Annotated in this window: 56 protein-coding genes (2 of these 56 running past the window's edge); 16 read left to right on the top strand and 40 right to left on the bottom strand. The window is 65.4% G+C overall.

Translation table 11 applies throughout. The annotated features are described in order from the left end of the window. The 3 genes from AN936_RS00870 to AN936_RS00865 form a co-directional block, all read left to right on the top strand. On the top strand, window positions 1-52 hold the 3' end of the coding sequence (locus AN936_RS00870; RefSeq protein ID WP_054586491.1) for a hypothetical protein. Its footprint begins 179 nt before the window's first position; only the last 52 of its 231 coding nucleotides appear in the window; its start codon lies beyond the left edge, outside the window; the stop codon is at window positions 50-52. Window positions 53-106: 54 nt separating this feature from the next. Further along, window positions 107-1,537 carry a P-loop ATPase, Sll1717 family gene (locus AN936_RS24565; protein WP_149037565.1) on the top strand — a complete coding sequence of 477 codons (1,431 nt, stop codon included), beginning with the start codon at window positions 107-109 and terminating at the stop codon, window positions 1,535-1,537. Between the two features lie 199 nt (window positions 1,538-1,736). Then, a complete protein-coding gene (locus AN936_RS00865) occupies window positions 1,737-2,087 on the top strand; it encodes a GIY-YIG nuclease family protein (RefSeq protein ID WP_054586490.1) in 351 nt (116 codons plus the stop codon). Window positions 2,088-2,169: 82 nt separating this feature from the next. On the opposite strand, the gene AN936_RS00860 is transcribed toward AN936_RS00865, so the two are convergent. Then, window positions 2,170-2,667 carry a hypothetical protein gene (locus AN936_RS00860; protein WP_158500028.1) on the bottom strand — a complete coding sequence of 166 codons (498 nt, stop codon included), beginning with the start codon at window positions 2,665-2,667 and terminating at the stop codon, window positions 2,170-2,172. 632 nt (window positions 2,668-3,299) lie between these two features. On the opposite strand from AN936_RS00860, the gene AN936_RS25220 reads away from it, so the two are divergent. Then, window positions 3,300-3,449: a hypothetical protein gene (locus AN936_RS25220; protein WP_173585635.1), complete on the top strand. Its 150-nt coding sequence runs from the start codon at window positions 3,300-3,302 to the stop codon at window positions 3,447-3,449. A gap of 120 nt (window positions 3,450-3,569) precedes the next feature. After that, a complete protein-coding gene (locus tag AN936_RS00855) occupies window positions 3,570-4,028 on the top strand; it encodes a hypothetical protein (protein WP_054586488.1) in 459 nt (152 codons plus the stop codon). Here AN936_RS00855 and AN936_RS00850 read toward each other — a convergent pair. Together AN936_RS00850 and AN936_RS00845 are read right to left on the bottom strand one after the other, a co-directional pair. Beyond that, on the bottom strand, window positions 4,025-5,605 hold the full coding sequence (locus AN936_RS00850) for a sulfatase-like hydrolase/transferase (protein WP_158500027.1): 1,581 nt from the start codon (window positions 5,603-5,605) through the stop codon (window positions 4,025-4,027). The genes AN936_RS00855 and AN936_RS00850 overlap by 4 nt on opposite strands. A gap of 170 nt (window positions 5,606-5,775) precedes the next feature. Beyond that, window positions 5,776-6,033: a DUF2171 domain-containing protein gene (locus tag AN936_RS00845; RefSeq protein ID WP_054586486.1), complete on the bottom strand. Its 258-nt coding sequence runs from the start codon at window positions 6,031-6,033 to the stop codon at window positions 5,776-5,778. A 142-nt stretch (window positions 6,034-6,175) separates the two neighbouring features. On the opposite strand from AN936_RS00845, the gene AN936_RS00840 reads away from it, so the two are divergent. Beyond that, window positions 6,176-6,874 carry a hypothetical protein gene (locus tag AN936_RS00840; RefSeq protein ID WP_054586485.1) on the top strand — a complete coding sequence of 233 codons (699 nt, stop codon included), beginning with the start codon at window positions 6,176-6,178 and terminating at the stop codon, window positions 6,872-6,874. 12 nt (window positions 6,875-6,886) lie between these two features. Here the strand turns inward: AN936_RS00840 and AN936_RS00835 are convergent, their stop codons facing one another. From AN936_RS00835 to mnmA, 6 genes are all read right to left on the bottom strand, one after another. Then, complete coding sequence (locus tag AN936_RS00835; RefSeq protein ID WP_234715698.1) at window positions 6,887-7,327, bottom strand: thermonuclease family protein; 441 nt, start codon at window positions 7,325-7,327, stop codon at window positions 6,887-6,889. Between the two features lie 264 nt (window positions 7,328-7,591). Further along, a complete protein-coding gene (locus AN936_RS00830) occupies window positions 7,592-7,903 on the bottom strand; it encodes a hypothetical protein (protein WP_084758600.1) in 312 nt (103 codons plus the stop codon). Between the two features lie 90 nt (window positions 7,904-7,993). Then, window positions 7,994-8,686, bottom strand: coding sequence for a DsbA family oxidoreductase (locus AN936_RS00825; RefSeq protein ID WP_054586483.1), 693 nt, complete (start codon window positions 8,684-8,686; stop codon window positions 7,994-7,996). Between the two features lie 39 nt (window positions 8,687-8,725). Next, window positions 8,726-8,860, bottom strand: coding sequence for a hypothetical protein (locus AN936_RS25730; protein ID WP_257719792.1), 135 nt, complete (start codon window positions 8,858-8,860; stop codon window positions 8,726-8,728). 95 nt (window positions 8,861-8,955) lie between these two features. Next, a complete protein-coding gene (locus tag AN936_RS00820; RefSeq protein WP_054586482.1) occupies window positions 8,956-9,393 on the bottom strand; it encodes a hypothetical protein in 438 nt (145 codons plus the stop codon). A gap of 51 nt (window positions 9,394-9,444) precedes the next feature. Further along, complete coding sequence (mnmA, locus tag AN936_RS00815; protein ID WP_054590011.1) at window positions 9,445-10,578, bottom strand: tRNA 2-thiouridine(34) synthase MnmA; 1,134 nt, start codon at window positions 10,576-10,578, stop codon at window positions 9,445-9,447. A 145-nt stretch (window positions 10,579-10,723) separates the two neighbouring features. Between mnmA and AN936_RS00810 the strand changes: the two genes are divergently transcribed. The 3 genes from AN936_RS00810 to AN936_RS00800 all read left to right on the top strand — a co-directional run bounded on the left by AN936_RS00810 (window position 10,724) and on the right by AN936_RS00800 (window position 11,892). Next, window positions 10,724-11,116 (top strand): hypothetical protein, encoded by a 393-nt coding sequence (locus AN936_RS00810; RefSeq protein ID WP_054586481.1) that lies wholly within the window; start codon window positions 10,724-10,726, stop codon window positions 11,114-11,116. Beyond that, entirely contained in the window at window positions 11,109-11,408 is a 300-nt protein-coding gene (locus tag AN936_RS00805) for a DUF1153 domain-containing protein (protein ID WP_054590010.1), read from the top strand. The genes AN936_RS00810 and AN936_RS00805 overlap by 8 nt, the downstream gene beginning before the upstream one ends. A gap of 193 nt (window positions 11,409-11,601) precedes the next feature. Further along, window positions 11,602-11,892 carry a hypothetical protein gene (locus AN936_RS00800; RefSeq protein ID WP_054586480.1) on the top strand — a complete coding sequence of 97 codons (291 nt, stop codon included), beginning with the start codon at window positions 11,602-11,604 and terminating at the stop codon, window positions 11,890-11,892. Between the two features lie 236 nt (window positions 11,893-12,128). Here the strand turns inward: AN936_RS00800 and lepA are convergent, their stop codons facing one another. After that, window positions 12,129-13,952, bottom strand: a complete 1,824-nt coding sequence (gene lepA, locus AN936_RS00795; protein ID WP_054586479.1) for a translation elongation factor 4 — start codon at window positions 13,950-13,952, stop codon at window positions 12,129-12,131. 409 nt (window positions 13,953-14,361) lie between these two features. On the opposite strand from lepA, the gene AN936_RS23910 reads away from it, so the two are divergent. Beyond that, a complete protein-coding gene (locus AN936_RS23910) occupies window positions 14,362-16,254 on the top strand; it encodes an HsdM family class I SAM-dependent methyltransferase (RefSeq protein ID WP_158500026.1) in 1,893 nt (630 codons plus the stop codon). Window positions 16,255-16,314: 60 nt separating this feature from the next. Beyond that, entirely contained in the window at window positions 16,315-17,949 is a 1,635-nt protein-coding gene (locus AN936_RS24560) for a hypothetical protein (protein ID WP_149037563.1), read from the top strand. Here AN936_RS24560 and AN936_RS00770 read toward each other — a convergent pair. Genes AN936_RS00770 through AN936_RS24955 form a run of 3 tightly spaced genes read right to left on the bottom strand, consistent with a single transcriptional unit; the run spans window position 17,893 to window position 19,576 of the window. Continuing rightward, a complete protein-coding gene (locus AN936_RS00770) occupies window positions 17,893-18,345 on the bottom strand; it encodes a hypothetical protein (protein ID WP_054586474.1) in 453 nt (150 codons plus the stop codon). The genes AN936_RS24560 and AN936_RS00770 overlap by 57 nt on opposite strands. Further along, window positions 18,333-19,376 (bottom strand): HEAT repeat domain-containing protein, encoded by a 1,044-nt coding sequence (locus AN936_RS00765; RefSeq protein WP_149037562.1) that lies wholly within the window; start codon window positions 19,374-19,376, stop codon window positions 18,333-18,335. The genes AN936_RS00770 and AN936_RS00765 overlap by 13 nt, the downstream gene beginning before the upstream one ends. Window positions 19,377-19,432: 56 nt before the next feature. Further along, a complete protein-coding gene (locus AN936_RS24955; RefSeq protein ID WP_158500025.1) occupies window positions 19,433-19,576 on the bottom strand; it encodes a hypothetical protein in 144 nt (47 codons plus the stop codon). Between the two features lie 153 nt (window positions 19,577-19,729). On the opposite strand from AN936_RS24955, the gene AN936_RS00760 reads away from it, so the two are divergent. After that, a complete protein-coding gene (locus AN936_RS00760) occupies window positions 19,730-20,683 on the top strand; it encodes a beta-propeller fold lactonase family protein (protein WP_054586472.1) in 954 nt (317 codons plus the stop codon). A gap of 19 nt (window positions 20,684-20,702) precedes the next feature. Here the strand turns inward: AN936_RS00760 and dmpG are convergent, their stop codons facing one another. The 14 genes from dmpG to AN936_RS00690 all read right to left on the bottom strand — a co-directional run bounded on the left by dmpG (window position 20,703) and on the right by AN936_RS00690 (window position 32,510). After that, window positions 20,703-21,725 carry a 4-hydroxy-2-oxovalerate aldolase gene (dmpG, locus tag AN936_RS00755; protein WP_054586471.1) on the bottom strand — a complete coding sequence of 341 codons (1,023 nt, stop codon included), beginning with the start codon at window positions 21,723-21,725 and terminating at the stop codon, window positions 20,703-20,705. After that, the gene (locus AN936_RS00750; protein WP_054586470.1) at window positions 21,722-22,678 is read right to left on the bottom strand and encodes an acetaldehyde dehydrogenase (acetylating); all 957 of its coding nucleotides are present in this window, start codon (window positions 22,676-22,678) and stop codon (window positions 21,722-21,724) included. Before AN936_RS00750 ends, dmpG begins: the two co-directional genes overlap by 4 nt. A 4-nt stretch (window positions 22,679-22,682) precedes the next feature. After that, window positions 22,683-23,462, bottom strand: a complete 780-nt coding sequence (locus tag AN936_RS00745) for a 2-keto-4-pentenoate hydratase (protein WP_054586469.1) — start codon at window positions 23,460-23,462, stop codon at window positions 22,683-22,685. Then, the gene (locus tag AN936_RS00740; protein ID WP_054586468.1) at window positions 23,459-23,983 is read right to left on the bottom strand and encodes a 3-hydroxyanthranilate 3,4-dioxygenase; all 525 of its coding nucleotides are present in this window, start codon (window positions 23,981-23,983) and stop codon (window positions 23,459-23,461) included. The genes AN936_RS00745 and AN936_RS00740 overlap by 4 nt, the downstream gene beginning before the upstream one ends. A 4-nt stretch (window positions 23,984-23,987) precedes the next feature. After that, window positions 23,988-24,419 (bottom strand): RidA family protein, encoded by a 432-nt coding sequence (locus AN936_RS00735; RefSeq protein WP_054586467.1) that lies wholly within the window; start codon window positions 24,417-24,419, stop codon window positions 23,988-23,990. After that, the gene (locus tag AN936_RS00730; RefSeq protein ID WP_054586466.1) at window positions 24,416-25,195 is read right to left on the bottom strand and encodes a 2-keto-4-pentenoate hydratase; all 780 of its coding nucleotides are present in this window, start codon (window positions 25,193-25,195) and stop codon (window positions 24,416-24,418) included. The genes AN936_RS00735 and AN936_RS00730 overlap by 4 nt, the downstream gene beginning before the upstream one ends. A gap of 10 nt (window positions 25,196-25,205) precedes the next feature. After that, on the bottom strand, window positions 25,206-26,684 hold the full coding sequence (locus AN936_RS00725) for a 2-hydroxymuconic semialdehyde dehydrogenase (protein WP_054586465.1): 1,479 nt from the start codon (window positions 26,682-26,684) through the stop codon (window positions 25,206-25,208). Then, entirely contained in the window at window positions 26,681-27,508 is an 828-nt protein-coding gene (locus tag AN936_RS00720; RefSeq protein WP_054586464.1) for an alpha/beta fold hydrolase, read from the bottom strand. The genes AN936_RS00725 and AN936_RS00720 overlap by 4 nt, the downstream gene beginning before the upstream one ends. Beyond that, entirely contained in the window at window positions 27,508-28,287 is a 780-nt protein-coding gene (locus tag AN936_RS00715) for an ABC transporter ATP-binding protein (protein WP_234715697.1), read from the bottom strand. The genes AN936_RS00720 and AN936_RS00715 overlap by 1 nt, the downstream gene beginning before the upstream one ends. Continuing rightward, a complete protein-coding gene (locus tag AN936_RS00710; protein ID WP_054586463.1) occupies window positions 28,254-29,006 on the bottom strand; it encodes an ABC transporter permease in 753 nt (250 codons plus the stop codon). The genes AN936_RS00715 and AN936_RS00710 overlap by 34 nt, the downstream gene beginning before the upstream one ends. Then, complete coding sequence (locus AN936_RS00705) at window positions 29,003-29,560, bottom strand: VOC family protein (RefSeq protein ID WP_054586462.1); 558 nt, start codon at window positions 29,558-29,560, stop codon at window positions 29,003-29,005. Before AN936_RS00705 ends, AN936_RS00710 begins: the two co-directional genes overlap by 4 nt. After that, window positions 29,557-30,612 (bottom strand): ABC transporter substrate-binding protein, encoded by a 1,056-nt coding sequence (locus AN936_RS00700; protein ID WP_054586461.1) that lies wholly within the window; start codon window positions 30,610-30,612, stop codon window positions 29,557-29,559. The genes AN936_RS00705 and AN936_RS00700 overlap by 4 nt, the downstream gene beginning before the upstream one ends. A 3-nt stretch (window positions 30,613-30,615) precedes the next feature. Further along, window positions 30,616-31,530 (bottom strand): fumarylacetoacetate hydrolase family protein, encoded by a 915-nt coding sequence (locus AN936_RS00695; RefSeq protein ID WP_054590008.1) that lies wholly within the window; start codon window positions 31,528-31,530, stop codon window positions 30,616-30,618. A 152-nt stretch (window positions 31,531-31,682) separates the two neighbouring features. Beyond that, entirely contained in the window at window positions 31,683-32,510 is an 828-nt protein-coding gene (locus tag AN936_RS00690) for a sulfite exporter TauE/SafE family protein (protein ID WP_054586460.1), read from the bottom strand. 188 nt (window positions 32,511-32,698) lie between these two features. Between AN936_RS00690 and AN936_RS00685 the strand changes: the two genes are divergently transcribed. Next, window positions 32,699-33,502, top strand: coding sequence for an aspartate dehydrogenase (locus AN936_RS00685; RefSeq protein WP_054586459.1), 804 nt, complete (start codon window positions 32,699-32,701; stop codon window positions 33,500-33,502). A gap of 13 nt (window positions 33,503-33,515) precedes the next feature. Next, the gene (locus AN936_RS00680) at window positions 33,516-33,962 is read left to right on the top strand and encodes a VOC family protein (protein ID WP_054586458.1); all 447 of its coding nucleotides are present in this window, start codon (window positions 33,516-33,518) and stop codon (window positions 33,960-33,962) included. 253 nt (window positions 33,963-34,215) lie between these two features. Here AN936_RS00680 and AN936_RS00675 read toward each other — a convergent pair whose 3' ends face one another. Next, window positions 34,216-35,232 (bottom strand): amidohydrolase family protein, encoded by a 1,017-nt coding sequence (locus tag AN936_RS00675; RefSeq protein WP_201782953.1) that lies wholly within the window; start codon window positions 35,230-35,232, stop codon window positions 34,216-34,218. A 252-nt stretch (window positions 35,233-35,484) separates the two neighbouring features. On the opposite strand from AN936_RS00675, the gene AN936_RS00670 reads away from it, so the two are divergent. After that, window positions 35,485-36,438 (top strand): LysR family transcriptional regulator, encoded by a 954-nt coding sequence (locus AN936_RS00670; protein WP_054586457.1) that lies wholly within the window; start codon window positions 35,485-35,487, stop codon window positions 36,436-36,438. Here the strand turns inward: AN936_RS00670 and AN936_RS00665 are convergent. From AN936_RS00665 to AN936_RS00630, 8 genes are all read right to left on the bottom strand, one after another. Beyond that, complete coding sequence (locus AN936_RS00665) at window positions 36,429-37,811, bottom strand: amino acid permease (protein ID WP_054586456.1); 1,383 nt, start codon at window positions 37,809-37,811, stop codon at window positions 36,429-36,431. The two genes, AN936_RS00670 and AN936_RS00665, sit on opposite strands and share 10 nt — an antisense overlap. Before the next feature lie 22 nt (window positions 37,812-37,833). Continuing rightward, the gene (gene kynU / locus AN936_RS00660; protein ID WP_084758089.1) at window positions 37,834-39,087 is read right to left on the bottom strand and encodes a kynureninase; all 1,254 of its coding nucleotides are present in this window, start codon (window positions 39,085-39,087) and stop codon (window positions 37,834-37,836) included. Then, a complete protein-coding gene (locus AN936_RS00655) occupies window positions 39,077-40,519 on the bottom strand; it encodes an aldehyde dehydrogenase family protein (RefSeq protein ID WP_234715696.1) in 1,443 nt (480 codons plus the stop codon). Before AN936_RS00655 ends, kynU begins: the two co-directional genes overlap by 11 nt. After that, window positions 40,516-42,144 carry a thiamine pyrophosphate-binding protein gene (locus AN936_RS00650; RefSeq protein ID WP_054586453.1) on the bottom strand — a complete coding sequence of 543 codons (1,629 nt, stop codon included), beginning with the start codon at window positions 42,142-42,144 and terminating at the stop codon, window positions 40,516-40,518. Before AN936_RS00650 ends, AN936_RS00655 begins: the two co-directional genes overlap by 4 nt. Window positions 42,145-42,256: 112 nt before the next feature. Next, window positions 42,257-42,943: a fumarylacetoacetate hydrolase family protein gene (locus tag AN936_RS00645; RefSeq protein WP_054586452.1), complete on the bottom strand. Its 687-nt coding sequence runs from the start codon at window positions 42,941-42,943 to the stop codon at window positions 42,257-42,259. Window positions 42,944-42,957: 14 nt separating this feature from the next. Beyond that, window positions 42,958-43,881, bottom strand: coding sequence for a hypothetical protein (locus AN936_RS00640; protein WP_054586451.1), 924 nt, complete (start codon window positions 43,879-43,881; stop codon window positions 42,958-42,960). Between the two features lie 104 nt (window positions 43,882-43,985). Next, the gene (locus AN936_RS00635) at window positions 43,986-45,740 is read right to left on the bottom strand and encodes a hypothetical protein (RefSeq protein WP_054586450.1); all 1,755 of its coding nucleotides are present in this window, start codon (window positions 45,738-45,740) and stop codon (window positions 43,986-43,988) included. Window positions 45,741-45,754: 14 nt separating this feature from the next. Next, window positions 45,755-48,130, bottom strand: coding sequence for a TonB-dependent receptor (locus AN936_RS00630; protein WP_084758088.1), 2,376 nt, complete (start codon window positions 48,128-48,130; stop codon window positions 45,755-45,757). A gap of 272 nt (window positions 48,131-48,402) precedes the next feature. On the opposite strand from AN936_RS00630, the gene AN936_RS00625 reads away from it, so the two are divergent. Further along, window positions 48,403-50,184, top strand: coding sequence for a hypothetical protein (locus AN936_RS00625; RefSeq protein ID WP_054586448.1), 1,782 nt, complete (start codon window positions 48,403-48,405; stop codon window positions 50,182-50,184). Here the strand turns inward: AN936_RS00625 and AN936_RS00620 are convergent. The 4 genes from AN936_RS00620 to AN936_RS00605 all read right to left on the bottom strand — a co-directional run. Then, the gene (locus AN936_RS00620; RefSeq protein ID WP_158500024.1) at window positions 50,181-51,497 is read right to left on the bottom strand and encodes an MFS transporter; all 1,317 of its coding nucleotides are present in this window, start codon (window positions 51,495-51,497) and stop codon (window positions 50,181-50,183) included. The genes AN936_RS00625 and AN936_RS00620 overlap by 4 nt on opposite strands. A 45-nt stretch (window positions 51,498-51,542) precedes the next feature. Next, the gene (locus AN936_RS00615) at window positions 51,543-52,304 is read right to left on the bottom strand and encodes an aspartate dehydrogenase domain-containing protein (RefSeq protein WP_054586446.1); all 762 of its coding nucleotides are present in this window, start codon (window positions 52,302-52,304) and stop codon (window positions 51,543-51,545) included. A 23-nt stretch (window positions 52,305-52,327) separates the two neighbouring features. Then, window positions 52,328-54,628, bottom strand: coding sequence for a TonB-dependent receptor (locus tag AN936_RS00610; protein WP_084758086.1), 2,301 nt, complete (start codon window positions 54,626-54,628; stop codon window positions 52,328-52,330). Between the two features lie 169 nt (window positions 54,629-54,797). Beyond that, window positions 54,798-55,282 carry the 3' end of a M13 family metallopeptidase gene (locus AN936_RS00605; RefSeq protein ID WP_054586444.1) on the bottom strand. 1,555 nt of this gene lie beyond the right edge of the window, so 485 of the gene's 2,040 nt are visible here — the last part of the coding sequence; the start codon falls outside the window, past its right edge; the stop codon is at window positions 54,798-54,800.

Raw genomic sequence — 55,282 nt, 5'->3', positions numbered from 1 at the left:
GGTGCTGGCGGCGGGTTCGAACCGGCGGAATGCGGGCGGGTTTTCGGTTTGATAATGTAGAAAAAGAGGCTATTTGCATAGAATCAAGTAAGCGGCGGAGATACGCATGCAATTTCCCGACCTTCGCTCTATCGGTCAACCGTCCGCAGAAGAGGATGCAGTCCTCGAGTATTTTTTAACAACCGATGCTGTTCGACTAGTTGAAGAAAATGAAATTTTTCTAATTTTGGGCCGAAAGGGCTCAGGAAAAACCGCACTAGTCAAGCATTTCACTAAAGAGCACGGAAAGAATCCTTACCGGAGACCGCTTAATCTCCGCGGATACCCATGGACTTTGCACTCAGACTTGGCCGATAACCAAGTCGGGGAAATGGAAGCTTACGTTGCCTCTTGGCGATACCTTATTGCCGCGCAGGCTGCTTCCGCATGCCTAGAAGCAAAATTTAACAACACGATAGATGCGGAACAAAAGCTTCGGTCATTTTTCAATTCTAATTATGGCGCTCCATCTGTCGATGTCGACAAAGTATTCTCGCCAGCAAAAATTATTATTGAGAAAGCAGTCATTCAGCCGAAGATTGCTGGGAATGAGCTTGGATCGATCGAACTACGAAAGGTCAAGCCGGGATTTGGTCAGCAAATCGATGCCGTTGCCACCGAGATAATTCGACTGGTCGGCGAGACAATGAGGTACAGAGGCCAAAACCATATTGAACTTCATTTCGACGAACTAGATGTCGGATTAGAAAAATTTGATAGAAATAGAGAACTTCTAATTTCTGGATTAATACTAGCCATACAAAGCTTTCGTGGGTTTGGAAAGAAGAGCGATCAAATCGTGCGGCCCTTTGTCTACTTAAGACAAGACCTATGGGATTATTTAGCATTTTCTGATAAAAATAAAATATCTAGAGGACCGGCCCTCGTCCTAAACTGGAACAGCGCCTCCCTTTTAGAGATGGTAAATATTCGACTCAACAGGATCGCGAACCTTTCATGGTCCGACCTTATTGACGATCGCCTTATGCGCGGGACCCAACAAAAGTGGGATCACATTATATCCAGAACACTGGACAGACCGAGAGATGTCATAAGCTACATAAATATAATTCTATCCCAAAAAAAGGATAGAGAACTTTTATCAAATGAAGACATATCCTCCGCTCGATCTGAGTACACCACATATTTTAAAGAAGAACTTGACGACGAAATTAAAGCACACTGGCCACATTGGGAAGATGCAATTAATACATTGAGAGACATAGGCTACATTACATTTACACGAACTCAATTCGACGAAGCCTACGACCGTCAGCGGTCAAAAGAAAACAAAGTGGAGGATGGCGCCGGCGCGTTGAGTAGATTGTTCGAATATTCTGTTGTCTCCTATCTTCGACCGCGCAGGGGAGGCGGTTCTGATTGGGTGTGGAAGTATAAGGATCGAACGGCAAACTTCGATGCACGCGCTGAACGATTTCGAGCACATCTTGGTATCGTGGAATTTGCGAACCTGCGTGAGGAACGTCGACCGGGCTAGCTTCCGATTTGAAGCGCTTCGAATTAAGGTGACGGATTAGTAGACCCCCAATTGCTTTTCACCGCGTGGATGCCGGATCAAGTCCGGCATGATGGTCAGGAGAAAAGCATCCGGTTCGACCTAATCTCGTCACCCGCGGACGAGGCCCATAACTGGCTCACCGTGATCCGGGGTCCATCGCCGCCCTAGCCTCCACCCCATGCACGCCGACTTCCAGCCCTGCGCCTATATCATGGCGAGCGCGCGGCACGGCACGTTCTACACCGGCGTCACCTCGCACCTGATCCAGCGCATCTGCCAGCACCGCGACGGCAGCTTCGACGGCTTCACCGATCGCTATGGCGTGAAGACGCTCGTCTGGTTCGAACTCGCCGCGACGATGCACGCCGCGATCACGCGCGAAAAGCAGATCAAGAACTGGCAGCGCCAGTGGAAGATCGCGTTGATCGAGGCGGCGAACCCGGATTGGCGGGACTTGGCGGAGGAACTAGGGCTTGCCGCCGCTGGGCATGTGACGCCGCCCTCCCTTTCATCGTCATCCCGGACTTGATCCGGGATCCAAGCCACGGCCGTAGAATGGATTCCGGATCAAGTCCGGGATGACGAAAGTGGGGAATGCCCGGCAATCCCCCTCAATGCACCGTAACCACCCCCACACCACCACCCGCCCGCGCCACCGCGAACATCACCCCGTCGCGCACCACCTCGGGCGGGCCGTCGAGCAGGTAGAGCTTCACCAGTTCGCGCGTGACCTCGCTGTCGTCGTCGACGACCAGCCGCAGCGCATGCAGCCCCGTCTCGCCGCGCGTCACCACTACATTGCGGACCAGCGCCAGCGGCCAGCGGGTGCTGCCGCCGCGATAGAGCGTCACCCCGTCGTGGCGCAGATAATCGCCGCGCCGCCGCCACACGCCGATCCAATAGGCCCATAGCGCCAGCACCGCGACGATGCCAAGCCCGACCAGCGGCTGCACGAAGACCATCGTCCGCAGCATCTCGGCGAGGCCGCCGTGCCAGTCGAGCCGCGCCGCGAGCACGCCGAGCAGCAGCGCGCAGCCGAACTGCCACGCCACCAGCGGCGCCGTGCGCAGCCGCGCCACCACCACCATGTTCCGGTCCCCGCCTGTCATCGCCGCCCAGATAGGCACTCGCACCGCGCCGCGCCAGCGCTGATCGATCCTCCCTGCGGCATAGCCGTGGGGAGGTGGCAGCGCGAAGCGCTGACGGAGGGGCCTGTGGCGCAACGTCGCGGGCCCTCCACCATCGTCTGCGGCGACGGTCCCCCTCCCCACGGCTCCGCCAGAGGAAGGATTGCCCGCACGCCGCTGGGCGCGTTTCGGCCAAAGGCCAGAGCTATGATGAAATAGGACGGCGCGCCCCTTTCCTACATTGCCGCCGCGTGCCAGCCTGCCCCCTTGCTCTTTGACCCGTTAAATCCGCCCCGTCCGCCGCGCCGAACCCCGCCGCGCCGAACATCGCGCCCGCGCACGATCTTTGCGACCTTTCGCCCCGGCCGCGGAGTGAACGATCTTCGCGATCTTTCTCCGCGATCTTCGGCCACCCTCCCGCCGCTAACCCCTTGTTTTGGAAGGCACCCCGGTGACAAGTTTGACAAGTTAGCGCCGCCGCACCGGCATGCATACGGCAGGCTGGCCCCAACCATCGGGCGCCGCCACACGCGACGGATGGCGCCGCGCGGGCGGCGAAGCGATCGGCGACTCTCGCCATCCATGCTATGCTGGCGCCTGAAAGGAGAAAGCCCATGCAGGCCGTAACCGAAGGCGACCGCCGCAAGGAGGTTCGCACCCTCCTCGACCAGATCCAGGCGCATCCCGAGTGCGACTGGACCGCGGCGCGCCAGCGCATCGCGACGCTCAACAAGCTGATCGGCTCCGCTCCCAAGCCGCACTGATCAAACCGCTCTGGCCGGCGCTTCGTCGCAGCGGTGCGCCATCCCGCCGCGCCGCGGGCAACGCCCGCCGCCGCTGCCGGGTTTCGCTTCATATCCCAACGGACATGAAGGAATATTGTCATGCGCAAGACCCTCAGCCTGCTCGCCACCGGCGTCGCCCTGCTCGCCGCCCCCGCCTTCGCCCAAGTCGGCGGCGTCGCCGACATCAACGCCGGGGCGCAGGTCGGCGTCAATCCCGCCGGCACCGTCGGCGCGGTAACCGACCGCGTCGGCCAGACCGTCGATCGCGTCGATGAAGGCGTCAACCATACGGTCGATGCGACCAAGCTCAAGCTCGCGGCACGCGAGGATGTCCGTGCCGGCGCGCAGGTGAGCGACAGCACGGGCAACAGCGTCGGCACCGTCCAGAGCATCGACGGCGATCAGGCGATCGTCGTCGATGGCGGCAAGCTTTATAATGTGCCGCTGTCGTCGCTCTACAGCCACGCCGAAGGCGCCGCGCACGGGCTGGTGACCAAGCTGCCCAAGACCGAGCTCAAGGCGCGCTCCGAGGCCGGCGCGGCGGCCGAAACCCGCTAGTTACCCGGAAAGGCGGTCCCGGCGGTCAGCGACACCTGTGTGTCGCTGACCATCGGGATCACCGTCCGCCCGAACCACACATAGCGCGCAGTCGGCTCGGTTAGGTCGTTGTCATAGAGCGCGGTAGCCTTGGCGGGATCATAGCCCATCCAGCCGAGCGTCGCGGGAAAGATCTGGCTCGCCGAGTGGCCTTCGCGCGGCGCGGCGGCATAGCGCGCCGCGAGCGCATCGGGAAGAAAGGCGAGCAGCGGAACGCGAAACTCGTCGCGCACCGCCTCGCGGCTACAGTGCGGCAGCGCGCCGGGGGTCAGGTTCTGGCCATGGTCGGAGGTGTAGACGACCGCCACCGTGTCGCGATCGACCCTCGCCAACAGCCGCTCGAAGAACCGCCCCTTCGACCAGCCCAGCGCCGTGTCATATTGCAGCGCCGCGGGCGAGTCCGCGGGGATCGCCCCCGCCGGATAATGGTCGCGATACTGGAAATGGACGCCGCGCAGCACCGCGAGCGTGAAGCGCCGCCCCGGCGCCCTCATCTGCCGGTTCAGCGCATCGGCGATCTTCAAATCGGTGTCGATGCCGCCGGGCATCGGCCGGAAATCGTCGATCAGCGCGCGTTCGGGCGCCAGCAGCAGATTCTGCGGCGCGCCCGACGTCTGCCCGTCGATCAGCATCGTGCGATAGCCGGCGCGCTTCGCATAGGCCCAGATCGACGGCGTCCGGCGCAGGTCGATCGCCGGCGACGCGCGGCGAACATCCACCCCCGACCGCAGCGCGACCTGTGCCGGGGCGCTGCAATTGCCGAGCGCCGCCGCGACCCCGAAGTCGACATGCGGCACCGCCGCAAGTTTCGGCGCGATCAGCCGTGTGAACGGTTCCGCAGCGACGCTTTCGTCGATCAGCCAGACGATATGGCGCGGCGCCTGGATGGCCGGATCGGGCGTGAGTTCGGGCGCGGCGCGCGGCGGCGGGGCGGGCGCGGTCAGCAGGTCCCAGCCGAGGCCCGGAATGTTACGCTCGGCCGCTTCGGGCCACAGGTCGGCCGTACGATAAAGCAGCGAAGGGAGGGCGAGCAGCGCGATCACGCCCGCCGCGATCCCGCGCCCCCATGGCAGCGTCATCGCGCTGCGGAGCAGCCAGCGCGCCGCCGCGAGCAGCGCCAGCGCCGCCGCCGTCTGTGCGCCGGCGAGCAGCAGCGGCGTGGCGAACTCGCCCGCCGCATTGCCCGCCTGCCCGATCTCGGCGATCATCCACGCCAGCGTGCCGCCGTCGACCGGCTCGCCGACGATTCCGCTATAGCCATGGTTGATGAGGATCGACGTCCCCGCAAGCGCCAGCAGCAGCGCTGCCCAGCGGCCTGGCAGCAACGCCAGCGCGATCAGCAATATGCCGCCCTGCAGGCCGACGAACAGCATTGCGCGCACCGCGCTTTCGGCGTCGCCCGCCGCATGGCGATAAAGCACATTGTATGTCAGCGGATAACGGTTGGCGATGGCATAGCCGGCCGCGAACAGCAGCAGCGCGGCGACAACCCGCCCCGCGCGCGCCCACGGCGCCCGATCTTCCCCCTCGCTTCCCATCGCCCCTTCCATAACGGCAGAGCGTTGAAAAATCACCCATAGTCCATTGGTGGCACCGGTATAGCGATGCGCCAAAGAAAATGGCCCGCCCCGGGGGCGACGGGGCGGGCCAGTTTCAGTGCCGCGGCGCCGGATTGCGCCATCGGCCCTCTGGTTATTGGTTGTCGCCGCTATTCGGCTTCCTCGAACAATTCGGCTGCGTTGGCGGCGGTCGCCGACAGGCGCACCGTATCGCCATCGACCGATGCGACGAGGCCGGCGGGAATATAATGGTGCTTGCCGCCCTGTCCGTCCTCGGCCTGCGGGCTGTCAGCCCTGGTCAGCTTGATCCGCTCGCCGTCGAGATGGTCGACGGTGCCCAGATGGACGCCGTCGGCGCCCACGACGTTCATATGTTCCTTGATCGCGCTATGGTCATGTTCGGCCATGGTCATTCTCCTCGGCGCTCCGCAGCAATCCTGCGGACGTACGCACCATACGCGCTAAATCCCGCTTGGCTCCCGGCATCCGACAGGCCGCCCGAAAGCCGCGCCGCTTTTCAAGCGTCCCCCGGCGCGCTAGCCTGGTGCGATGCGTTTCCTCCTTCCGTTCGCCGTGTTCGCGCTCGCCGCTGCGCCCCTTCCCGCCTTCGCCTGCTCGCCTGCCCCCGGCTATGCCGTGCCGACCAATATGGAACTTGTCGCCGGGGCCGACATGATCCTGCTCGCGACGGTCACCGGCGGCACCCCGATAGATGCGGTCGACGGGCCCGATACCATGCGGATCGACATCAAACCGATCGCAGCGCTCAAGGGCGACCTCGCAAACGCCCCCGCAACGCTGCCGATCGCCCTCGCACCCGACCGCTTCGCGATTCTCAGCAACCCCTACGATCTCGAAAACGCCCATCCGCTCGCGCAGATCGGCGGCTGCATCCGCTATATGGTGCCGAAAGGATCGCGCCTGCTCTTCTTTCTCGACCGACGCGAGGGTCAATGGGTGCCCGCGGGCGGTCCGTTCAGCCGCTGGGCGGAGGATGTGCTGACCGACGACACGCCCTGGCTTCAGGCGGTGCGCTTCTACATCGATGTCGCAAAGCTTCCCGAAGGCGAGCGCACGACAGCGCTCGCGGCCCGCCGGGATGAATGGGCGGCCAAAGATGGCGATCCGGTGGCGCAGTTGCTCGCCGCCGACGTCGCTCGCCAGCTCGCCGGCCCGAACAAGCCGCTTCGCGACGAAGGGCCGTGGGTGGATCCCGACGCGCCGGCCGAGACCGCGCCCGAAGACTGACGCCGCAGCCCGTCAACACCACGGACGGCGACGCCCCTGCCATGGCCGGGCAAGCCCTTCGGCTACCAGCCGCTCGCCGATACTCTCGCCGCCGCGCGTCACGATACGCAGTTTGCGACCGTGGATGTCTACGTCGCGATCGGCCGCATCGAGACTGAACTCGCCCGCGTTTAGCAGGCCGTTCAATCGTTCCGTCGCAGCAGCACCGAGCGCCGCCTCCTCGGCGCAGCGCGCGGGATGGGTTTCGGGCGTATCGATATCGGCAATCCGGTATTTCTCGCCCTCGAACCAGAATGTGTCGCCATCGACCACGCAGTTGCGTCCGCCGCCGCTGTGACAGACGCCGAAACGCGCACTCAGCCGATCGGACGGCGCATTCGTGAGCTGGCCTTTCAGAATCGCGAGGCCGCTCGCGCGCGCCTCGTGGCTCGCGACGAATTGAAGCGCCGCCAACGTGCCGCCGAACCCGCCCGCGATCGCAATCAAAAGCCAAAAGGCAAACCCCGCTCTGCCGCGGCGATGATATGAGCTTCTCTTGCGACCGGGGTGTCGATAGCGTCGGGCGGATGGATAAGAGGAACGGCGGGCCATACCGTTCACACTGCCACGCGGCGGTTAGCGAAATCGCAACAAGGCACCACCGCTATGGCAGGAAAGGATCAGAAACTCGTCCGCGATGGTGCCATAGTCTAACGGTGGATTCGCGTTAACACCGGCTCAGGGCGCGCCGCGCGGCCCGTCATCCTCGATACCCTCTTCGCCGAGTTCGCCATCCTCATCGTCGTCGCTGCGCTCGCCGCGATAGGCATCCATGTCGGCCCGGCCCGACCGCTCCATCTGGCGCATATGATCGACCAGATCCTGTGCGTCGTCGCTCTCGTCGCGGCTCTTGACCTTGTCGCTGTCTTCCAGCCGGCGTTCACGCCGCGCCGCCTCGGCGACGGTTTGTGCCTGCGCCTCTTCGTCCTGCTGCTCGCGGTTGAGCGCCTCGGGGGCGTCCGCTTCGGGCTTGCGCGGGGTATCGGCCATGACCGGCTCCATAGCTGGGCCCGCCGGACCGGAAAGCCCGCGCGGGCAAGGGGGATGGCCTGAAAACGCCCGTCCGCCCGCCGCAGTTCCTCAACCGGCGCTCGCCAGCACCTTATTTTCGATAACGCGAATAAAGGCTTCGGGGTCCTGCGCGCCGGGGATCAGCATCCGTCCGGCGAGGATGAAGGCGGGGACGCCGGTGATATTCTGGTCGGCCCAATAGGCTTCCTCGGTGCGCACCATCTCGCCGAATTCGCCGCTCGCGAGAATCGCCGCCGCCCGCGTCCGGTCGAGCCCGGCCGAGGCCGCGACGTCGGCCAGCACCTCCGGGTCGCCGACATCGCGATTGTCGGTGAAATGGGCGCGAAACAATGCGAGCTTCAGCGCCGTTTGCACGCCGGTCGCCGCTTCCTGCTCGGGGTCTTCGAGCGCCCCTGCCCAGGTCAGCAGGCGATGCGCATCGAAACTGTTGCGCATCCGGAAATCCGGCCCGCGGTTGAAGATAAAGCCAAGCTCGGCGGCAATCCCCGCCATCCGCCCGCTGTTCGCGCGGCTCTGGTCGGCGCTGATGCCATATTTGCGCATGACATGCGCAGCGGCGTCCTCGCCCTCCGGCGGCATGTCGGGGTTGAGCTCGAACGGATGCCACTGGACGCGAAAGTCCAAACGTCCCGCAAAATGCGCCATCACCCGCTCGAACTTCAGCCAGCCGATGATGCACCAAGGGCACATGACGTCCGACACGATATCGACGGTCAGGCGCGGTACGCGCGGTTCGGTCATGGCAATCCTCCTCGAACGGCAGGATCGGCCTGCCCGGTTTCAGGGCGCCCGGCGATCCTTACCCGACCGGCGGTCGCCCTTGCGACGTTCGGGGCCCTTGTACCCAGGATCGTCGGCGATCCGCCGCTCGTCCGATCGTCGATCCGGACCGCCTCGCTTGTCGTCGTCAGACATCATGGTTTCTCCTTCCATCACTGGAAACAAGGAGCGACCCGCGCGGATGATAGCCCAGTCCCGACGGAAAGGACAGGATCGACGATTTCTCCGCCTTAATGCACCGAAGTCCCTTCGGGGTCGCTCGCCCCATCGGTGTTCCAGCCGATCGCCGGGCGCGACAACACCCACCAGCTCCCAACCATCAGCGCCACAGATAGCGCCTCGACGATCATTGCCTGGACGATGCCCGAATTGACCGGATCGCCGCTCGCCGCGCCGAACAAGCGGCCCGCGAGCGCCGTGCCGTAGAGCGCAGCGGGGACCAGCAAAGCCCGCAGCCAGCCCGGCACCAGCGCGCCGAGCGCCGCGGCGCCCGCGGCGACAAGGAAAAAGGCCGACAGGTCGGCGCGGATCGTGTTGGTCGCCGTACCCTCGACGAGGATACCGAAGGTTTCGGTATAGCTCAGAGGATCGAACAATCCCCGCATGCCGACGATGACGAAAAAGACCGCCCACAGCAGGACCGCGCCGCGCAAAACCCAGTTGATCATGGTTTTTCTCCCTTACCGCCGAAGCTGCGGCATTGCGGGGAGAAGTTCAATCTATTCCGACGCGAAGGTCGCTTCGATCCAGCCGCCGCCGAGCACGCGGCTCTCGTCGGCGGCGTCATAGATCACCGCCGCCTGCCCCGGGGCGACGCCATATTCCGGTGCTGCGAAGATCAGCCGGTCGCCGGTCACCCGCGCCGCTACCGGTCGCGCCATGCTCCGGACCTTCGCCAGCACCTCGCGGCCTTCGACATCGCCCAGCCAATTCGCTTCGCCCAGCCGGGCCCCTGACACCGCGAGCGCGCGGCGCGGTCCGACGACCACCTGCTTCGCTTCGGCATCGAGTCGGATGACATAGAGCGGCTCGGCCTGCCCGCCGATCTCGATCCCCCGCCGCTGGCCGACGGTGTAGTGGATGAGCCCCTTGTGTGCGCCCAGCACCGTGCCGTCGACATGGATGATATCGCCCTGGTCGTCCGCTTCGGGGCGCAGCTTCCTGACCAGCGTCGCATAATCGCCGTCGGGGACGAAGCAGATATCCTGACTATCGGGTTTGCCCGCAACACCGAGTCCGAGGTCACGCGCGATTTCGCGCACGACGCTCTTTTCGAGGCCGCCGAGCGGGAAGCGCAGAAAGTCGAGCTGGTCCTGCGTCGTCGCGAACAGGAAATAACTCTGGTCGCGCGCCGGATCGACGGCGCGGTGCAGCTCGGCGCCCGCGGGCCCCATCACCCGCCGCACATAATGGCCGGTCGCCAGACAGTCGGCACCGAGGTCCTTCGCCAGCCGGAACAGGTCGGTGAACTTCACCCCCATGTTGCAGCGGACGCACGGGATCGGCGTCCTGCCGCTCAGATATTCGTCGGCAAACTGGTCGATCACCGTGTCGCGAAAGCGGCTTTCATGATCATAGACATGATGCGCAAAGCCCAGCCGGTCGGCAACCGCACGGGCGTCGCGGATATCCTGCCCGGCACAGCAGGCCCCGACCCGCTTCGCCTTCGCGCCATGATCGTAAAGCTGCAGCGTCACGCCGATCACCTCGGCACCCGACCGCGCAGCCAGCGCCGCGACCACGCTCGAATCGACTCCGCCCGACATCGCAACGACGATCCGCCGGTCCTTCAGCGGATCATCGAGCTGGAAGTCGCCCCGGGCGAGCCCGGTGGGGGAAAATGCGGTGGCCATGATGCGCGCCATCTAGTGATGGGCGCGCAAAAATACCAGCTTTTCTGCCGCACGCGTCAAAATATTGACGGGGGTTAAGCTTCGCTAACAAGGCCTGAAATGGGCATTTACTGGACCTTAGGCCGTCTCCGCTAGACGAGTCGATATGAACCTTGCCCCATCCGATCTTCCGCGCATCGCCGGTGCGGCCAGCCTGTCGAACCCCGGTTTCGACATCATCCTGGCTGTATCGAGCGCGCGTCAGGCGATGCTGCCGACCGTCCGGCTGCTGCAGACGCGGTCGAATCGCGAATCGCACGCCGCAAGGGTCGGCGCGCTTCGTCATTATCTCGGCGGCGCAGCCGCCGACGGGCAAGGAAACGCGCCGCGGCCGGTCCGTTTCTTCGACCTGTCCCGCGATGTGAACGCCCTGCCCGAAACTATGAACAGCCTGTTTACCAGAGGATTTCAGCCGATGTTGAATCCCTCTGAATTAAACCGGTCGGCGTCGGTCAACCCGATCCCCCCGACGTTGAAACGATGGAATGAACATGATTGAAAACCAGAAAATCCGGCCCGCGCAGGTCATCGGCCCCCTCGGGGAGCCGCTGACGCTCGACTCGCTGCCCCCCGCGACCACGACGCGCTGGGTCGTACGCCGCAAGGCGGAGGTCGTTGCAGCCGTCAATGGCGGCCTGCTGACCGTCGACGAAGCGTGCGAGCGCTACAGCCTGACGCTCGAGGAGTTTGCGAGCTGGCAGCGGTCGATCGATCGCAGCGGCATGCCGGGGCTGCGCGTCACGCGCATCCAGCATTACCGCGACCTGTACGAGCGCCAGCAGCGCTTCTGACGCAGGCTCTGCGCAACCTGAAAGAAGAGGGCGCTTCGGCGCCCTCTTTTTTGCCTGGCGAACGCATACGGGCCTCGCCGTCATGAATTTTTACAAGCAAAATCAATTCCATTTGCCATCGACAGCAGAAACTTCGCAACCCTGACGTTCATCCCGCGTTAAGCCCCAGAGTCAACTTTGGGAGTCACTCAATATGCGTAAGTTCGTTATCGCTCTCGCCGCCACGTCGGCCCTTGCGCTCGGCGCTTGTCAGAGCCCCGCCGCCGACAAGGTAGAGGATCAGGCCGAGGCACAGGCCGACGCCATCGACGATCAGGCCGACGCCATGCCCGAAGGTCCGGCCAAGGAAGCCATGGAAAAGAAGGCCGACGTCGTCGAAGAACAGGGAGAGGAAAAGGCCAACGCGATGGACGACAATGGCGAGATCGCACCGTCGGAAACCGGCGTCGGCGACACCCAGCCGCCCGCCGAAGCCAAGAAATAACCTTCCACCCCTCCCACGAGGGATCGGAAGTGGGGCGCCGCCGACTTGTCCGCGGCGCCCTTTTTCGTGGTGTTAGACCATTCAGTCGTGTTGTGACCGCAGTCACCGCGCCGACGCAGCGCGCATCTTATGCTTGCTTCTGTGGAACCGGGTGATCTCTGCAACCCGGGTCCACGCTATCACCCTCCTGCCGCCGCATGGCGGTGGGAGGGGCGCGCTACGCCGTAACCGCTGAATCAGGCATCATCCCCCATCCGCAGCGCGGCGATAAACGCCTCCTGCGGAATGTTCACATTGCCATATTCGCGCATCCGCTTTTTGCCCTCTTTCTGCTTTTCCAGCAGCTTCTTCTTGCGGGTCGCGTCGCCGCCGTAACATTTGGCGGTCACGTCCTTGCGGAGCGCGGCGATGGTTTCGCGGGCGATCACCTTGCCGCCGATTGCCGCCTGGATGGGGATCTTGAACATGTGACGCGGGATTAGGTCCTTCAGCCGCTCGCACATGCCGCGGCCACGGCTTTCCGCCGAGCCGCGGTGGACGATCATCGAGAGCGCATCGACCGGTTCGTTGTTGACGAGAATGCTCATCTTGACGAGATCGCCGGCGCGGTGGCCGATCTGGTGATAATCGAACGACGCGTAACCGCGGCTGATGCTCTTCAGCCGGTCGTAGAAATCGAACACCACCTCGTTGAGCGGCAGTTCATAGGTGATCTGCGCGCGGCCGCCGACATAAGTCAGGTTCTTCTGCACCCCGCGGCGGTCCTGACACAGCTTCAGGATCGGCCCCAGATAATCGTCGGGCACGTAGATCACCGCCTCGATCCACGGCTCCTCGATCTCGTCGATGCGGTTCGGGTCGGGCATGTCGGCGGGGTTGTGGAGTTCGATCTCCTTCGCCGCCTCATTCTTCGTGTGCCCGAGCTTCAGCTTGTACACCACCGACGGCGCGGTGGTGATCAGGTCAAGGTCATATTCGCGCGTCAGCCGCTCCTGGATGATCTCGAGGTGGAGGAGGCCGAGGAAGCCGCAGCGGAAGCCGAAACCGAGCGCGGCCGAGCTTTCCATCTCGAACGAGAAGCTCGCGTCGTTGAGGCGCAGCTTCTGGATGCTCTCGCGCAATTTCTCGAAGTCGTTCGCGTCGGTCGGGAACAGGCCGCAGAAGACGACCGGCTGGACTTCCTTGAACCCCGGCAGCGGCGCCGCGGCGGGCTTCTTGGCGTCGGTCACCGTGTCGCCGACGCGCGCCTGCGCGACGTCCTTGATCTGCGCGGTGATGAAGCCGATCTCGCCGGGGCCGATCTCGGTCAGCTCCTCGCGCTTCGGGGTGAAGCAGCCGACGCGGTCGATCAGATGGGTGGTGCCCGCCTGCATGAACTTGATCTGCTGACCCTTTTTCAGCACGCCATCGACGACGCGGACAAGGATGACGACACCGAGATAAGGGTCGTACCAGCTGTCGACGAGCATCGCGAGCAGCGGCGACGCGGCGTCGCCCTTCGGCGGCGGGATCTTGGTCACGATCGCCTCGAGGCATTCCTCGATGCCGATCCCCGACTTGGCGCTGGCGAGCACCGCGTCGTCGGCGGGCAGCCCGATGATATCCTCGATCTCGGCCTTCACCTTGTCGACGTCGGCGGCGGGCAGGTCGATCTTGTTGATCACCGGCACGATCTCGTGATCATGCTCGATCGACTGATAGACGTTCGCGAGCGTCTGCGCCTCCACCCCCTGCGCGGCATCGACGACGAGCAAGGCGCCCTCGCACGCGGCGAGGCTGCGCGAGACTTCATAGGCGAAGTCGACATGGCCCGGCGTGTCCATCAGGTTCAGCTCATAGGTTTCGCCGTCGTGCGCCTTGTATTTCAGGCGCACCGTCTGCGCCTTGATCGTGATCCCGCGTTCTTTCTCGATATCCATATTGTCGAGCACCTGCGCCGACATTTCGCGCGCGGTGAGCCCGCCGGTGAACTGGATCAGCCGGTCGGCGAGCGTCGACTTGCCATGGTCGATGTGCGCGATGATCGAAAAATTGCGGATGTGGGACAAGGGCGTGGTCATCGCGGCGCCCTAGCAGGGGTTTGCGGCGCTGTCAGCAAGCTCTTAAAGCCACAAAAACCCCGCATCGACGGGCGCATTCCGGGGCCTGTGCGGCTTTAAGGAGACAAAGGATAGGCATGAGCAGCGTGAAACTGTCTCCTTTGTCGCTTTAGTCATGAGCCAAAGGTCGCGAAGGTCACCCACGGCGCGGGCGGGCGAAAGATCGTAAAGATCGTACGCGGACGCGATGTTTCGCGCGGCGGCTGGGCAGCGGATCTGGACGAGTCAAAGAGCCGGAAACGCGAAGCTGGCATGGCGGGATGATGTAGGAAAGCGATTTCTAGATGATCCGCCATACATTCGCGGCTTCGATCACTCCGGAAGAATCCGCCGCTTGCCAACGGCCCCCAGTTGGGTGATGGCGCCCAGTATGAACGTAGCGCAGCTCGAAACCGAATGGACAGTCGTTGGCGACGCAAAATCTTGGATGGATGCGCTTTTGGCTGCGCATGGCGGGAGTTCTCCATTTGCTTCGGTAAAATTGGAGCAACGCACTCAAAGTAGCTTGAAGCGGAGAGATCTGACCGTTCTCGATCGATCCGGCAAAGCCTGCCTAACCGGCGAGGTTAAAGTGCCTTGGGCGGCCGACGGCGCGTCTCCGTTCGTAGAGACGACGGTAGTCGATGCACGCGCGAAGGCACTGGCAGCCGGTAGCCCTTGGTTCTTTACTTGGAACCTCAATGAGCTCGTTCTTTGGAAGACCGATTCATTTGGAGATCTCGGCCAGCCGAGAGGCTTTAAGACATTTCCCGTCAGTTCGCTTCGCCGTCAAACTGACCTTACCAATCCTCGATTCATTGCAGAGTTGCGGGATGGCATTGAGCGATTTTTCATTGACTTTATGCGTGTGTTCCGGGGCGAAACCGATTTGCCCCAAAGGGCTCCGGACGAGTATTTCGTGCACGCGTTCGACAGCTTTCTGGCATGGCCAGTTTTGGGCGCAAAATTCGAGCTGCTAAGGCGAGATGGCAACGCATCGCAAAGAGGGGCGATCGATCGCTGGATGCGCGATGCTCAAGGGTGGATTCTCGTTGGCGATCGAAGCGAATTGCTCGGGCGTGCGGCTAAATTTGCTTGCTATGCCATAGCCAATAAGCTCGTCTTTTATGACGCGCTCCGAAAGCGATACACCGAACTACCGTCGCTCGAAATTCCCGAAGATGAAGCAAGCGGAGAGGCCGTATTTTCCCGTTTCGGTGGCTTCTTCGACGAAGCTCGCCATGTCACAGGCGACTATGAAACGGTCTTCGGAAACCCAGGAGCGGACATCGGCTCTAGGCTTCCGTTCTATGACGACAATGTCGTAGACGGTTGGCGCGCCTTTGTGCGGCAGCTTGATCGCTTCGACCTGTCGAAGCTCGACTATGACGTAATTGGTCGCATTTTTGAGCGGCTTATCGATCCCGAAGAGCGGCATAAATATGGCCAATATTACACCCGCCCAGAAGTCGTCGACCTTATCAATTCTTTTGCCATTTCGAAAGGCGACGCAAAGGTCCTCGATCCGGGGTGTGGCGGAGGCACTTTCTTGGTACGTGCCTACGCGCGCAAGAAATATTTGGCCCCTCGGTTAGGCCACACCGCATTACTCGAAACCATTTACGGAACGGATATTTCGCCTTTTGCTGCTCATTTGAGCACGATCAATCTGGCAACGCGCGATTTGGTGGAAGATGGCAACTATCCACGCGTCGTTCGGCGAGATTTCTTTGCCTTGCGTTCAGGTGGCGATTTTATGCGGCTACCGCGCGACGGCGGAACTCAAACGGTGACCGTACCCAGATTTGACGCGATCGTAGGAAACCCACCCTATGTCCGCCAAGAGGATCTAAGCTCCGATCAGAAGGCCGAATATCGAAATGTTGCGCGGATGGGCGGACTAACGCCGACGGGGCGCGCCGATTTGCACGTCTACTTTTGGGGTCAAGCACTGGCGCTTATGGCCCCAGACGCCAAACTGGGGTTTTTGGCATCGAGCCAATGGCTCGATGCCGATTATGGCTTTGCCCTGCAGGCTTGGCTCCTCGAAAACTTTCGGATTGAGGCGATCATTGAGAGCAGGGACGAGCCGTGGTTCGTCGGTGCGAGGGTTCAAACCGTCGCAGCCTTGGCAACAAGAGAAGCCGACCCAGAACAACGCGATAATAACATGATTCGCTTTGTCGAATTGAGGCAGCCCATATCATCGCTGCTACAACATGACGACACGACTGCGGGACAACTCGATGCAGCTGACCGTTTTCGCGACGCTATCATGGATTGAAGCGCAGATTATGACGGAGAGGGGTGGCGCGTTCGTGTCGAACGTCAAGGCGATCTCAGGATGGCCGGAGTCCTGCTCGGAGAAAGAACGCGCGGGCGGCCGGAATATGCTGGCGGCAAATGGGGCATTCCTCTTCGTGCTCCAGATGTCTGGGAAGAACTCCTTTCTACCGGTGGAGGAAAGTGGCGGCCTCTCGGAGAGCTGGCGGACGTGCGCTTTGGCGTGAAGTCCGGTTGCGACGCGTTCTTCTATGTCTCTGATTATTCGACCCAAGCTTTGACCGAAGTAGCAGATGATATCTCATTTGAGCAACACTACGGCGTCTCTCGAACAGAAGTACTTGCTGGCACTGTCGTTTTGGCAAAAACCGGTAACGGGGAAGTTCATCCGATTGAGGCCCGATACCTAAAGCCAATCGTACATAGCCTCATGGATATTGACGCGTATAGTATTTCGGAAAATCATTGTGACAAACTCGCGCTGATGATCAGCGAGCCGAGGGACTCGATCGGCGGCACACATGTCGATCGATATATTGATTGGGGAGAAAGCCATCATTTTCATCAAGGTGCGACTTGCGCGGCCCGAGGCCGAGCACGGCCTTGGTATGATCTTACACAATATCGCGAGGCGCCGGTATTGTGGTCCAAGGCGCACCAGTACCGTCATTGCGCCCCGCTCAATCCGGACCGTCGCCCCGTGAATTGCAATCTTTATACCGTCGACCCTCGCGTCGAGAGCAGCGACGTGGTCATCGCGGGCATTTTGAACTCAAGCCTAGTGCTATTGTCAAAACACATGTTCGGGCGCCCAGTTGGCGTCGAGGGCAATCTGAAAACCGAAGTCATTGACGTCAATATGATGTTGGTTCCCGATTGGACGCAGACTTCCCCAAAAATCGCGAAGCGTATCGATATCGCGATGCGCGAACTTCTGAAGCGGAATGTTATCGGACAGTTGTCGGCTCGCAGAATGGCCAAGCGGCGACTGGTTCAGCGCGGACGAGAGGCCGAACTTGCAACTCTCGACGACACCTCCGAGCTCGATATGGTGGATCGGCAAGAACTGGACGACGCTGTGCTTGAGATGCTCGGCGTTACAAGCGCTCCAGAACGTCAGCGGCTGCGCTCATCGCTATACGCGCATTTGCGCGACCACTTTGAAGCGGTGCGTTCACGGGAAGAAGAGGCTCAAGATAATCGGCGTGCCACAGCTAACGCCGGTACGCTCGGCGCCGAAACGGTGGCGAATGATGTTTTCGCGGAAATCGAGTCCGATTATCCCCGTCTCCTAATCTCGTATTCCGACATGATTCGCGGCACCGCGCCGGGCGACGGAAAAATGATTCCGGTTACGGGAGAACCAGAAGTCGTCATTGACCTAGCAACAACCGGCGTACGATTTGGCGGGATGCGCGGGGGCCAAATGATTGCCACGCGCAACCCTGCTCAAGCGGAGCTCGTAAGCGCAATTGCGAAGATCGGCCCGAGAGGCCGGACACTCTTTGTGGCTTACGACGAAGCCGAAGCAACGGCCCTGACTGCGAAACTTCAGTCGCTCTTACTTGAGCGGCAGCGCATTGTCGCGGAACTCGTTACCGCAAGAACAGCCGACGCAGATCTCATCGCAACTGCAAGTTCAAAGGTGATGGCAAAGCTGGTGATGGGAGTTCGACGGCGACGGCCTAAGACCTGAACGCCAGCCACCGCGCGCAATCGTCCCGCACCCGCGCGTCGATATCCCCCACCCCCCGTTCCAGCACCGCTGTCCTGCCCTCGCCCTCCGCCACCGCCGCCAGCGCTCGGCGGGCCAGAGGTTGGCGCGGAGGAAATAGCCGCGCGGGCTGCGATGAAGCAGGAAGACCTGCGCCGAATAGCGGTTGGTTTCGAGCTGGTCGCGGTAGCTCGCCTTGAGCTCGGCGATCACCCGGTCGGCGAGGAAGTCGCGGTTGCGTTGCAGCCCCGCAAGCAGGGCGGCGCAGCGCGCGAGGCTGGCTTCGTCGGCGAGGTCGACGCCGCTTTCGTCGAGGCGCGCGGCGACTTCTTCGAGGTCATAGGCCGGGCCGGCAGGCGGGTCGATCAGGCGGGGCATGGGCTGCCCTCCGCGATGCTACCCCGGCTTTCGACAGCCCCTCCCCCGACCCCTCCCGCAAGCGGGAGGGGAGAATAGAGCGCGAGGGTCGCCGCAGCGGCACGGCGGACCTCGGGATGCGGGTCCGCTGCCGCCATCGCCGCGAGCAGCGGCTGCGCGGCGGCGGGGTCGAGCGCGACCAATTCGCGCATCGCGGTCCAGCGTGCAGCGAAATCTTCGCTCCGCGTTTCGGCGGCAAACAGCGGTGCGGCATCGCGGCGTCCGAGGGTGCGGAGCAGCGCGAGCGCCATGCCGCGAAAACTGCTGTCGCGGCGCGAGGCCGAGACATGCGCGAGACGGCCGCTCGCGACATCATAGGCGCGCACCGGAAGCGGCGACGGCGGCTGGACCGCGATTTCGAGCATCAGCACGTCGCCATCGCCGCCCGTCAGCGATATCGCCTCGCGCGCGGTGTCGAGCGTCAGCGTCTCGCCATCGACCAGCGGGCGCGGCGGCGCGGTGATGCAGGATTTGGCGGCACCGGCGGTGAAGCCGCCCGCCTGCTCTGCCGCGCTCACCGCGACATGGTGCAGCCGGATCGCGGCACCGCCGGCGTGGAGGATGCGGAGGCGCGCGCGGCCCGGTGCGAACAGGGCGAGCTCTGCATCGCCGGTCTCCCTCGCGCCCTGTGCCTCGAACGGGCGAACGAGCAGGGTGACGCGGATATTCCTGGCTTCGGCGAGCAATATGCCGGCGAGCGCGCCGCCGCCGACAGGGCGGAGCGGCGGGCGGGCGAAGGGGTCGGCGGCGAGGAGGGCAAGCGCGGCGTCGAGCCGCGCGCCGAGCCAGCCGGTGTCGGCGAGCCAGGGCGCCAGCGCGGCGAGCGCCGCGTCGGGGGGCAGGCCTTCGGCCGCGCGCATCGCAGCGAGGAGCCCGCCCGGCGCCTCGTCCTCCGCCTGCCAGCGCCCGGCGAGCGCGGTGGCGGCAGCGCGCATGCGCTGGCGGCGCGGCAGATCGGCGACGGGAAAATGGTCGTGGCGGGAAGGGGTCATGCGGTCATGGTCCAAAGGTGGCGCGGGCGGAACCGGGGCCGCCCGCGCCCCTCTTTTCAGTCGTAGATGATCAGGACGACGGTGACGGTCACCTCGAACGTCGACGAGCCTGGCTTCGTCTGCGCGACAAGCGAGCCGAACAGGCCGACCGCAGTGTCGAGCAGCGGCAAGGCATCGATATCGATGGCTGGCAGCCCCATGCTTCCCTCCCCTTTTGACGACGGCGCAACATGCCGCCGCGGCGAGGGCTATGGCGGCCGGCGGATCGAGCCCAGTTAACAAAACGTCATGCATCGGCGCTTGCCTGAACGGCGCGGTACGGTAGGCTGGATCGGTCCAACCGGAGTCCTGCCATGCGCCGTGCCCTTGCCCTCCTGCTTTGCCCGTTGCTGGTGCCGATGACGCCCGCGGCGGCGGAAACCTTGCTGGTCGGCAACAAGAGCGAGGACACGCTGAGCGTCATCGCGCTGGCGTCGGGCGAGGAAATCGCGCGGCTGCCGACGGGCAAGATGCCGCACGAGATCGCAATCTCGCCCGACGGCAAGCAGGCGGCGGTGGTCGCCTATGGCGGCACGACGATCGACATTTTCGACGTCGCGGCGCGGACCAAGCTGAAGACGATCGACCTCAGCCCGAACCAGCGGCCGCACGGGCTGCTGTGGCTGTCCGACGGGCGGCTCGTCGCGACCACCGAAGGCAGCGAGTCGGTCGCGGTCGTGGCGCCCGACGGCTCGGTCACCTCGATTTCGACCGGGCAGAAAGGGTCGCACATGGTTGCCGTCGCGCCCGACAACCGCACCGCCTATGTCGCCAATATCGGATCGGGGACGGTGAGCGTGCTCGACTTGCAGGATGGCAAGAAGCTGCGCGACCTGACCATCGGCGGCAAGCCCGAGGGGCTGGCGCTGGCGAAGGGCGGGCGCGAACTGTGGGTCGGCGACCTCGACGCGCCGCGGGTGTCGGTGTGGGATACGGCGACAAGCGCAAAGATCGCCGAGCAGCCGGCCGACCCGGTGGCGGTCCGCGTATTGGCAAGCCCCGACGGCAAGCTCATTGCGACGAGCAATATCGCGAGCGGCACGATCAGCCTGTTCGACGCCGAAACGCGCGCGCTGCTGCGCACGATCAAGGTGTCGGGCGACGCCGCCGCGGGGCAGGTGACCTTGCTGTTCAGCGGCGATTCGACGCGCCTCTATGCCGCCGAGACGGGGCACGACAAGATCGCCGAGATCGATGTCGCAAGCGGCGCGGTGCTGCGGCGGATCGGCGCGGGCAACAACGGCGACGGGCTGGCGATCGCGCCCTGAACCGGCGGCCGATCGGCGGCTATTGCTTCAACATGTCGAGCGCGACGTCGACGATCATATCCTCCTGCCCGCCGACCATCTTGCGGCGTCCGAGTTCGACGAGGATGGCGCGGGTATCGAGCCCATGCTCGGCGGCGGCTTTTTCGGCATGGCGGAGGAAGCTGGAGTAGACCCCGGCGTATCCCAGCGTCAGCGTCTCGCGGTCGACGCGCACCGGGCGGTCCTGCAGCGGGCGGACAAGGTCCTCGGCCGCATCCATCAGCGCATAAAGGTCGCAGCCATGGTTCCAGCCGTGGACGTCAGCCGCGGCGATGAACACTTCGAGCGGGGCATTACCCGCGCCCGCGCCCATGCCGGCGAGGCTCGCGTCGACGCGCACCGCGCCATTTTGCACCGCGACGATACTGTTCGCGACGCCGAGGCTGAGGTTGTGGTGCGCGTGGACGCCGCGCTGGGTTTCGGGTTTGAGTACGCGATCATAGGCCTGCAACCGCGCCGCATATTGATCCATCGTCAGCGCGCCGCCGCTGTCGGTGACATAGACGCAGTGCGCGCCATAGCTTTCCATCAGCTTGGCCTGCTGCGCGAGCGGCTCGGGCTGCGACATATGGCTCATCATCAGGAAGCCCGAGACGTCCATGCCGATGCCGCGTGCGAACTCGATATGCTGTTTCGCGACATCGGCCTCGGTGCAGTGCGTCGCGATGCGGACCGAGCGCACGCCCATTTCATAAGCATGTTTGAGGTCGTGGATGGTGCCGATGCCGGGCAGCAACAGCGTGGTCAGCACGCTATGTTCGAGCACCTCGGCGACCGCGCCGATCCAGTCCCAGTCGGTGTGCGCGCCGAAGCCGTAGTTGAAGCTCGATCCCTGCAGCCCGTCGCCGTGCGCGACCTCGATCGCGTCGACCTTCGCGCGGTCGAGCGCCCTCGCGATCGCCTGCACATGGCCGAGGCCATATTGGTGGCGGATCGCGTGCATGCCGTCGCGCAGCGTGACGTCCTGGATATAGAGTTTGGTGGTCGTCGGATCAAAGCTCATGCGGCCACTCCTTCGTTCATGCGGAGCGCGATCTTCTCGGCCGTCTTGAGCGCCGCCGAGGTCATGATGTCGAGATTGCCGGCATAGGCCGGGAGGTAATGCGCCGCCCCCTCGACCTCAAGGAAGACGCTGACCTTCAGCCCCGTGAAGCTGCCGTCCATTTCGGGGATATGCAGCGGTGCGTTGCTGCCGATGCTTTCGAACTGGACCGCCTGTTTGAGCCGGTAGCCGGGAACATAGGCCTGCACCTCGGCGACCATATCCTCGACGCTCTGCGCAATCGCGTCGCGGTCGGCGTCGTCGCAGAGGCAATAGACGGTATCGCGCATGATCAGCGGCGGTTCGGCGGGGTTGAGGACGATGATCGCCTTGCCGCGCGTCGCGCCGCCGACCTTCATGATCGCCTCGCTCGTCGTCTCGGTAAACTCGTCGATGTTGGCGCGGGTGCCGGGGCCGGCGCTCTTCGAGGCGATCGAGGCGACAATCTCGCCATAATGCACCTTGGCAACGCGGTTCACCGCCGCAACGATCGGGATCGTCGCCTGCCCGCCGCAGGTCACCATATTGACGTTGGCGGCATCGAGGTTCGCATCGCCGTTGACCGGCGGGATCGTGTAAGGACCAATCGCGGCGGGGGTGAGGTCGACGACGCGCTTGCCGTGGGCGATCAACACCTCGCTGTGGTGCTTATGGGCGCCTGCGGAGGTCGCATCGAACACGATCGCGATATCGGCAAAGCCGGGCAGCGCGATCAGGCCGTCGAGGCCGCCCGCCGTGATCGGCACGCCCAGCCGTTCGGCGCGTTTGAGCCCGTCGCTTTCGGGATCGATGCCGACGAAAGCGCCCATTTCGAGGATATCCGACAGGCGCATGATCTTGATCATCAGGTCGGTGCCGATATTGCCCGAGCCGATGATCGCGACTTTCGTCTTGCCATTGGGGGTTTTCGCCATCTCGCTATGCCTCGTACGTAAAGCTGCAGGTGCCGATGCCGGCGATGCGCGCCTCGACATGGTCGCCCGGCGTCAGCGCGACCATCGGCCCGAGCGCGCCGGCGAGCAGGATATCGCCCGCCTGCAGCGGCTCGCCGCGCATCGCCAGCGTCTGGGCGAGCCAAGCGGCGGCGTTGAGCGGATTGCCGAGCGCCGCGGCGCCGACCCCGGTCGACGCGACCGCGCCGTTCACCGCCATCTCCATCGCCGCGCCTTCGAGGTCGAGCCCGGCGAGCGGCAGGCCGGCGTCGGCGAGCACGAAGAAGGCCGAGGAGCCATTGTCCGCCACCGTGTCGGCAAAGGTGATTTTCCAGTCGACGATGCGGCTGTCGACGATCTCGATCGCGGCGTGGACGCTTGCCACCGCGGCCGCGACCTGTTCGGGCGTGGTATTGGCATCGGGCAGGCCGGCGCCGAGGATGAAGGCGATCTCCGCCTCCGCCTTCGGCTGGATCGCCCGCGCCGGGTCGAGCCGCCCGCCATCGGTCACGCGCATGTCGTCGAAGAGCACGCCGAAGTCGGGCTGGTCGACGCCGAGCTGCGCCTGCACCGCCTTCGCCGTCAGCCCCGCCTTGCGCCCGACGATGCGGCGGCCCTGCGCTTCCCAGAAGCGCGTGTTGATCGTCTGCACCGCATAGGCGCCCGCGGCATCGGTCGGTTCGAGCGCATCGCGCAGCGGCGCGACCACCGCGCCCGCATAGGCATCGCGGAGGCGGCGGGCGACGGCTTCGTGGGTCTCGCTCATCGCGCCTTGCCCGGATGGACGGTGCCGCAGTTGCCGCAGGTGCGCAGCGCCTCGCTCGCGTAAAAGGCCTCGAACAGCGGCGGCAGGTCGCGCACGATGCTCTGGAGCTGGACCTCGACGCGGTGGACGATGTGGCCGCAATCGTCGCAATACCATTGGAAGGCGTCGATCAGCCCGTCGGGGCGCTTGCGTTCGATGACGAGGCCGACGCTGCCCGCGACCGGGCGCTGCGGCGAATGCGGGACGCGCGGCGGCAACAGGAAGATGTCGCCCTCGCGGATCGGCATGTCCTTTGGCCCCTCGTCGGTCCACAGGCGCAGGTTCATGTCGCCCTCGATCTGGTAGAAAAACTCCTCGAGCGGGTCGACATGATAATCGGTGCGCTGGTTGGGGCCGCCGACGACGGTCACGATGAAGTCGGCGTCCTCCCAGATTTGCGCATTGCCGACCGGGGGCTTCAGCACATCGCGGTGCGCCTCGATCCATTCGCGGAAGTTGAAGGGCAATCCATAGGTCAGCATGGCGCTATCCTTTCGTGGCGGCGCGCGGGATGAAGGCGGTCGCCTTGATCTCGATCAGCAGATGCGGGTGCGGAAGCTGGTGGACCGCGACGGTCGTCCGCGCCGGTCCCGCTTCGTCGAAATATTCGCCGTAGACGGCGTTATAGCCGCCGAAATCGTTCATGTTGACGAGGAAGCTCGTCACATCGACGACGTCGGCGAGCGAACCGCCTGCGTCGGCAAGGATCGCGCCGATATTCTCGATCACCGCGCGCGTCTGTGCCGCGATGTCGAGGCTGACGGTGCCATATTCGTCGGCCGAGGCGCCCGCGAAACTATTGTCGGGCCGGCGCGAGCTGGTGCCCGAGACGAAGACGAAGTCGCCGGCGCGGCGATAGTGCGGAAAGCGGCCGCGCGGGCGCGCCTTCCCCGGGATCACCCTGCCCTCACTGTTCATGCTACGCCTCCCCCGATCGTGAAGCCGACGCGGCCGAGATGGCCGGCGTCGAGCGATACGCTGCGCGCAGTGCCGATCGCCGCCGCCGCGGTCGCGCCGCCGAGCATCACCGTCCAGCCCGGCTGGAGGGTCAGCCCCGCCGCGCCCGCAAGCCGCGCCGCCGCGACGAGTGAGCGGACCGGATCGCCGAGAATCGCGGCGCTCGTCCCGGTCTCGGCGACCTCGCCGTCGACGCGCATCACCATCGCGACATCGGCGATATCGGTGTCGGCGGCAAGCCACGGTCCGGTGACGAACGCCGACGACGACGCATTGTCGGCGACGACATCGCCGAGCGCGAAACGGAAATTCTCGTAGCGGCTGTCGATGATCTCGAGCGCCGCGGCGACCGCATCGATGGCCGCGAGCGCTTCGTCGCGCGTCACTTCGCCCGCGAGCGGCGCCTTCAGCCGTACCGCGACCTCAGGCTCGACGCGCGGGTGGATGAAGCGCGCGCGGTCGATCGCAGCGCCGTTGACGACGACCATGTCGGAGGTCAGCCGGCCCCAGATCTGGTCCTTGAGCCCCATCTGGACCATCTTCGCTTCGCTGGTGAAGCCCATCTTCACCCCGACGAGCGTCGCGCCGCGCGCGAGGCGCCGGTCGATGGCGGCACGCTGGATTTCATAGGCTTCGGCGAGCGGCAATTCGCCCTCCTGCCCGGTGATCTGCGCGATCGCGCGGGCACCGAGGGCAGCTTCGTCGAGCCTTGCGGCGATGGCGGCAATGTCTGCCATGGTCTTCCTCTTACAGTTTCACGCAGATATTGGTCGGTTCGGAATAGAAGCCCAGCGAATGTTCGCCGCCCTCGCGCCCGATGCCCGACAGTTTCATGCCGCCGAACGGGGTGCGCAGGTCGCGCAGGAACCATTCGTTGACCCAGACGATGCCCGTCTCCATCTCTGCCGCGACACGGTGCGCGCGGCCGACGTCGCGCGTCCAGATCGCGGCGGCGAGGCCATAGTCGGTGTCGTTGGCAAGCCTGATCGCTTCTTCTTCGCTGTCGAAGGGTGCGATGTGGCAGATGGGGCCGAAAATCTCCTCGCGCACGCAGCGCGCATCGGGCCCGAGCCCGGTCAGAATCGTCGGTTCGACAAAGGCACCGCCCGCGAGCGCGCCGTCCAGTTCGGGCACCCCGCCGCCCGCGACGACCGTCGCGCCCTCCTCGCGCGCCAGCGCATAATAGGAGAGTACTTTCTCGCGGTGGCCGTGCGAGATCAGCGGCCCCATGTCGGCGCCCGACCAGGGATCGCCGACGGTGAGCGCCTTCGCCCGCTCGGCGAGCGCGGCGACGAAGCGGTCGAAGATCGGCCGCTCGACATAGACACGCTCTGTGCAGAGGCAGACCTGGCCGCAGTTCGAGAAGACCGAACGCACCGTCCCTGCGACAGCCTCGTCGAAATCGCAGTCGGCGAAGACGAGCGCGGCATTCTTGCCGCCGAGTTCGAACGACACGGGTTTCACCCCCGCCGCCGCGACGCGCATGATCGCGCCGCCGGTCGCCGATTCACCGGTGAAGGTGATCGCGTCGATATCGGGATTGGCAGTCAGCCATTCGCCGGTCGATGCAGCGCCAAAGCCGTGCACGAGGTTGAAAACCCCCGGCGGCACGCCCGCCGCATCCATCACCTCGGCGAGCAGGGTCGCCGTCGAGGGCGTTTCCTCGCTTGGCTTCACCACCACGACATTGCCGCACGCGAGCGCGGGCGCGACCTTCCAGGTCATCAGCAGCAGCGGCAGGTTCCACGGCGAGACGATCGCGACGACACCCAAGGGCCGCGCGATGGCATAGTTGATCGCGCTGCGCCCGCCCGGCAGATCGGTGCAGAAGCTCGGCATCGCGCGCGCCTCGGCAAGTGCGGCGAAGGCGCGGAAATTGGCGGCGCCGCGCGGGATATCGATCGTCCGCGCCTGATGCAGCGACTTGCCGGTGTCGGCGATCTCGGCGGCGGCGAATTCGTCGAAGCGCGCCTCGATCCCCTCGGCGATGCGGACGAGCAATTTGCAGCGCTCGGCCTGCGACATCTTGCCCCACGGTCCCTTGAGCGCCGCGCGCCCGGCAGCGACGGCGCGGTCGACAAGCTCGCGGCTCGCCTGCGACACGCGCCCGGCGACGCTGCCGTCGACGGGGTTCACATTGTCGAACCAGCGCTCGCCCTCGACGAAGGCGCCGTCGACATAGTTCAGCACCGGGCGTTCGGCGAATGGATAGGCGGTGCCGGTCACGCCGCACCCCCGACCGGGACATAGCCCGCCGCATTGCTGTGCGCGGCGCCCGCCTTGCCAACATGCCCCGCCATCTGGAGCAGCGAAAGGATCGTGTCGTTGAACTGCACCGGCGCCTCGAGGAAGGCCGAATGGCCCGCATCGTTGACCTCGACAAGGAAGGACCCCGGCACCTCGGCCTGCACGAGCCGCACCGCCTCGATCGGGAAGAGAATGTCGTCGACGCCCGACAGGAAAAGGATCGGAAAGCCCTTGCCGCCGAGTTCGGCCGCCGGGCGCGCGTCGAAGCGGCCGGTCAGGCTGTGGCGGTCGGCGGCGTTGAAGCTCGCAATCTGGCGGTAGAGCGCCGCGAGTTCGGCCTGCGCCCCCACGCCGAGCACGCGCTCGACCTGCGACAGGGCGGCGGTCTTTGTCCGCGCCGCGTCCATGATTGCCTTCACCTCGCCGCTCTCGACGATGCCGTGGAGGCTGTCGCAGATCGCGAGCGCCGCGACGCGTTCGGGCGCACGGTGCGCGAAACCGATGCAGGTGCCCGCGCCCATCGACTGGCCGACCAACGCCACCTTCGCTTCGCCGAGCTTGTCGAGCAGCGCCGCCAGATCGTCGACGAAGGCATCGCGCCCGCGCCCGTCATGATCGCGCGACAGGCCGAAGCCGCGATGATCGAAGGTGATGACGCGGTTCGCGCGCGACAGCGCATCGAGCTGGCGGTACCAGATCGCGTGGTTGCCGCCGATGCCGTGCGCGAGCACGACCGCCGGACCGGCCCCATGCGCCTGCCAATAGATTTCGGCGCCCGCCGCTTCCAGCATCCCACTGTCCATCACGATACCCCCATCAATTTGCTGAGCCGCACGACATAATCGCCGAATGCCGGATCCTCGCGCGTCGTGCTGGGATCGCGCGGGCGCGGCAGGTCGATGCGGACATCCTCGATAATCGTCCCCGGCCGCTCCGACATCACGAGCACGCGGTCGGAGAGCAGCACCGCTTCCGAAATGCTGTGGGTGACGAGCAGCACCGTCTTGCGGTCGCGCTGCCAGATGCGCAGCAATTCCATGTTGAGCCGGTCGCGCGTCAGCGCATCGAGCGCCCCGAAGGGTTCGTCCATCAGCAGTACCTGCGGCCCGCGCGCCAGCGCCTGTCCGATCGCGACGCGGTGCCGCATGCCGCCCGAGAGCTGGTGCGGATGGCTGTCCTCGAACCCGGTCAGGCCCAATGTCTCGACCAGCTCGGCCAGCGCCGCCGCGTCGGGGCGTTTCGCCGCCGGGTCGAGATCGACGCCGAGCAGCAGATTGTCGCGGATATTGAGCCAGGGCAGCAGGTTCGACGTCTGGAAGACGAAGCCCATGTCGGGCGACGGCGCCTGCACCACCGCGCCGTTGAACAAGATGCCGCCTTCGTCGAAGGGCTGGAGCCCGGCGATCAGGCGGAGCAGCGTGCTCTTGCCGCAGCCCGAGGGGCCGAGCACCGAGACGAATTCGGCGGCGCCGATCTCGGCGCTGACATTGTTCAGCACCTTGCGGCCGTCGAACGCCTTGCCGGCGCCGGCCATGGAGATCACCGCGCTCATGCCGCCCGCCACCAGATGAAGCGTTCCCAATAGGCGACGCCGTAGAAGAGAAGGAGCGACAAGACGGTCACCGCGATCAGCGCCGCGAAGGTCAATGTCGTGTGCCCCGAGCCCGACGCGGTGAGGATGAGGTTGCCGAGCCCGTCGTTCGAGCCGACGAACTCGCCGACCACCGCGCCGATCACCGCGAGCGGCATCGCGACCTTGCAGCCGTCGAGGAAGCTCGGCAGCGCGGCGGGGACGCGCAGCCGCCAGAAGCCCTGCATCGGCGTCGCGCGCAGCGCCCGGAAATGCTCCTCGAGATGCGCCGGGGTGCTCGCCAGCCCGCCCAAGGTCGCGATGATGATCGGGAAGAAGGCGAAGAGGAAGGCCATGATCAGCTTCGACGCCAGCCCGTAACCGAACCAGACGACGATCAGCGGCGCGAGCCCGATCTTCGGGATGCTCTGCAACGCGACGAACAGCGGATAGACGGTGCGTTTGGCGGTGCGCGAGAAATAGATTAATGTCGCAACGGGAACGCCGAGCGCGACCGCGATGATGAAGCCCCAGAAGACCTCGGTCAGCGTGACGAGGCTTTGCGACAGGATCGGCCCGCGCGACTGCCACAATTCGCCGAGGATCGCACTCGGCGGCGGCAGCAGATAGGACTGGATGCCCGACCAGCGCACGCCATATTCCCACGCGAGCCCGAGCGCGGCGAAGAAGACGATGCTGATCGCAGCATCGCGGCTAAACAACCGGCTCATGCGTCGCCGTCCTTGTCGAGCAAGGCCAGAATGCGCGCCGGCGGCGGCACGAGAAAGCGATCGAGGTGCCAGCGGTCGAAGGTTTCGAGGTCCTTGCCGTCCCACACCGACGCTTCATAGGGCTGTTCGGCGGTGATCTGCGTCATGTCGGTGTAAAATTCGACATTGTTGCCGTCGGGATCGCGAAAGACGAGGAAGCTGTTTGCTCCCGGCCCGTGCTTGCCGATGCCGCGGTCGATGGTGATGCCGCGCGCGACGAGCATGTCGGCGACCTTCTCCATCTCGGTCAGCGTTTCGAGGCGATAGGAGAAATGCTCGACCGCCGGATAATGGCCTTCAGGGATGGCGCTGTGCCCCGGCGGCAGCTGGAGCAGCGCAAGGTCGTGGTGATCCTCGCCCGCGCGCAGGAAGACCATATGATGGTCGATCCAGTCGGACACGCTGAGCCCGACGACTTCGGTATAGAAGGCGAGGCTGCGGTCGATGTCGCGCACCTTGAGCACGAGGTGGCCGAGCCGCGTCGGGCGCGGCCGGTAGGAAGCGGGATCGGTCATGGCTGGTTCCCCATCGGGATGAAGCTGTTGGTGAAAAGCTGCGGCGCCTGGTCGAAACCCTGCAACTGGCCGCTCGCCTGCAGATAGGTGACGGTGCGCTCGACCTTTTCGGGTTTCAGGCGATGCGACCCGCCCTCGGCCGCCATCAGCGCCGCGGTCTCGCGAATCTGGCGTTCGGTCACCGCCTCGTCGAGCAAAGGATAGGATTTGCGGATGATCGCAAGCGCCGCCTTGGGATCGCGCCCCGCGTCAGCATAGCCGCGATAGGCGGCCTTGAGGAAGGCGCGCACCAGATCGGGGTCTTTCTCGATCAGCGCGTCCTGCGTCGCGAAGCCGCTGCCGTAGACGTCGAGCCCGAAATCGGAGTAGCCGATGCGGCCGATCGTCACGCCCTTTGCCTTTGCTGCCTTGTCGAACAGCGCCATCGAATTGCCGAGCCAGCATTCGGCGGCGTCGATCCGCCCCTCGACGAGCGACGAGACGACGATCGCGGGGTCGAGCTGGATCTGCTCGACGCGCGCCGGGTCGACGCCATTGGCCTTGAGCCACGCCGGGAGCAAGGCCTGGATCATCGAGCTTTGCCCGGCGCCGAAGCGCAGGCCGGCGAGGTCGGCGGGTTTCGCGATCTTGTGCCGCTCCTTGACGAAGCAGGCGCCGGCGGGAAGCTGCATGTTGATACCGCCGACCATGCGGACGCCGCCGCCCTTCGAGCGGTTGAGCGCGACCGACAGCGGGTCGATGTAGGCGAATTCGAACATGCCCTGATCGAGCTCGTTCGCGGTGCGCATGCCGCCGAAGCCGCGCACCGGTTCGACGGCGAGCCCGGCGTCGGCGAAATAGCCCTTGTCGATGGCGACGAAGATGCCTGCCATGCTGCCCTGCGGCAGCCACGCCATGTTGAAACGGACATTTGTGAGCGGGGTGGCGCGCGCGCCGTCGGCCTGCGCGGTCTTCGGCGCGCTGCCGTCAAAGGCGCTCCACAACGTCAGGCCCGCAATCGCCGCGACGATCAGCAACGGCGCGATGAGCGAGCGGCGGGAAAAGGCGACCATCGCTCAGCTCCGCGGCAGGTGCGGGGCGGAAACGGGGTTCACCAGTTCGCCGATGCCGTCGACCCACGCGCTCATCACGTCGCCGTCCTTGAGGAAGACGCCGCGCCCCATACCGACCCCGGCGGGGGTGCCCGAGGCGATGAGGTCGCCCGCCTGGAGTTCGAGGATCGTCGAGAGATAGGCGATCTGTTCGTAGATGTTGAAGATCATCGCCGACGTATTGCCGTCCTGCATCGCCTCGCCATTGACCTTGAGCCCCAGCCGAATGTCGTGCGGATCGTCGAGGCAATCGCGCGGCACGAACACCGGCCCCAATGGCGTGAAGCTGTCGAAGCTCTTGCCGCGGAACCAGTCGTGCGAGAAGGGAAAGTCGGTGCGGCGGGTGCGGTCGCGCGCCGACACGTCGTTGACGATTGTGTAGCCAGCAATGAGATCGTGCGCATCGGCGGCGGCGACATTCTTGCCCGCGCGGCCGAGCACGACGCCGAGTTCGACCTCCCAGTCGGGGCGCGACACCTGCGGCGGCACGACCACGGTCGCGCCGGGGCCAACGACGCTCTCGACGGTCTTGAGGAAGATATAGGGCTCGCTCTCGGCCTTGGCGGCGAGCTTGGTCTGCATTTCCTCGGCATGTTCGATGAAGTTCGATGCGGCGGCGAAGATACGGCGCGGCTCGAACGGCGCCGCGAGCTGCGGCGCGGCGACCGTTCCCGATCCCGCGCCGAGCGCCCGGGCGAGCGCGAACAGGCCGTCGCGGCGCGCATCCCAGTCGCGGACGATTCCGGTGACGTCGCCTGCGACGGCGGCGAAACCCAGTTTCGCAGCGGCATCGTGCAGGTCGTGGAAGGCATCGCCGACCCGGATCGTCGCGCGCGGACCTTCGGGGGTGGCGCGGGTGGCAAGGGCAAACCAGGTCATGCGTCTCTCTTTCTTTCCGGTGGGACGGGCGAGCGCCGGGGCCGCGCAGCCGAGCGCCATGGCGCCCCCGATCTGCGCGAGCGCGGCGCGGCGATCCAATATGCGTTGCGCATAGGGCGGGCCGATTTTCTTATAGGAGGCGGCATCGCGGTTCACCCGAAGGCCCGGAGCAGCATGCGCGCCGCGACGACGGTGAGGAACAGGCCGAACAGCAGGCTGAGCTGTCGTTTCGACAGGGCATGCGCGATCCGCGCGCCCCACGGCGCCGTGAAGTAGGACACCGGCGCGATGATCGCGAGGCCGATCAGGTTGACATAGCCGAGGCTGCCCGGCGGCAGGTCCTCGACATGCCAGCCGGCGATGATGAAGGCCACCGTCGCCGGGGCGCTGATCAGCAGGCCGAACAGCGCCGCGGTGCCGACCGCGCGGTGGATGGGGACGTTGAACAAGGTCATTACGGGGACGCTGAGCGTGCCGCCGCCGATCCCCATCATGCTGGAAAGGCCGCCGATCGCGAACGGAATCACCTGCCCCGCCGCGCCGCCCGGGACCGCATCGGCGATATGCTTGCCCTCGAGCGGCAGCAGCATCTTGATCGCGACGAGCAGCGCGACGATGCCGAACACCGCCGACAGGACATCGCCCGACACCCGGCTGGCGAGGACGACCCCGGCGATCGCCCCGAGGAAGATCGCAATCGCCCAGTGCTTTAGCTGATCGTGATCGACGGCGCCCTTGGCTTCATGGGCGCGCGAAGAGGAGATAGCGGTGGGAATGATCGTCGCGAGCGAGGTCGCGACGGTAACGTGCATGCGGACATCGCCGTCGATGCCGAACGAGGCGAGGACAAGGTCGAGCACCGGCACGATGACGATGCCGCCGCCGACGCCGAGCATGCCGGCGATCACGCCGCCGACCGCGCCGGTCACCAGCATCATCGCCGCGAGCGTCAACATCTCCCCGTTCAGCACATCCGGCATCGACTTCCCCCAAAAAGGTCAGCCCGACTTGTGCGGCGTGTCGCATATGCCGTCAAAGATAGAAACAGCGCCTATATATAATCGAAAATATATATCAGGCCCGAAAACCCGGGCTATATCGATTTGCAGATAGAAGGACCGCCAAAGACTATTTTCCCATATATAAAAGACGCCGTAGCGCGGCGGACATGACAAAAGTGGGCATTGCCGGATTCGGCACCATCGGCCGCGTCGTCGCGCGCCATATCGAAGCGAGCGCGCTGCCGCTGACGCTGGCGGCGGTTTCCGCCGGCGACCGGGGCCGCGCGGCGGCCGCGATGGCCGCGCTCGAAAGGCCGGTGCCGATCGTCGATACCGCCGAACTCGTCGCGCTGTCCGACGTCGTCGTCGACAGCGCGCCGACCGCGGCCTTCCGCGACATCGCCACCGCAACGCTCAGCGCGGGCAAGACGCTGGTGACGGTGAGCGGCGCGGCGCTGATGCAATGGCCCGAGGCGACCGACATCGCGCGCGCGCACGGCGGCCGTATCGTCCTCGCCACCGGCGCCTTGCTCGGGCTCGACGCGGTGCGCGCCGCTGCGGTCGGCACGATCCATTCGGTGACGATGGTGACCCGCAAGCCGGTGAAGTCGCTGGTCAAGGCCGAGCATGTCGTGCGCAACAACATCGACCTCACCGGCCTGACCGAACCGCTGAAGATCTTCGAGGGCAGCGCGCTCGAAGGCGCGATCGCCTTTCCCGCCAACGTCAATGTCGCCGCGGCGCTCGGCATGGCGGGGATCGGCCCCGCGCGGACGCAGCTCGAAATCTGGGCCGACCCCGCGCTCGAACGCAATACGCACCGCATCATTGTCGATTCGGACAGCGCGCGCTTCGAACTGTCGATCGAGAATATTCCCACGGTCGAGAATCCCGGCACCGGCCGGATCACCGCGCAAAGCATCGTCGCGGCGTTGAACGACCTCGTCAGTCCCATTCGCATCGGAACATAGAAAGGCCTCACCAATGACCACCCGCCTCCGTCACGTGGCGATCGCGTCCGCCGACCCCGACAATTCGGTCGGCTTCTTCACCGACGTCCTCGGCTGGACCGTCGCCGGCAAGATCGATAGCCGCAACGCGCGCGGCTATTATGTCACCGACGGCCACATCAATATCGCGCTGCTGTGCTTCAAGAACCGCCCCGCCGCCGGGATGGAATTCCCCGAGGGCTATACCGGGCTGCACCACATCGGCTTTCAGTGCGACGACATCAACGCGGTCGTCGAGCGCTTCGAAAATTCGGGCTATGCGCCGCGCCACGACGTCAATCTGGCGCAGGGGCTGGGCAAGAATCCCGCCAAGGACAACGCCGAATACAAGATGGCGGGGCCCGAAAATGTGATGGTCGACGTCTCCGAACGCGGCTGGGCGGGTACCGAAAGCTTCAAGGGCGTGCCGCCGGCGGCGTGACGCTTGTTCGCGTCCTGACATGCGAAGGCCGCCGGAGCTGTGTTCCGGCGGCTTTTTCGTTTTGGCGAATATGCGCTGATGGTCGGTTACGACCGGTTTTTTGCCGTTTGGGCCAACCTTACCCGTTCGCATCGAGCGAAGTCGAGATGCCCCTCAGGCTGGGCGCAAGGCCGACGGGTGTCTCGACTTCGCTCGACACGAACGGAAATAGAGGACGGTCAGGAATCCACCCCTCAGCCGACACTCGCGATAGCTACAGATTCAGGAAGGTCCGCGAATTGCCGCTGAGGATCTTCGCCTTCTGCGCCGCCGACAGCCCGTCATGGTCGCATACCAGCGCCCCGATGTCCTGCTCGCCGAGCGGAAAGGGGTGGTCGGAGCCGAGCAGGATGCGGTCCTCGCCCATCACCTCGACCAGCAGGGTGAGCGCGCGCGGGTCGAACACCGCCGAATCGACGAAGAAGCGGTCGACATAGGTCGAAGGCGGATTGGGGCAGTCGACGCGGACGATGTCGCGGTATTTCCAGGCATTTTCTACCCGGCCGAGCAGGAAGGCAAAGCTGCCGCCGCCATGGCCGAAGCAGATGCGGAGGTTCCTCGGCAGACGGTCGAACGCGCCCGACAGGATCAGCGAGAGGATCGAGAGCTGCGTCTCGGCCGGCATCGCGACGAGCCAGGGGAGCATATATTTGGGCATGCGCTCGCGCGCCATCATGTCCCACGGATGGACGAGCACCGCCGCGCCGACCTCGGCGCAATGGGTGAGGAAGGTCAATATGCCTTCGTCGTCGAGATTGCGCAGCCCCATATGATTTCCGATCTGGACGCCGAGATGGCCGCTGGCCATCGCGCGGCTGACCTCGCGGCACGACAGGTCGATGTCCTGCAGCGGCACCTGCGCAAGCGGCTTCATCCGCTCGGGCGCATGGGCGCAGAATTCGAGCGCGGCGTCGTTGAAGCGCTCGGCGCATTCGAGCGCCTGCTGCGCGGGGCGGCTGTAGCCGAACATGATCGGCGTCGCGCAGATGATCTGGAGATCGATGCCCTGCTCGTCGAGCGCCTCGACGCGCCGCGCCGGGTCCCAGAGGATGTCGTCGACCGGGCGGAACTCCTTCGCGCCCTGCATGATGAAACCCGTGCCGTCGCCGCCGTCGCGCAGCCAGGGCAGCCCCTTGGCCTCGGCGCGTGCGCGATAGGCGGCATCCATCGCCGGGAAGAAGTGGCTGTGCATATCGATCACGCCCGCCTGTTTCGCACCATTTCCAGTCATGATTGTCGCCGCACCCCTGTCCCGTCAGTCATCCCGCGGGTCGCAGATGCGCGCGGGCCATGAGGTTGAGTAACGAGGCGCAGCTATCAACAATAATCCAGAGACTTGCCCCAGCTATTACAAAAAGGATATATCTGGCGGGAACCGGTACCGGCCCGCTCCCCCACCCGGCCTCCCATAGGTTACTATCGTGTGGGAGGCCGGGTGGGGAGCGGGCCGGTACCGAACGCCTAAGGCTGTGGAGAGTCTATCATGCCGAAGTTTCACGAGAATTTCCTGCTGAGTCGCCTGAAGCTGCGCCAGCTTCGCCTGCTCACCGCGATCGCCGACGAGGGCACGGTGCTGAAGGGGTCACAGGCGCTCAACATCGCGCAGCCGGCGGCGACAAAGAGCATCAAGGAGCTCGAGGATGCACTCGGCGTCCAGCTTTTCGAACGCTCGTCGCGGGGCGTGACGCCGACCGATTTCGGCAAGGTGATGATCAAGCATGCCAAGCTGATCCTCGCGCAGCTTCGCCACGCGAGCGAGGAACTCCAGTCGCTCGAGGAAGGGCTGTCGGGGCGCGTCCATGTCGGAACACTGCTCGCCGCCTCGACCTCGCTGCTGCCGCGCGCGCTGGCGCGGCTGCGCGAGCGGCGGCCGGGGATCGCGGTGACGGTCGCCGAAGGGACGATCGACCGGCTGATGCCGGGGCTGCGCACCGGCGACATCGACGTCGTGCTGGGGCGGCTGCCCGAATATCGCGAGCGCGAGGGGCTGCGGCAGGAGGTGCTCTATCTCGACACCGTGTCGATCATGGTGCGCGCGGGGCATCCGCTCACCGAACGCGCGTCGCTGACGCTCGCCGATCTGGTCGAACAGGCGTGGGTGATGCCGCCGAACCAGACCTCGCTCCGCCGCCAGATCGATCAGGCCTTTCGCCACGACGATCTCGAACCGCCGCTCGACGTCATCGAATCGGTGTCGATCCTGACCAACCATGCGCTGCTGATGAATACCGACATGCTCGCCGCGATGCCGCATCAGGTCGGGCTGAGCCAGGCCGGGCTGGTTGCCTTGCCGGTGACACTGGAGGGCGCAGGCTCGCGGATCGGCGCGACGATGCACGCCAATGTCGAACTGTCGGCAGCCGCCGCCTATTTCATGGAGGTGGTCGGCGAGGTCGCGGCCGAAATCCGCGCCGAGCTGGGGCAGGATCAGGCCTGAGCCGCCGAACCCCGCGCCACGCGCCGCCAGACGAAATAGGCGGCCGTGATCAGGACGAGCCACGGCCCGCCGGCGAACACCGCAACCTGCCAGTCGGCGTCGATTGCCATGGTGATCGTGATCGCGGCGAGCAATGCCAGCCCCAGTAACTGCGCATAGGGGAAGAAAGGCATGCGGACGGGCAGGTCGGCCGCCTTGTGGCGGGCGCGGAAGCGGAGGTGGCTGACGAGGATCGCGCTCCACACGAGGAGGCCGCCGAACAGCACGATGCCGAAGAGATAATTATAGGCGAGCGGGGTCAGGATCGACACCGACGCGGCGGCAAGGATGCCGATCCCGGTGACGATCGTCGCGCGCATCGGCACATGCTGCGCATTGAGTTCGCCGAGCGTCCGCGGCGCATAGCCGCCGCGCGCGAGCGAGAAGAGCATGCGCGAGCCCAGATAGATGCTGGTGTTCATCGCCGACAGCGCCGCCGAGGCAACGACGAAATTCATCACCCCTGCCGCATAGGGAATGCCCGCGCTCGCGAACATCTTCACGAACGGGCTTTCGGTGACGACCTTCGCCCCCGACTGCGTCCACGGCAGGAAGGCGACGATGATGAACAGCGCGAGGATGTAGAAGAGGAACAGGCGGCCGGCCATCGTGCGCAGCGCGGCGGGAATCGCGGTCTTCGGATCCTTCGCCTCGCTGGCGGTGCCGACTACGAATTCGAGCCCCATGAACGAAAACAGCGCCATCAGCACCGCGAGCCACACGCCCGAAAAACCGTTCGGCAGGAACCCGCCCGGCAGCCCGGTGACATTGTGGAGGCCGACCGGATCGCCCACAATGCCGAAGATGCGGCTCAGACCGACAATGATGAAGGCGACAATCGCCGACACCTTGATCACCGTCAGCCAATATTCGACCGAACCGAAATTGTGCACCGCGCGCGTGTTGACCCAGACGACGGTCGCCGCGCTGCCGAGCGCCCACATCCACACCGGTGTATCGGGCAGCCACCAGCGCATATAGATGCCGACCGCGACCGCCTCGCTGCCGATCAGCAGGACCTGCTGGATCCAGTAGGTGTAACGCACGATGAAGCCCATCATCGGGCCGAGGTAGATTTCGGCATAGGTGCCGAACGAGCCCGCGGTCGGGTGGACGACCGCCATTTCGGAGAGGCTGAACACCATGATCACCGCGACCAGCGCGGCGATCAGATAGCTGACGAGGACGCCGGGCCCGGCATAGCCGATGGCGATGCCCGATCCCATGAACAGGCCGGTGCCGATCGCGCCGCCGAGGCCGATCATGATGATCTGCGCCTTGGTCAGCCCGCGTTCGAGCCCCGCCTCGCGATCGAGATACGCCTGTTCGTCCATGATCGTCCCCCTTGCCGCTCGCTTATGTAACCGCGTCGCGGACCTGATGCTCGGGCAATTTCCAGATGCCGCCGTCCATGATCGTGGCGAGCCGGTCGACCGCGTCCCACACATCGGCATAGCCGGTATAAAGCGGCGTGAAGCCGAAGCGCACCGTGTCGGGGGCGCGGAAATCGCCGATCACGCCCGCCGCGATCAGCGCGCGCATGATCGGATAGCCCTCGGCATGTGCGAAGGACACCTGGCTGCCGCGCGCCGCCGCGTCGCGCGGCGAGGCGAGCGTGAAGCCGTGTCCCGCGCAGCGCGCCTCGACGAGGCGGATGAAGAGGTCGGTGAGCGCCATCGACTTGGCGCGGATCGCGTCCATGTCGGCCGCGAGGTGAATATCGAGCCCGGTCTCGACGAGTGCCATCGACACGATCGGCTGCGTGCCGATGAGGAACTGGCGGATGTCGTGCTGCGGCCGGTATCCCGGCTCGAACGCGAAGGGCGCGGCATGGCCCCACCAGCCGGTGACCGGTTGCAGCGCCTGCCCCTGATGCCGCTTCGCCGCGAACAGGAAGGCGGGCGAGCCGGGACCGCCGTTCAGATATTTGTAGGTGCAGCCGACCGCGAAATCGGCGCCCGCGCCACCCAGGTCGACCGGCATCGCCCCCGCGCTGTGGCAGAGATCCCAGATCGCGAGCGCGCCGGCTTCGTGCGCCCGGGCGGTGATCGCCGCCATGTCGTGGACATGGCCCGACTTGTAATGGACATGGGTGATCGCGGCTGCGATCGTGTCGTCGTCGATCGCGCCGGCGATCTCGTCCTTCTCGCACAGCCGCACCGATACGCGGCCGCCGGTCGCCGCGGCGACGCCCTCGGCGATATAATTGTTGGTCGGAAAATTGCTGCCCTCAAGGATCAGCACGCTGCGGCCGGGGCGCAGCGCGGCCGCCGCGGACAGAACCTTGAACAGGTTCTGGCTCGTCGAATCGCAGATCACGACCTCGCCCGGCGCGGCGCCGACCAGCGGCGCGAGCTTGTCGCCGAGGCGCACCGGCAGGTCGAACCAGCCGGCGCTGTTCCAGCTCTTGATCAGGTCGGTGCCCCATTCGCGCGTCACCACCTCGTGCGAACGCGCCGCGGCCCCCTTCGGCATCGCGCCGAGCGAATTGCCGTCGAGATAGATCATCCCTTCGGGCAGGTCGAAGCGGTCGCGCAGCGGCGCGAGCGGATCGGCGCGGTCCATCGCCTCGCAGGCGGCGCGGTCGAGCATTGCTGTATCAAGCGTCATGGAAGCATATTACCTTCGTCTGCGACATTTCGCGCGCGGCGAAACGCACGCCCTCGCGCCCCATATTCCCCCGCCCCGCGCCGCCGAACGGCATCGCGTCGAGCCGGTAGTCGGTCGAGTCATTCACCATCACGCCCGCGACGCGGAGCCGCCGCGCGGCATGGCGCGCGGTGCGGAGCGATTCGGTGAAGATCGCGGCGTGGATCGCATAATCGGCGCGGTTCGCGGCGTCGATCGCAGCGTCGAGATTGGTGAAGCGGAACAGGCTGACCACCGGTCCGAATGCCTCGTGGCATGCGACGCGCGCGTCATCGGCAACATTGGCAAGCAGCGTCGGGCGCACCAGCGTCCCCGCGCGCTCGCCGCCGGTCAGGAGCGTCGCGCCGCGCGACACCGCCTCGGCGGTCCAAGCGGTGATCCGCTGCGCCTCGGCGGCGCCGATCATCGGGCCGATGTCGGTTTCGCCGTCCGTCGGATCGCCGACGCGCAGCGCGGCGGTCACCGCGACCAGCGCATCGGCAAAGGCGTCATGGACGGCGTCATGAACGTAAATGCGCTGGACGCCGATGCAATTCTGGCCCGCGGCACCGAAGGCGCCCGAAACGCAGGCGGCCGCCGCCTTTTCGATATCGGCGTCGCCCATCACGATCACCGGGCCGTTGCCGCCAAGTTCCATCGCGAGCCGCTTGATCCCCGCCGCGCGGCAGATCGCTTCGCCGACCTTCGCGCCGCCGGTGAAGCTGACCATCGCCACGTCGGGATGCGCGGTCAGCGCGTCGCCGAAATCGCTGCCGCGCCCGGTCAGCAGGCACAGCGCCTCGGCGGGCAAACCCACCGCGAGCAGCAGCCGCGCGAGCATGATCGCGACGAGCGGCGCCTGCTCGGCCGGCTTCAGCACCACCGCATTGCCCGCCGCAAAAGCGGGGCCGAGCTTGTGGCAGACGAGGTTGAGCGGGTCGTTGAACGGGGTGATCGCGGCGATCACGCCGACGGGTTCATAGATATAATGCCCCGACCGCGCCTCGCCGCCGGGGAAGCTGTCGAAGGCGATCGTCTCGCCTGCAAGGCGTACCGCTTCCTCTGCGGAAAGGCGGAGCGTGTTGACCGCGCGGGCGGCCTCGCGCCGCGCGCTGCGGATCGGTTTGCCCGTCTCGGCGGTGATCGCGGCGGCGAAGCGTTCGGCGTCGCCCTCGAGCGCCGCTGCGGCGGCGTGGAGGATGCGCGAACGCTCGCCCGTCGCCAGCGCGCGCATCGCTTCGGCGCCGCGCACGGCGCTCGCCACCGCGCGCGCGACATGGCCGGCATCGGCACAGGCGACCGCGCCGAGCGCTTCGCCCGACCAGGGGTTTATGACCTCCATCGTCCGCTCGGCCGCTTCCCAGCGGCCGCCGATCAACAGCGACCGGCCGCTGTCGAACGCGCTGTGCATCATGGCTTGTCCTTGCGCAGCACCAGCTCGTCATATTCGCGGCTGTCGAGCAGCGCCTCGACGATCACCGGGCCATCCGCCGCAAAACCTGCCTCGAGCGCGGCGCGGAATTCGGCCGGATCGCGCGCGACCGTCACCGGGACGCCGAACAGCGACGGGCCGCCGATCGTCCCTTCGGCGCGAACGGGCGTGCCATAGATCGGGTTCTGCTTCTTTTCCTGCTTGATGCGGATCAGCGCGAGATCGTTGTCGGTGAAGATGACGATCACCAGCGGCAGATTTTCGCGCACCGCGGTCGCCAGCTCGCCTGCAGTCATCAGGAAGCCGCCGTCGCCGAGCACGCAGCACACCGGCGTATCGGGGCGGCAGAGCTTCGCGGCGATCGCGGCGGGAAGGCCGAAGCCCATCGCCGACCAGCCGTTGGTCATGATCTGCGTGCCGGGTTTCGGCGTCCGCCAGTGCTGGCCGATGAGATGCGTGTGTGCGCCGACGTCGCAGGTCATGATGCCGTCATCGGGCAGCACATCGCGTAGCACGTCGAGCGCGGCGCACGGACCGAAAGGCCCCTCGCGCCCCGCGAGCTTGGTGAACATCGCCGCCTTGCGTGTCGCGAGCGCAGCGAGGTCCCATCCCTTCGGCCCCGCGGGAAGCGCGAGCAGCGCATCGAGCGCGGGCGCGATCGCGCCGACGACCTCGGCGGCGACCGGATGCTTCTCGCGGTCGATGTCGGCGGGCGCGATATCGATGCTGGCGAGCGCGAGCCCGTCCTTCATCCAGCTTTCGTAATTGAACTCGATCGGATCGTAACCGACCGCGACGACCAGATCGGCCTCGGCATGCGTCTTGCCGACCAGGTCGGAGAGGGCGTGGAAGAGGACGCCGGCATAGCTCGGATGATCTTCGGCCACCATGCCCTTGGCCATCGGGGTCAGCAGCACGGGCAGGCCGAAACGCTCGGCGAGCGCGACGATGCGATCCTGCACGCGGGCGTGAACAGCGCCAAGGCCGATCGCGAGCACGGGCTTCGCGGCGGCCGCGAAGGCCGCGGTCAGCGCGTCGAGATCGGCCGCGGCGGGCGCCGGAACCGGGTCGGCGGCAATGGCGCCGATAGCCGCTGCCGCGACCGCGACCGCGCTCATCCCCTGCGGCAGGCCGACATGCACCGCGCCGGGACGGCCCGAGAGCGCGATGCGCGCCGCCTCGGCGAGCGTCGTAACCGCCGTATCGGCCTCGATCCGCATCGTCGCCTTGGTCAGCGGGGCGAACAGCGCCTGATGGTCGATCGCCATCTGCACCGTGCGGCCGCGCAATGATGCGGGCATTTCGTCGGTGAGCGCGATCATCGGCGAACGGTCGAGCGTCGCGCCGCCGACGCCGGTCGCAAGGTTCGTCGCGCCGGGGCCGAAGGTGCCGAAGCAGACGCCGGGCACGCCGGTGAGCCGCCCGCAGATATCGGCCATGAAGCCCGCGCCGCCCTCATGGCTCGCGAGGACGAAATCGATGCCGTCGGTGGTGCGGATCGCCTCCATATAATCGACCCAGCCGCCGCTCGGCACGCCGAAGACGTGGCGCACGCCCATGTCGCGAAGCGCCCCCACGACGTTGCGGGCAACATTGGTCGATTTCATGCGCGATCCTTCATGCGAGAGCCGTCCTCTGCCGACCGGCCTAGGCGCCTCCGTCATAAACAAATAATACCGAAAGGCTGTACCGATATACCCTATCTGTTATAGAGCGCGGTCAGACGAAGCGGTTGGCGATCGTGCCGATGCCGTCGATGCCGCCTTCGACGAGATCGCCCGCCACGATCCGGCCGACGCCCGCCGGCGTGCCGGTGTAGATGAGGTCGCCGGGCTTCAGTTCGACATAGGTCGACAGTTCGGCGATGATGTCGGCGACCGGCCAGATCATGTCGGCGATGTCGCCTTCCTGCCGCAATTCGCCGCCCACCGACAGCCAGATGCGCGCGTTCGCCGGATGGCCGACCTCGGCAGCGGGACGGATCGGCGAAATGACCGCGCTATGGTCGAAGCCTTTCGCCATGTCCCACGGCCGCCCGGCGCCCTTCGCCTCGGCCTGCAGGTCGCGGCGCGTCAGGTCGTTGCCGACCGCATAGCCGAACACCGCCGCGATCGCCGCGTCCCCGGCCATGTCGCGGCCGCCGCTGCCGAGCGCGACGACAAGCTCGATCTCGTGATGCAGGTTGGCGGTCCGCGGCGGCATCGCGATATCCGCCGTCCCGCCGACGACCGCGTCGGCGGGCTTGGTGAAGAAAAAGGGCGGCTCGCGCTCGGGCGAACCGCCCATTTCGCGGGCATGCTCGGCATAGTTGCGGCCGACGCAGAAGATGCGGCGGACCGGGAAGCGCCCGGCGCTCCCCGCGATTTCGACACTCGGCGCGGCAACGGAGAAATTCGGGCTGGTCATAAGATCCTCAGCAATCAGGCGGGCGGATAGAGCGCCGCGCGGCACTTGCCGAGGTCGGCGCCATCGAGGCCGCTCTCCCTCACCGCATTCCACGGGCTCCCCATCTTGTCCTCGGGGCGATACCAGAAGCCATAGAGCTTGCCGTTCGCCGCGACCAGCGTCGCCGAACCGATGCTGCCTTCTTCCTTCGAGAACCAGGCGAGGCGCATGATGCGGCCGAACAGCGTCCCACGCAGCGTGCCGAGCCCGTCGTTGTAGCAGCCGAAGACCTCGGTGCCCTGCTGCCGCAGCGCGATCGGGCCATATTCGTGCGAATAGATGCGGCTGGCGTCCGCATCCGCGATCGCGCCGCCGCCGCGCTGCTCGAGCGTGCCGAGAACCGCGAGGTCCGACAGGCGCGTCTGCCCCTTGCCCGCCCAATTGCTGTCGATACGCAGCCGCAGCCAGCGCGCCGAGGCTTCCTTGGGCAATTTCACCACCGTCTGCGCGTCGGCCTTCGCCTCGCCCTCGACGAGCGTCTCATACGGCCCCTCGGGCCCCTTGGTCGAGCCGAGCAACGCGAAACGCCGCACCGGCGATCCTTCGGCGGTCTGCGACATCGACCCGTCCTCGCGCACCACCGGCTCGAAGCGGTTATCGAGCGCGACCGCCGCGATCTTGCCATTGCCCGCGAGCTCGAAATTCAGCGCGTGCGGCAGGGTCACCCCCTTGTCCGACAGCCAGCCATAGGCCGGCCCGCCGTCGACGAGGTTGATCGCCCAGGTCGACCAATGCCGTTTCGCCTCGCCCGCATCGGCCTCGGCAATCCCGCCCCAACTGATGTGGAGGATGTTGTCGCCGGCGGCTTCGGCGGGTTTCCCCGCGGTCTTTTCGGCGGGTGCGTTCGAGCATCCGGCGAGGAGCAATGCTCCCGCCAGCGCGATATGGCATGCGCGCATTGTCGATTTCCTTTTCCGTCATCCCGGCGCAGGCCGGGATCTCATCTTCTGATTGTGGACGCGCCGCCGAGATCCCGGCCTGCGCCGGGATGACGACGGGCTTTCTAGGGTCGTTCGGGCCAGATCGTCCTAGGGGCGCCAAGGTTCGGCTTGCCGAGCAGCGGGCTCGACAACGCGTAGACGCCGTTTACCGAAAAGGCCCAGATGATGTTGCGGTCATATTCGGTGTAGACCGCGAAGGTCGAATTGCCGAATGTGTAGCCCGGCAGCTCCTTTGTCGTCGGGAAGCGCGGGACGAAATAGCCCGCGATCGTGGGCTTCGCCGGGTCCTTGACGTCGAAAATCTGGATGCCGGCGTTGTAGAAGGCATAAATGGCAAGCCCCTGCCGTCCGCGTTCGGGCTGGCCGAGCCCGCCCGAACGTTTCGGCCCGAAGCTGCCGCGCCGCTGGCAGAAATCGGTGAAGCCCGCGCCCGCCGGCGGTTTCGGCCGCGGGAATTTTGCCGCAACCTTCGGATGCGCAGGGTCGCGCACGTCGATCGAGAAAATATCCTTGTACGGCTCGTAACAGCTCTCGTTCATCGGATAGCCGTTTGAGAAGACGAAGCCGGTGCGGTCGTACTGGCTGACGTCGACATTATCGAACTCGGTCCCGGCATAGCTCGGCGGGACGCTCAGATGACCGAACGTTTTCGGCGCGGCCGGGTCGCTGAGGTCGAAGGTATAGAAGCCCAGCCCGCCCATGCCGCCGAAGCCGATCTTGCCGCCCTGCTCGACCGGCTTCGTCAGCACGATCGGGTTGCGCGATCCCATCCAGCTCGTCCGGTTGCCGGCGCGCGGATTGGCGAGATACGCCGCTTCGCTGTCCTTGTCGCCGAGCACCTGCCCCGGCACATTGATCTGCGACACGAACTTCGGGTTCGCCGGATCGGCCATGTCCCAGACCTGATAGCCGGGCGAATAGAGATAGTCGGGATATTCGGTCAGGCTGTAGCTGTCGTCGGGCGCCGCCGAGAGCAGCATATATTTGCCGCCCCACCAGGTCACCGCGTCGAGCGCGCCCGATCCCTGCTGCTCGCCGACCGGGGCGTCGGGATGCTTGGTGTCGGTCGTGCGCGTTGCAATCAGGTCCCATTTGTCGGGCGTCGGCCCGTTCATGACAAAGACCTTGAACCCTTTGAGCGAATTATAGTGGCGCTGCGCCGCGACCTTGTCGGGCTCGCGCCTCTTGTCCTCCATCAGGCCGAAACGCCCGATCTCGTAGGAGGCGATCAGGACATTGCGCTGCAGCTTCGCGTTCCATGCGATGGTGACGCCGCCGAAATAGTCGGTGACCGCCGCCGCATCCCAATCCTCGCTCGACCCTTCGGCGCTCCACACCCCGCCTTTCGACCAGACGATCTTTGCCGCGCGCGGGTCGGTGACGTCGAGAATGCGCAGATAGTCGCGGTCGTGGGTGTAGAGATAGCGCCGGCCATCGAAATCGACGACATTCGCCCATGCGTGCCAGGGCGAGGTCACCGCCGGGTAGAAGGCGACGACCTCGACATTCTTGGCGTAACTATTCTGGTCCCAGTGATCGAGCTGGCCGGGGAAGCCCGGCACGTCGGTGGTGAGGCGGGTCGACGAGGGGTGGCGGAAACTGCCGTCGGGATTCATCCCGTAATCGACGCCGGGCACCGGATCCTTGGGCGGGTTTTCGGGCGTCGCCTCCTGCCACGCCTTCAGCCAGGGATCCTTTATGTCGATCGGGCGCGAGGCGACGTCGCTGCCCCAGTCGGCGGCCGCGGTCATCGCGGGCCAGAGCAACGCCGCAAGCAGCGCCGCGCCTGCCGCCCGATATGTGCCGATGCCTTTCATCGCCGACTCCCTTCTCAGAACCGGAACCGCGCCGTCACGCCATAGGTGCGCGGCGGAATATAGGTGCCATAAATGGTCCCGAACAGTTCGAGCTTGCTCGTGTAATTGAGCTCGTTGGTCAGATTCTTCGCCCACGCCGTCAATTCCCATTTGTCGTCGGCGTCGCGGATGCCGATGCGGGCACCCAGCAGGATTTCGCTATCGAACTTCAGGATCGGCGTGTTCGGATTGTCGAAGAAATTGGCGCCGGTGTATTGGAAATCGCTCCCCGCGACGAGCACCAGATTGTCGCTGATCGGCTGGTCGAGATTGGCGGCGATGCCGAAGGCGTGCTTCGGGGTGCGGCGGCAGGTGTTGCCGTCGAGGTCGGTGCCGTCGTCGTCGATGATCAACTCGCCGGTGAAGTTGCAGCGCGAATAGGCATAATTGCCCGAGATGCTGAACGTATCGGTGAGCCGCGCCTGCATATCGAGTTCGAGGCCATAGGCACGCGTGCCGTTCGCTGCGTTGAAGACGAAATTGTCGGGCGGCAGCCCCGGCCCCGGCGACAGGAACTGGTTGGTCTGAAGATTGTCGTAGGTGGTGTAATAGGCGGCGGCGTTCAGGAAGATGCGCCGGTTGGCGAACGCCAGCTTGGCGCCGGCCTCGAAGCTGTCCGCGGTTTCGGGCTCGAACGACACCAGCGCCTCGGCCGGGGTGTTCGCATCCTCGCCGGTCCAGCCGCCGGGCTTGTACCCCTTCGCATAGCGGACATAGAGCGTCGCATCGTCGCTCGGCTCGAAGCGCAGCGTGGCGCTCGGCAGCCAGGCGTCCCAGCTTCGCGTTTCGCCGACCGTGAAATTCACCGGCGCGCCCTCGAACGATACGCCCGAGCGGTTGTTCGAATAGAGTTTGCGGTCATAGGCGTAGCGCAGCCCGGCTTCGACCGTCAGCCGGTCGGTGATGCTGTAGCTGAGTTCGCCGAAGACGCCGATATTGTCGTTCTTCGACGTCGTCACCGTGTGGTTGGAGCCGGGGAACGGCGTCGCCGGGGTGCCCCCGAAAGCCATGGCAAAGGCGAACTCCTCGATCGCCTGATAATCGGGGAACAGGAAGTTCACATCCTCGGCGCGGCGGATCTTCTCACGCAGATAATAGACGCCGCCCTCGACGCGAAGCGGGCCGCCATCGTCCCAGCGCAGGCGCAGCTCCTGCGAGAATTGCCTGACGTCCTCTGCCTTGCCGCTGTCGAAATAGCTGTCGGGGACGCTCGCGAGATAGGTGTCGATCCCGGCGAGCATCGCCGGCGTGATGTCGGGCGTGTTCGTCGCCGGGTCGATCGCGAAATCGAAGAACATTCCCGACCCGTCCTCGCGCGCCGCCAGCGACGAATCGCGCCACGCCGTCTGCGCGGTGATGCTGAGCGCGTCGGTCGCCTGCCAATCGATCGAACCGCTCAGCCCGTACATGTCGGAATTCTGGTAACCGGTGAAATTATGCGCGCCGCGGCGGCGCTCGGCGCTCCGGAACGGGGCGTTGCGATCGGGCAGGACGAAACCCGGCAAACCGTCGATCGGCGGCGCATAAAAGCCGAGGTAGGTCACCTCGTTGCTGTTGCCGGGGACGATGATATCGACCCAGCGCGCGCCGTCACGGTGCCGCGTGTAGTCCGCCGACAGGTTGATATCGAGCGTCGCGTCGGGCTGCCAGCGAAGCTGGCCGCGCACCGACTGGACATTCTGGTCTTCCTCGTCGCCGCCGCGCGTGTTGGTCGCATAGCCGTCGTGCTTGCGCGAGCTGACCGTCAGCCCGAGGCCGAGCGTGTCGGACACCGGCCCGCGCACCGAGGCGGCGACGTCGAGCTTGTTGTAATTGCCGTAGGTCGCCTCGAAGCGCCCCTCGAATTCGTCGCCGGGCTTTTTGGTGACACAGTTGATGAGGCCGCCGACGACGCTCTTGCCGAAGCGCAGCGCCTGCGGTCCTTTCAGCACCTCGACGCGTTCGAGGTCGTAGAGGTCGAGCAACGAGCCGGTGCCGCGCGACAGATAGGCGCCGTCGAGGAAGATGCCGACCGCGCCATCGGCGCCCGCGCCCTGGATGTCGGAGCCGATGCCGCGGATGAACAGTTCGGTATCGACCGCGCGCTCGGCGCTGAGCTTCAGGCCGGGGACCCGGTAGGCGATTTCGGAGAAATCCTTGATGCCCGCGCGTTCGAGCGCCGCGCTGCCGAACGCCTGCACCGAAATCGGCACGTCCTGCAGGCTTTCCTCGCGCTTGCGCGCGGTCACGACGATCTCGTCGCCATAGCCTTCGGCGTCGGCCGGCGCCGATTGCGCCCCCGCCGATCCGGGCAGCGCGCAGGCGGCAGCGGTCGCAAGCAGGGCGCGGCGCCAATATCGGGTCATTCGCATGTCTTACCTCCCCAGCGGCCGGACGCGCCCTGTCCTCTGATGGGAAGGTCCCGTGCCGGCCTGAACGATTGAACGGCCGGAACCTAGTCCTCTTTATATATCGATATAATAGATAATAGGTCGTCCTATATTCCAGTTCGATTATACAGGTGCCGCCGGAGTGGGCGAGCGGCACGCTATCCCCGAACGATTATACCGCGCCGGAGATCGAATATTGGATCGGCATGGCTTGGCGGCCGACAAGCATCGCGGTTTCGATATGGGAGGCTTGAATGCGGCACGATCTTCTCACACGCTTGGGCTTCGGCAGCGCCCTTGCCCTCCTGCTGGCGGGCGTTGCGGCACCGTCGCTGGCCGACGAACCGGCGACAAGCGCCCCGCAGACACCGCCGCTGACCGCAGGCGAAAGCGACATTCCCGACCCCGATATCCGCGCCTGGTGGAATCTCACCTACAACCGCAAGCCCGCACCGCCGGTGCCGGGCAAGGATTATGGCATGGACGCGGCGACCGGACGTTTCATCCATCCCAAGGCGACGCCGCTCGTCCGCAAGGCGCCGAACTTTCCCGGCCAGCTCGATCATTGGGACCAGAACAGCTACGCCAAAAATGTCGAGCAGATCGCCTTCTACGACTTCATTCCGTCGACCGGGCACACCTGGCAGTCGATCGCCGACTTCGGCGGCAAGCGGTACATGTATGTCTATTACCGGTCGGGCATGGGGGTGTTCGACATCACCGATCCGCGTAAGGCGAAGCTCGTCTATCGCCGCGGCCAGCGCGTCGGCGCTTATGGCAAGTCCGACATCGTCAATCCCTATGCGAAGGGCGACGGCTTCGGCGCCGCGAATATCTCGTGGCACAAGGGCTTGCGCAAATATGTGATGGTGCAGGCGTTCGAGGTGCCGCGCTATGGCATCATGGACGAGAAATATCGGGAACCCGAAGGCGTCGCGACGCTCAAGCACTGGAAAGGCCTCAAGGGCTTTCGCGTCTATGTGATGGACGGCCCGCTGCCCGACCAGTGGCAGCTCGTCGCCGAGCGCACCACCGACTATCGCCACCCCGACGCCAAACCCGGCGAGCAGCAGGGATCGGGGGCGCTCGACATTCCGGCGTGGACGGGCGGCAAATATATGTTCCTGTCCACCGCGCCCGACGACCGCTTCATGCTCACCGAATTCGCCGACTATATCTACACCCCCGGCTATCAGGTCTGGGACATGAGCGACCCGGCGGACCCGAAATTCGTCAGCCAGTTTGCGGCGCCCGGCCAGATCCTCGGCGATCCCGAGCATGAGGCCGCCTATCTGATGAACCCGCGCGCCGGCAACCGCACCTCGTGGTTCGGGTCGCGCATGCCGCCTTTCATGACCAAGGCGCCCGGCGAGGGCGGCAAGATCGCCTTCGGCGCGATGGCGGGGCTCGGCCTCTATTCGCTCGACGTCAGCGATCCGGCGAACATCAGGATCGTCGGACACGTCAACCAGGTGCCGAAATTCGCCGGCACCGAGTTCGATAATGTCGACCTCAGCCAATATGAGCGGACGGGCTATATCTTCACCAACGGCTATCCGATGAACGACGAATGTTACGAGCCGTACAAGGATATCCTCGTCGTCGACGCGCGCGATCCGGCAAAGCTCAGCATCGCGGCGAAATTCCCGCGCCCAGTGCCGCCCGCCGATGCCGGCTTCACCGATTTCTGCCAGCGCCGCGGCAGCTTCGGGCCGAAACGCTCGGGCTATCTCACCCAGCCCGGCCGGTTCCGCGACGGGGTGGTCGCCTATGCCTTCTATAACGGCGGGGTCCAGATTTTCGACGTCAAGGACCCGACCAAGCCGTCGATCGCCGGCTATTTCGTCCCGCGCTTCCCCACCGAGGCCGAGACCGGCGGCCAGTCGCAGGGCAATCTGACCTATGGCATCTTCGCCGAATATGATCGCAACATCCTGTGGGCGTTCACCAACCACGGCTTTTATGCGCTGACGTCGTCGCTGATCGGCAAGCCGTCGTTCAAGGCGCCGGCGAAACCCTGGCCGCCGCGCGATTAATCGCGCGGCCGCCCCGGAAGGTGGCGGTCGACGATGAGGGCCCCGGCGGCGAGTAGGACGAGCGCCGCCGCGATCATTGCGAAGAACAGCCAGGTGCCGCCCGGCTGGTCGAGCAGCACCCCGGCACCGAAGGCGCTGATGATCGCGCCGATCCGGCCGAAGCTGATCGAATAGCCGATCCCCGCCGAGCGGCATTCGACCGGGAAGGCGTGGCTCGACAGCGTCAGCAGCAACACCTGTAGCGACAGCACCGTGGCGCCGGTCAGCGCAAGGCCGGCCAACACGATGCCCGGCGCGACACCGGGCCAGTGCAGCAGCGTGCTCCACAGGGCCAGCGCCGCCATCCCCGCCGCCACCGTCGCGACGATCGTCCGGCGCGAGCCGATGCGCAGCATCACCCAGGTGAGCGCGAAGGACGCCGTGACCCCCGACAGGTTGAGGATCATCGCGCCGCGGATCGCGCTGCCCATCGCGAAGCCGGCGCTCGACAGCAGCACGGGCACCCAGCTCAACAGCGCATAGACCGCCATCAGCGCCGCAAAGAAGGCAAGCCCCATGCCGATCGTCGTTCGCCGCAGCGCGGGATCGAAAGGATGACCGCCGGCCGCGATGGCGGGGGGCGGCGCGAAGGGGCCCTCCGCTCTACCCCCGGCCGCGGCGATCATCGCCGCGATTTGCGCATCGGCGCCGCCGCGCCGCGCCAGCAGCACCGGCGATTCGGGCAGGCCGCGCAGCATCGCGAGGCTGAGCAGCAGCGGTAGCGCACCACCGACCACGAAGGCCGCCGGCCAGCCATAGGCCGGGATCAGCCAGGACGCGATCGCGGCGCCGACGATCCCGCCGCACGGCACCCCGACCGAGATCACGGTGACGGCATAGTTGCGTGCCCGCAGCGGCATCCATTCGGCGACGAGCGCGGTCGCATTGGGCACCGCAGCGCCGAGCCCGAGCCCGGTGATGAAGCGCAGGACCGCGAAGCTGGTGACATCGGTGCACAGCGCGGTCAGCATCGCCATGGCGCCGAACCAGAGCACCGCGCCGATCAGCGCCGGCCGCCGCCCGAAGCGGTCGCCGAGCCAGCCGCCGATGCTCGTCCCGAACGCCATACCGGCCAGCGAGGCGGCCATGACCGGCGCGAGCGCGCCCGAACCGATCCGCCAGTCCGCGAGAATGGCGGGCGCCGCGAAGGCAGCAAGCTGGATATCGAAGCCGTCGAGCAGGATGACCGCCGCCACCAGCGCAAGCAGCCGCGCGTGAAAGGCGCGAAAGGCCAAGCCGTCGATGATGGGCTGAACCGGCGTCGCTGTTGTCATCATTTCCCCCATCGCCCTGTCGTTTTGTCCGGACGGCGAGCGCGATCAGACAAAGACCGCGCCGCCCGGCAGCGGCGCGGCGCGGCAGATCGAGCGCCACGCCGACGCCGCCATTTCGCTGCCCGACACGCCGGTGGCGGGCTGGCTGCGGCGGATCGACAGCCGCGCGCCGTCACGGCCTCGCGCCTCGACCTCGAGCATCAGATGGTCGAGCGCCGGGTCGGCGATGAGCCGCGCCCGGCAGCGGTCGAGCCCGACCGTCGCCAGCGCGCAGGCGACCATCGCGTTGACATTGTGCGGATAGCGCGCCGCGATGTCGCGCACGCTGCCGTCGAAGAGCAGGGTCTCACCCGGCGCGCCCCGCAGGCCGAAGCTGGCGGGCGGCTTGCGGAAGGTGATCGCCACCTCCTCCCACGCTTCCCGCCACTCGACGAGGCTGTCCATCCCGACGAGCGCGCCGTGCGCGACGAGCAGCGACCGGCCCGAGCCTGCCGCAGCAGCGTCGAGCCGCCCGCGCAGCCCGTCATCGGCGAGCGCGGTGAGCGAGAGCGGCATATAGTCGGCGAAAGCGAGAAAATCCGCGCCGTAGTGGCGGGTGACGCCGGGATCGGCCGCCTCGACGATCAGGTCGGGCGCCAGACGCCGCGCCTCCGCCAGCTCGTCGAGGATCAGACCATGCGGAACCTCTGCGAGCCGCGCCGCCGTCCGGTTATGGACGAAGGCCAGTTCGATCGCGCTGCCCTCGGCGGCGATGCGCCGGTACAGGTCGGCCCCGATAAACCCGAAACCGATCAGCCCGATACGCATCGCCGATCACGCCCCCAACGAAGTCAATATTTCCAGCGCAGCGTCGCGCCATAGGTGCGCGGCGGATTGTAGGAGACGAGCACCGAACCGATCACGTCGCTCTTGCCCGATTCATACAGCTCGTTGGTCAGGTTCTTGGCCCACAGGCGCAATTCCCATTTGTCGTCGTCGGTCGCGATGCCGATCGACCCGTTGAGCACGCCGACCGACCGCTGGCGCGTCCGGGCGCTGTTTTCGTTGTCGAAGAAGAAATCGTCGGTCCAGTTATAGTCGGCGCGGACGAAGGCGTTGATCCGGCTGCTCACCGGCACCGTCACGTCGCCGCCGATGCTGAACGAATTTTTGGGCGAGCGGCGCAGGACATTGCCCTTGAGGTTCGTCGGCACCGGCACCGAACAAAAGCAATCGGGGTCGTATTGCAGCTCGGTGCTGATCAGGTCGCCGGTGATCTTGGCGTCCATATAGGTGTAATTGGCGAACAGCGTCACGCCATCGACCGGGGCGACCGCGGTTTCAAGCTCGATCCCCTTCACGCGTGCCTTGCCGGCGTTCGAGATCACATTGTCGGCGGGCAGATTGGGATCGAAGATGACGAACTGCTGCGTCTGGAGATCCTTATATTCGGTCCAGAAGCCGGTGAGGTTGAAGCGCAGCCGGTTGTCGAGCCACGTCGTCTTGGCCCCGACCTCGTAATTCCAGGCATATTCGGGATTATAGGCAAGGCGCGCCTCGCCGGGGTTGGTCGCATTCTCGCCGTTCCAGCCGCCCGATTTATAACCCTTCGACACGAGGCCGTAGAGATAGACGTCCTCCGCCGGCTGCCAGTGCAGGTTGACACTCGGCGTCCACGCATCCCAACTCTGCTTGCTCGAAGCCGAAAAGGCACGGGTGAAATCGCCATTCTCGTCTTCGAACTCGGCGCCGAGGAAGTCGCCGATCGTCTCGCGATAGACGGCGAAGCGCTTCTTGTCCTTGGTGTAGCGGATGCCTGCGGTCACCCCGAGCGTGTCGGTGATGTCGAACGTACCCTCGACGAACGCCGCCCAGGTGTCGCTCTTCAGCCGCGTCTCGGCGATCTCTTTGCCCTGCGCGTAGAATTCGACGAAGATATAGTCGGCGATCTCGGTGCGATCGACGCTTTCATGCTGATAATAGAGACCGGCGAGCAGGTTGAACGGGCCGTCGAAATCCGAACGGAAGCGCAGGTCCTGCGAAAAGCTCTTCGCGGTCTCGTCCTTGTCGTTGATGTAATAATCGTCGTTGAACAGCGAATGGTCGATCGCGCCGAAATCGATCCGCCCGTCGGGACCATAGATTATCTTGGTGAAGTCGATGAAGCTGCCCGCATCGTTGTTCACCGACGCGAACTTGCCCTCGCGATACGCCGTCACCGAGGTCAGCGTGCCCGAGCCGGTGTCGTAATTGACGCTGAGGTGGACGCCGCCGAGGTCGGCGTCCTGCTTGCCGTCGATATTGTTCGGGCCGCGGCGCCGCTCGGGGTTCACGAAGGGGATATTATGCTCCGACGGGATCTGGATATCGACCCATTTGCCGCCGCCGCGCCGCCGCGTCAGATCGCCGGTCAGCAGGATGTCGAGCCGGTCGCCCTGCTGATAGCGAAGCTGCGCCATCACGCCATAGGCGTCGAGATCCTCGACATCGTTGCCGGTGAAGGTGTTGCGGGCATAGCCGTCATGGTGCCGCGCGCTCGCGGCGATACTGCCCGACAGACCTTCGGCCAGCCCGCCCGCGACATTCGCCTTGACCTCGAAGCTGCCGTAATTGCCCATCCCCGCCTCGGCGCCGGCGCGGAATTCGTCGGTCGGCTTGCGGGTGATGAAGTTGATCGCCCCGCCGACGACATTCTTGCCATAGAGCGTGCCCTGCGGCCCGCGCACGATCTCGACCCGTTCGAGATCGAACAGTTCAATCGCGGTGCCCTGCGCGCGCGACAGATAGACGTCGTTGAGGAAAAAGCCGATCGCCGGGTTGGACGCGGCGCTTTCGATGTCGGTTCCAATCCCGCGCAGGAAGATATTGGGTTCGGAGACGTTGTCGGGGTTGAAGGTGAAACCCGGAACGCGGCCCGCGATCTCCGAAAATTCGTCGATCCCCGCCTTGGCGAGCGCTTCGCCACCGATTGCCGACACCGACAGCGGCGCCGACTGGAGATTCTCCTCGCGCTTGCGTGCGGTGACGACGATTTCGTCGAGGCCGCCTTGCGGTGCCGCGGCGTCCTGCGCGAACGCCGCTTCGGTCATCGCCAGCGCCGACATCGTCCCCGCCAGCAACAACACCCGCCCGGTCCGTGAAACTTTCCTCATCTTGCAGCCCCCATTTTCAGGATCGCCGCTGGATGTTGGATTCGGCGCGGCGTTATCGGGGCAAAATTGAAACGGCAGCGCCTATATGAATAATAATAATGCCAAGGCTTTTTATACGAGAATTGTTATATACGCGGACTGCCGCGGCCCGGCGTGCGTTTTCAGTTGCTTACCAGATTCTCACCCGCTTTTCGGGCGGCAGGTACAGTTTGTCGCCGGGCTTGACGTCGAACGCCTCGTACCAGGCGTCGATGTTGCGCACAGTCAACACGCGCAGCCTGTCGGGCGAATGCTGCCAGGTCAGCATCGTCTGCCGCAGATATTCGTCGCGCGCCTTGATGCGGAAGAATTGCGCCCAGCCGAGGAAGAAGCGCTGGTCGCCGGTCAGGCCATTGATGACCGGCGCCGGCCTGCCGCCCAGTGAACGCTTGTACGCCTCGTAGGCAAAGGTGAGGCCGGCCAGATCGCTGATATTCTCGCCCAGTGAGATCCGCCCGTTCGCATGCAGGCCGGGCAGCACCTCATAGGCGTCATATTGCGCGACGAGCGCGTCGCCTGCCGCCTCGAACGCCTCGACGTCTTCGGGCGTCCACCATTCGGCCTGCACCCCCTTCTCGTTATACTTCGCGCCGCTGTTGTCGAAGTTATGCGTGA

The sequence above is a fragment of the Sphingopyxis macrogoltabida genome (genome assembly GCF_001307295.1).
In the GTDB taxonomy this organism is placed as follows: Bacteria; Pseudomonadota; Alphaproteobacteria; order Sphingomonadales; family Sphingomonadaceae; genus Sphingopyxis; species Sphingopyxis macrogoltabida_B.
The sequence above is the reverse complement of the archived record's forward strand: the minus strand, read 5'-3'. Positions and strand labels throughout refer to the sequence as shown.

Excerpts from the sequence above, each read along its gene's own strand:
- lepA (WP_054586479.1), bottom strand. The coding sequence starts at position 13,952 with ATGACCACGCCCTTGTCCCACATCCGCAATTTTTCGATCATCGCGCAC.
- AN936_RS00750 (WP_054586470.1), bottom strand. The coding sequence starts at position 22,678 with ATGGCGAAAACCCCCAATGGCAAGACGAAAGTCGCGATCATCGGCTCG.
- AN936_RS00620 (WP_158500024.1), bottom strand. The coding sequence starts at position 51,497 with ATGACAACAGCGACGCCGGTTCAGCCCATCATCGACGGCTTGGCCTTT.
- AN936_RS00730 (WP_054586466.1), bottom strand. The coding sequence starts at position 25,195 with ATGGCAGACATTGCCGCCATCGCCGCAAGGCTCGACGAAGCTGCCCTC.
- kynU (WP_084758089.1), bottom strand. The coding sequence starts at position 39,087 with ATGACGCTTGATACAGCAATGCTCGACCGCGCCGCCTGCGAGGCGATG.
- AN936_RS25730 (WP_257719792.1), bottom strand. The coding sequence starts at position 8,860 with ATGTCTGACGACGACAAGCGAGGCGGTCCGGATCGACGATCGGACGAG.
- AN936_RS00635 (WP_054586450.1), bottom strand. The coding sequence starts at position 45,740 with ATGAAAGGCATCGGCACATATCGGGCGGCAGGCGCGGCGCTGCTTGCG.
- AN936_RS00740 (WP_054586468.1), bottom strand. The coding sequence starts at position 23,983 with ATGCTGACCTATGGATTGCCCTTCAACTTCCGCGAATGGATCGAGGCG.
- AN936_RS23910 (WP_158500026.1), top strand. The coding sequence starts at position 14,362 with ATGAACGTAGCGCAGCTCGAAACCGAATGGACAGTCGTTGGCGACGCA.
- AN936_RS00850 (WP_158500027.1), bottom strand. The coding sequence starts at position 5,605 with ATGGGAAGCGAGGGGGAAGATCGGGCGCCGTGGGCGCGCGCGGGGCGG.
- AN936_RS24565 (WP_149037565.1), top strand. The coding sequence starts at position 107 with ATGCAATTTCCCGACCTTCGCTCTATCGGTCAACCGTCCGCAGAAGAG.
- AN936_RS00705 (WP_054586462.1), bottom strand. The coding sequence starts at position 29,560 with ATGACCGATCCCGCTTCCTACCGGCCGCGCCCGACGCGGCTCGGCCAC.
- AN936_RS00760 (WP_054586472.1), top strand. The coding sequence starts at position 19,730 with ATGCGCCGTGCCCTTGCCCTCCTGCTTTGCCCGTTGCTGGTGCCGATG.
- AN936_RS00675 (WP_201782953.1), bottom strand. The coding sequence starts at position 35,232 with ATGACTGGAAATGGTGCGAAACAGGCGGGCGTGATCGATATGCACAGC.
- AN936_RS00695 (WP_054590008.1), bottom strand. The coding sequence starts at position 31,530 with ATGACCTGGTTTGCCCTTGCCACCCGCGCCACCCCCGAAGGTCCGCGC.
- AN936_RS00615 (WP_054586446.1), bottom strand. The coding sequence starts at position 52,304 with ATGCGTATCGGGCTGATCGGTTTCGGGTTTATCGGGGCCGACCTGTAC.
- AN936_RS00765 (WP_149037562.1), bottom strand. The coding sequence starts at position 19,376 with ATGACCCCTTCCCGCCACGACCATTTTCCCGTCGCCGATCTGCCGCGC.
- AN936_RS00770 (WP_054586474.1), bottom strand. The coding sequence starts at position 18,345 with ATGCCCCGCCTGATCGACCCGCCTGCCGGCCCGGCCTATGACCTCGAA.
- AN936_RS00710 (WP_054586463.1), bottom strand. The coding sequence starts at position 29,006 with ATGAGCCGGTTGTTTAGCCGCGATGCTGCGATCAGCATCGTCTTCTTC.
- AN936_RS00800 (WP_054586480.1), top strand. The coding sequence starts at position 11,602 with ATGCGTAAGTTCGTTATCGCTCTCGCCGCCACGTCGGCCCTTGCGCTC.
- AN936_RS00745 (WP_054586469.1), bottom strand. The coding sequence starts at position 23,462 with ATGAGCGAGACCCACGAAGCCGTCGCCCGCCGCCTCCGCGATGCCTAT.
- AN936_RS00700 (WP_054586461.1), bottom strand. The coding sequence starts at position 30,612 with ATGGTCGCCTTTTCCCGCCGCTCGCTCATCGCGCCGTTGCTGATCGTC.
- AN936_RS00855 (WP_054586488.1), top strand. The coding sequence starts at position 3,570 with ATGCGCAAGACCCTCAGCCTGCTCGCCACCGGCGTCGCCCTGCTCGCC.
- mnmA (WP_054590011.1), bottom strand. The coding sequence starts at position 10,578 with ATGGCCACCGCATTTTCCCCCACCGGGCTCGCCCGGGGCGACTTCCAG.
- AN936_RS00610 (WP_084758086.1), bottom strand. The coding sequence starts at position 54,628 with ATGAGGAAAGTTTCACGGACCGGGCGGGTGTTGTTGCTGGCGGGGACG.
- AN936_RS00680 (WP_054586458.1), top strand. The coding sequence starts at position 33,516 with ATGACCACCCGCCTCCGTCACGTGGCGATCGCGTCCGCCGACCCCGAC.
- AN936_RS00670 (WP_054586457.1), top strand. The coding sequence starts at position 35,485 with ATGCCGAAGTTTCACGAGAATTTCCTGCTGAGTCGCCTGAAGCTGCGC.
- AN936_RS00685 (WP_054586459.1), top strand. The coding sequence starts at position 32,699 with ATGACAAAAGTGGGCATTGCCGGATTCGGCACCATCGGCCGCGTCGTC.
- AN936_RS00625 (WP_054586448.1), top strand. The coding sequence starts at position 48,403 with ATGCGGCACGATCTTCTCACACGCTTGGGCTTCGGCAGCGCCCTTGCC.
- AN936_RS00840 (WP_054586485.1), top strand. The coding sequence starts at position 6,176 with ATGCGTTTCCTCCTTCCGTTCGCCGTGTTCGCGCTCGCCGCTGCGCCC.
- AN936_RS00860 (WP_158500028.1), bottom strand. The coding sequence starts at position 2,667 with ATGACAGGCGGGGACCGGAACATGGTGGTGGTGGCGCGGCTGCGCACG.
- AN936_RS24955 (WP_158500025.1), bottom strand. The coding sequence starts at position 19,576 with ATGGGGCTGCCAGCCATCGATATCGATGCCTTGCCGCTGCTCGACACT.
- AN936_RS00810 (WP_054586481.1), top strand. The coding sequence starts at position 10,724 with ATGAACCTTGCCCCATCCGATCTTCCGCGCATCGCCGGTGCGGCCAGC.
- AN936_RS00805 (WP_054590010.1), top strand. The coding sequence starts at position 11,109 with ATGATTGAAAACCAGAAAATCCGGCCCGCGCAGGTCATCGGCCCCCTC.
- dmpG (WP_054586471.1), bottom strand. The coding sequence starts at position 21,725 with ATGAGCTTTGATCCGACGACCACCAAACTCTATATCCAGGACGTCACG.
- AN936_RS24560 (WP_149037563.1), top strand. The coding sequence starts at position 16,315 with ATGGCCGGAGTCCTGCTCGGAGAAAGAACGCGCGGGCGGCCGGAATAT.
- AN936_RS00820 (WP_054586482.1), bottom strand. The coding sequence starts at position 9,393 with ATGATCAACTGGGTTTTGCGCGGCGCGGTCCTGCTGTGGGCGGTCTTT.
- AN936_RS00665 (WP_054586456.1), bottom strand. The coding sequence starts at position 37,811 with ATGGACGAACAGGCGTATCTCGATCGCGAGGCGGGGCTCGAACGCGGG.
- AN936_RS00830 (WP_084758600.1), bottom strand. The coding sequence starts at position 7,903 with ATGGCCGATACCCCGCGCAAGCCCGAAGCGGACGCCCCCGAGGCGCTC.
- AN936_RS00825 (WP_054586483.1), bottom strand. The coding sequence starts at position 8,686 with ATGACCGAACCGCGCGTACCGCGCCTGACCGTCGATATCGTGTCGGAC.
- AN936_RS25220 (WP_173585635.1), top strand. The coding sequence starts at position 3,300 with ATGCAGGCCGTAACCGAAGGCGACCGCCGCAAGGAGGTTCGCACCCTC.
- AN936_RS00720 (WP_054586464.1), bottom strand. The coding sequence starts at position 27,508 with ATGGACAGTGGGATGCTGGAAGCGGCGGGCGCCGAAATCTATTGGCAG.
- AN936_RS00865 (WP_054586490.1), top strand. The coding sequence starts at position 1,737 with ATGCACGCCGACTTCCAGCCCTGCGCCTATATCATGGCGAGCGCGCGG.
- AN936_RS00690 (WP_054586460.1), bottom strand. The coding sequence starts at position 32,510 with ATGCCGGATGTGCTGAACGGGGAGATGTTGACGCTCGCGGCGATGATG.
- AN936_RS00650 (WP_054586453.1), bottom strand. The coding sequence starts at position 42,144 with ATGAAATCGACCAATGTTGCCCGCAACGTCGTGGGGGCGCTTCGCGAC.
- AN936_RS00845 (WP_054586486.1), bottom strand. The coding sequence starts at position 6,033 with ATGGCCGAACATGACCATAGCGCGATCAAGGAACATATGAACGTCGTG.
- AN936_RS00645 (WP_054586452.1), bottom strand. The coding sequence starts at position 42,943 with ATGACCAGCCCGAATTTCTCCGTTGCCGCGCCGAGTGTCGAAATCGCG.
- AN936_RS00630 (WP_084758088.1), bottom strand. The coding sequence starts at position 48,130 with ATGCGAATGACCCGATATTGGCGCCGCGCCCTGCTTGCGACCGCTGCC.
- AN936_RS00735 (WP_054586467.1), bottom strand. The coding sequence starts at position 24,419 with ATGAACAGTGAGGGCAGGGTGATCCCGGGGAAGGCGCGCCCGCGCGGC.
- AN936_RS00640 (WP_054586451.1), bottom strand. The coding sequence starts at position 43,881 with ATGCGCGCATGCCATATCGCGCTGGCGGGAGCATTGCTCCTCGCCGGA.
- AN936_RS00655 (WP_234715696.1), bottom strand. The coding sequence starts at position 40,519 with ATGATGCACAGCGCGTTCGACAGCGGCCGGTCGCTGTTGATCGGCGGC.